The 57,671-nt window shown below is 35.9% G+C and carries 61 protein-coding genes and 1 other annotated feature (1 of these 62 running past the window's edge); of the genes, 6 read left to right on the top strand and 55 right to left on the bottom strand.

The features are described 5' to 3' along the window. On the top strand, positions 1-675 hold the 3' portion of the coding sequence (locus GXX20_02500; GenBank protein HHW30535.1) for an HD-GYP domain-containing protein. Its footprint begins 402 nt before the window's first position; only the last 675 of its 1,077 coding nucleotides appear in the window; the start codon falls outside the window, past its left edge; the stop codon is at positions 673-675. Here the strand turns inward: GXX20_02500 and GXX20_02495 are convergent. The 15 genes from GXX20_02495 to GXX20_02425 form a co-directional block, all read right to left on the bottom strand. Continuing rightward, positions 665-1,186: a folate family ECF transporter S component gene (locus GXX20_02495; GenBank protein HHW30534.1), complete on the bottom strand. Its 522-nt coding sequence runs from the start codon at positions 1,184-1,186 to the stop codon at positions 665-667. The genes GXX20_02500 and GXX20_02495 overlap by 11 nt on opposite strands. Positions 1,187-1,482: 296 nt before the next feature. Continuing rightward, positions 1,483-2,421: a membrane dipeptidase gene (locus GXX20_02490; protein HHW30533.1), complete on the bottom strand. Its 939-nt coding sequence runs from the start codon at positions 2,419-2,421 to the stop codon at positions 1,483-1,485. Between the two features lie 121 nt (positions 2,422-2,542). Then, a complete protein-coding gene (locus tag GXX20_02485; protein ID HHW30532.1) occupies positions 2,543-2,917 on the bottom strand; it encodes a YraN family protein in 375 nt (124 codons plus the stop codon). Positions 2,918-2,955: 38 nt separating this feature from the next. Then, the gene (locus tag GXX20_02480; GenBank protein ID HHW30531.1) at positions 2,956-3,603 is read right to left on the bottom strand and encodes a ribonuclease HII; all 648 of its coding nucleotides are present in this window, start codon (positions 3,601-3,603) and stop codon (positions 2,956-2,958) included. A 6-nt stretch (positions 3,604-3,609) separates the two neighbouring features. Continuing rightward, positions 3,610-4,479, bottom strand: coding sequence for a ribosome biogenesis GTPase YlqF (ylqF, locus tag GXX20_02475; GenBank protein HHW30530.1), 870 nt, complete (start codon positions 4,477-4,479; stop codon positions 3,610-3,612). Positions 4,480-4,506: 27 nt separating this feature from the next. Continuing rightward, positions 4,507-5,109 (bottom strand): signal peptidase I, encoded by a 603-nt coding sequence (lepB, locus tag GXX20_02470; GenBank protein HHW30529.1) that lies wholly within the window; start codon positions 5,107-5,109, stop codon positions 4,507-4,509. 61 nt (positions 5,110-5,170) lie between these two features. Then, positions 5,171-5,533, bottom strand: a complete 363-nt coding sequence (gene rplS, locus GXX20_02465; GenBank protein ID HHW30528.1) for a 50S ribosomal protein L19 — start codon at positions 5,531-5,533, stop codon at positions 5,171-5,173. 118 nt (positions 5,534-5,651) lie between these two features. After that, complete coding sequence (gene trmD, locus GXX20_02460; GenBank protein ID HHW30527.1) at positions 5,652-6,350, bottom strand: tRNA (guanosine(37)-N1)-methyltransferase TrmD; 699 nt, start codon at positions 6,348-6,350, stop codon at positions 5,652-5,654. Beyond that, entirely contained in the window at positions 6,340-6,858 is a 519-nt protein-coding gene (gene rimM, locus GXX20_02455; GenBank protein HHW30526.1) for a ribosome maturation factor RimM, read from the bottom strand. Before rimM ends, trmD begins: the two co-directional genes overlap by 11 nt. A 51-nt stretch (positions 6,859-6,909) precedes the next feature. Continuing rightward, positions 6,910-7,140, bottom strand: coding sequence for a KH domain-containing protein (locus GXX20_02450; GenBank protein ID HHW30525.1), 231 nt, complete (start codon positions 7,138-7,140; stop codon positions 6,910-6,912). A 111-nt stretch (positions 7,141-7,251) separates the two neighbouring features. Further along, the gene (rpsP, locus tag GXX20_02445) at positions 7,252-7,497 is read right to left on the bottom strand and encodes a 30S ribosomal protein S16 (GenBank protein ID HHW30524.1); all 246 of its coding nucleotides are present in this window, start codon (positions 7,495-7,497) and stop codon (positions 7,252-7,254) included. Between the two features lie 45 nt (positions 7,498-7,542). Continuing rightward, on the bottom strand, positions 7,543-8,886 hold the full coding sequence (ffh, locus tag GXX20_02440; GenBank protein HHW30523.1) for a signal recognition particle protein: 1,344 nt from the start codon (positions 8,884-8,886) through the stop codon (positions 7,543-7,545). A gap of 20 nt (positions 8,887-8,906) precedes the next feature. Next, the gene (locus tag GXX20_02435; protein HHW30522.1) at positions 8,907-9,263 is read right to left on the bottom strand and encodes a YlxM family DNA-binding protein; all 357 of its coding nucleotides are present in this window, start codon (positions 9,261-9,263) and stop codon (positions 8,907-8,909) included. Between the two features lie 80 nt (positions 9,264-9,343). Continuing rightward, on the bottom strand, positions 9,344-11,137 hold the full coding sequence (locus GXX20_02430; protein ID HHW30521.1) for a tetratricopeptide repeat protein: 1,794 nt from the start codon (positions 11,135-11,137) through the stop codon (positions 9,344-9,346). 189 nt (positions 11,138-11,326) lie between these two features. Beyond that, positions 11,327-11,611, bottom strand: coding sequence for a LysM peptidoglycan-binding domain-containing protein (locus GXX20_02425; protein ID HHW30520.1), 285 nt, complete (start codon positions 11,609-11,611; stop codon positions 11,327-11,329). Positions 11,612-11,794: 183 nt separating this feature from the next. On the opposite strand from GXX20_02425, the gene lexA reads away from it, so the two are divergent. Further along, positions 11,795-12,445 (top strand): transcriptional repressor LexA, encoded by a 651-nt coding sequence (gene lexA / locus GXX20_02420; GenBank protein ID HHW30519.1) that lies wholly within the window; start codon positions 11,795-11,797, stop codon positions 12,443-12,445. Positions 12,446-12,528: 83 nt separating this feature from the next. Here the strand turns inward: lexA and hfq are convergent, their stop codons facing one another. The 12 genes from hfq to pyrR all read right to left on the bottom strand — a co-directional run bounded on the left by hfq (position 12,529) and on the right by pyrR (position 27,105). Next, positions 12,529-12,771 carry an RNA chaperone Hfq gene (gene hfq / locus GXX20_02415; protein HHW30518.1) on the bottom strand — a complete coding sequence of 81 codons (243 nt, stop codon included), beginning with the start codon at positions 12,769-12,771 and terminating at the stop codon, positions 12,529-12,531. Positions 12,772-12,852: 81 nt separating this feature from the next. Next, the gene (miaA, locus tag GXX20_02410; GenBank protein ID HHW30517.1) at positions 12,853-13,794 is read right to left on the bottom strand and encodes a tRNA (adenosine(37)-N6)-dimethylallyltransferase MiaA; all 942 of its coding nucleotides are present in this window, start codon (positions 13,792-13,794) and stop codon (positions 12,853-12,855) included. Positions 13,795-13,843: 49 nt separating this feature from the next. After that, positions 13,844-15,769: a DNA mismatch repair endonuclease MutL gene (gene mutL, locus GXX20_02405; protein ID HHW30516.1), complete on the bottom strand. Its 1,926-nt coding sequence runs from the start codon at positions 15,767-15,769 to the stop codon at positions 13,844-13,846. After that, positions 15,769-18,435: a DNA mismatch repair protein MutS gene (gene mutS / locus GXX20_02400; GenBank protein ID HHW30515.1), complete on the bottom strand. Its 2,667-nt coding sequence runs from the start codon at positions 18,433-18,435 to the stop codon at positions 15,769-15,771. Before mutS ends, mutL begins: the two co-directional genes overlap by 1 nt. Then, the gene (miaB, locus tag GXX20_02395) at positions 18,432-19,892 is read right to left on the bottom strand and encodes a tRNA (N6-isopentenyl adenosine(37)-C2)-methylthiotransferase MiaB (GenBank protein HHW30514.1); all 1,461 of its coding nucleotides are present in this window, start codon (positions 19,890-19,892) and stop codon (positions 18,432-18,434) included. Before miaB ends, mutS begins: the two co-directional genes overlap by 4 nt. Next, a complete protein-coding gene (locus tag GXX20_02390; GenBank protein HHW30513.1) occupies positions 19,889-21,424 on the bottom strand; it encodes a histidine phosphatase family protein in 1,536 nt (511 codons plus the stop codon). The genes miaB and GXX20_02390 overlap by 4 nt, the downstream gene beginning before the upstream one ends. A gap of 141 nt (positions 21,425-21,565) precedes the next feature. Beyond that, positions 21,566-22,483 (bottom strand): dihydroorotate dehydrogenase, encoded by a 918-nt coding sequence (locus GXX20_02385; protein ID HHW30512.1) that lies wholly within the window; start codon positions 22,481-22,483, stop codon positions 21,566-21,568. A gap of 6 nt (positions 22,484-22,489) precedes the next feature. Further along, complete coding sequence (locus tag GXX20_02380; GenBank protein ID HHW30511.1) at positions 22,490-23,299, bottom strand: dihydroorotate dehydrogenase electron transfer subunit; 810 nt, start codon at positions 23,297-23,299, stop codon at positions 22,490-22,492. A 2-nt stretch (positions 23,300-23,301) separates the two neighbouring features. Next, on the bottom strand, positions 23,302-24,261 hold the full coding sequence (pyrF, locus tag GXX20_02375) for an orotidine-5'-phosphate decarboxylase (protein ID HHW30510.1): 960 nt from the start codon (positions 24,259-24,261) through the stop codon (positions 23,302-23,304). A 10-nt stretch (positions 24,262-24,271) separates the two neighbouring features. Further along, positions 24,272-25,558: a dihydroorotase gene (locus GXX20_02370; GenBank protein ID HHW30509.1), complete on the bottom strand. Its 1,287-nt coding sequence runs from the start codon at positions 25,556-25,558 to the stop codon at positions 24,272-24,274. Next, a complete protein-coding gene (locus tag GXX20_02365; GenBank protein HHW30508.1) occupies positions 25,542-26,480 on the bottom strand; it encodes an aspartate carbamoyltransferase catalytic subunit in 939 nt (312 codons plus the stop codon). The genes GXX20_02370 and GXX20_02365 overlap by 17 nt, the downstream gene beginning before the upstream one ends. A 76-nt stretch (positions 26,481-26,556) precedes the next feature. Beyond that, positions 26,557-27,105, bottom strand: coding sequence for a bifunctional pyr operon transcriptional regulator/uracil phosphoribosyltransferase PyrR (gene pyrR / locus GXX20_02360; protein HHW30507.1), 549 nt, complete (start codon positions 27,103-27,105; stop codon positions 26,557-26,559). Between the two features lie 437 nt (positions 27,106-27,542). On the opposite strand from pyrR, the gene GXX20_02355 reads away from it, so the two are divergent. The 3 genes from GXX20_02355 to GXX20_02345 all read left to right on the top strand — a co-directional run bounded on the left by GXX20_02355 (position 27,543) and on the right by GXX20_02345 (position 28,892). Further along, positions 27,543-27,728: a spore coat associated protein CotJA gene (locus tag GXX20_02355; protein ID HHW30506.1), complete on the top strand. Its 186-nt coding sequence runs from the start codon at positions 27,543-27,545 to the stop codon at positions 27,726-27,728. A gap of 92 nt (positions 27,729-27,820) precedes the next feature. Further along, complete coding sequence (locus tag GXX20_02350; GenBank protein ID HHW30505.1) at positions 27,821-28,084, top strand: spore coat protein CotJB; 264 nt, start codon at positions 27,821-27,823, stop codon at positions 28,082-28,084. 217 nt (positions 28,085-28,301) lie between these two features. After that, positions 28,302-28,892 carry a manganese catalase family protein gene (locus GXX20_02345; GenBank protein ID HHW30504.1) on the top strand — a complete coding sequence of 197 codons (591 nt, stop codon included), beginning with the start codon at positions 28,302-28,304 and terminating at the stop codon, positions 28,890-28,892. A 70-nt stretch (positions 28,893-28,962) separates the two neighbouring features. On the opposite strand, the gene GXX20_02340 is transcribed toward GXX20_02345, so the two are convergent. The 3 genes from GXX20_02340 to GXX20_02330 all read right to left on the bottom strand — a co-directional run bounded on the left by GXX20_02340 (position 28,963) and on the right by GXX20_02330 (position 30,974). Continuing rightward, positions 28,963-29,751 carry an SDR family oxidoreductase gene (locus tag GXX20_02340; GenBank protein HHW30503.1) on the bottom strand — a complete coding sequence of 263 codons (789 nt, stop codon included), beginning with the start codon at positions 29,749-29,751 and terminating at the stop codon, positions 28,963-28,965. 123 nt (positions 29,752-29,874) lie between these two features. Beyond that, a complete protein-coding gene (gene sfsA / locus GXX20_02335) occupies positions 29,875-30,555 on the bottom strand; it encodes a DNA/RNA nuclease SfsA (GenBank protein HHW30502.1) in 681 nt (226 codons plus the stop codon). A 128-nt stretch (positions 30,556-30,683) separates the two neighbouring features. Further along, positions 30,684-30,974: a hypothetical protein gene (locus GXX20_02330; GenBank protein ID HHW30501.1), complete on the bottom strand. Its 291-nt coding sequence runs from the start codon at positions 30,972-30,974 to the stop codon at positions 30,684-30,686. A 369-nt stretch (positions 30,975-31,343) separates the two neighbouring features. Between GXX20_02330 and GXX20_02325 the strand changes: the two genes are divergently transcribed. Further along, on the top strand, positions 31,344-32,132 hold the full coding sequence (locus tag GXX20_02325) for an S-methyl-5'-thioadenosine phosphorylase (GenBank protein ID HHW30500.1): 789 nt from the start codon (positions 31,344-31,346) through the stop codon (positions 32,130-32,132). Between the two features lie 256 nt (positions 32,133-32,388). Here the strand turns inward: GXX20_02325 and aroB are convergent, their stop codons facing one another. The 25 genes from aroB to GXX20_02200 form a co-directional block, all read right to left on the bottom strand. Then, complete coding sequence (aroB, locus tag GXX20_02320; protein HHW30499.1) at positions 32,389-33,468, bottom strand: 3-dehydroquinate synthase; 1,080 nt, start codon at positions 33,466-33,468, stop codon at positions 32,389-32,391. Continuing rightward, complete coding sequence (locus tag GXX20_02315; GenBank protein HHW30498.1) at positions 33,469-36,588, bottom strand: isoleucine--tRNA ligase; 3,120 nt, start codon at positions 36,586-36,588, stop codon at positions 33,469-33,471. It abuts the gene before it with no gap. A gap of 144 nt (positions 36,589-36,732) precedes the next feature. Next, positions 36,733-36,994, bottom strand: a binding site (T-box leader). 101 nt (positions 36,995-37,095) lie between these two features. Continuing rightward, on the bottom strand, positions 37,096-37,551 hold the full coding sequence (locus GXX20_02310) for a DivIVA domain-containing protein (protein ID HHW30497.1): 456 nt from the start codon (positions 37,549-37,551) through the stop codon (positions 37,096-37,098). 58 nt (positions 37,552-37,609) lie between these two features. Continuing rightward, positions 37,610-37,879, bottom strand: a complete 270-nt coding sequence (locus GXX20_02305) for a YggT family protein (GenBank protein HHW30496.1) — start codon at positions 37,877-37,879, stop codon at positions 37,610-37,612. A 12-nt stretch (positions 37,880-37,891) separates the two neighbouring features. Continuing rightward, entirely contained in the window at positions 37,892-38,359 is a 468-nt protein-coding gene (locus GXX20_02300) for a cell division protein SepF (protein ID HHW30495.1), read from the bottom strand. A 100-nt stretch (positions 38,360-38,459) separates the two neighbouring features. Then, a complete protein-coding gene (locus GXX20_02295) occupies positions 38,460-39,158 on the bottom strand; it encodes a YggS family pyridoxal phosphate-dependent enzyme (GenBank protein ID HHW30494.1) in 699 nt (232 codons plus the stop codon). Further along, entirely contained in the window at positions 39,158-40,420 is a 1,263-nt protein-coding gene (locus GXX20_02290; GenBank protein ID HHW30493.1) for a hypothetical protein, read from the bottom strand. Before GXX20_02290 ends, GXX20_02295 begins: the two co-directional genes overlap by 1 nt. Before the next feature lie 19 nt (positions 40,421-40,439). After that, the gene (locus GXX20_02285; protein HHW30492.1) at positions 40,440-41,726 is read right to left on the bottom strand and encodes a hypothetical protein; all 1,287 of its coding nucleotides are present in this window, start codon (positions 41,724-41,726) and stop codon (positions 40,440-40,442) included. 227 nt (positions 41,727-41,953) lie between these two features. Beyond that, positions 41,954-42,757 carry a sporulation transcription factor Spo0A gene (gene spo0A, locus GXX20_02280; protein HHW30491.1) on the bottom strand — a complete coding sequence of 268 codons (804 nt, stop codon included), beginning with the start codon at positions 42,755-42,757 and terminating at the stop codon, positions 41,954-41,956. 265 nt (positions 42,758-43,022) lie between these two features. After that, positions 43,023-44,318 carry a SpoIVB peptidase gene (gene spoIVB, locus GXX20_02275; protein HHW30490.1) on the bottom strand — a complete coding sequence of 432 codons (1,296 nt, stop codon included), beginning with the start codon at positions 44,316-44,318 and terminating at the stop codon, positions 43,023-43,025. A gap of 107 nt (positions 44,319-44,425) precedes the next feature. Then, positions 44,426-46,141, bottom strand: coding sequence for a DNA repair protein RecN (gene recN / locus GXX20_02270; protein ID HHW30489.1), 1,716 nt, complete (start codon positions 46,139-46,141; stop codon positions 44,426-44,428). A gap of 20 nt (positions 46,142-46,161) precedes the next feature. After that, entirely contained in the window at positions 46,162-46,611 is a 450-nt protein-coding gene (locus GXX20_02265) for an arginine repressor (GenBank protein HHW30488.1), read from the bottom strand. Next, a complete protein-coding gene (locus tag GXX20_02260) occupies positions 46,601-47,482 on the bottom strand; it encodes an NAD(+)/NADH kinase (protein ID HHW30487.1) in 882 nt (293 codons plus the stop codon). The genes GXX20_02265 and GXX20_02260 overlap by 11 nt, the downstream gene beginning before the upstream one ends. Before the next feature lie 110 nt (positions 47,483-47,592). Then, the gene (locus GXX20_02255; GenBank protein HHW30486.1) at positions 47,593-48,402 is read right to left on the bottom strand and encodes a TlyA family RNA methyltransferase; all 810 of its coding nucleotides are present in this window, start codon (positions 48,400-48,402) and stop codon (positions 47,593-47,595) included. A gap of 2 nt (positions 48,403-48,404) precedes the next feature. Further along, positions 48,405-50,303: a 1-deoxy-D-xylulose-5-phosphate synthase gene (locus tag GXX20_02250; protein ID HHW30485.1), complete on the bottom strand. Its 1,899-nt coding sequence runs from the start codon at positions 50,301-50,303 to the stop codon at positions 48,405-48,407. 17 nt (positions 50,304-50,320) lie between these two features. Further along, on the bottom strand, positions 50,321-50,959 hold the full coding sequence (locus GXX20_02245; protein HHW30484.1) for an Mg2+ and Co2+ transporter CorB: 639 nt from the start codon (positions 50,957-50,959) through the stop codon (positions 50,321-50,323). A gap of 893 nt (positions 50,960-51,852) precedes the next feature. Continuing rightward, a complete protein-coding gene (locus tag GXX20_02240; GenBank protein ID HHW30483.1) occupies positions 51,853-52,746 on the bottom strand; it encodes a polyprenyl synthetase family protein in 894 nt (297 codons plus the stop codon). Then, positions 52,736-52,981, bottom strand: coding sequence for an exodeoxyribonuclease VII small subunit (gene xseB / locus GXX20_02235; GenBank protein HHW30482.1), 246 nt, complete (start codon positions 52,979-52,981; stop codon positions 52,736-52,738). The genes GXX20_02240 and xseB overlap by 11 nt, the downstream gene beginning before the upstream one ends. Positions 52,982-52,983: 2 nt before the next feature. Then, the gene (locus tag GXX20_02230) at positions 52,984-54,195 is read right to left on the bottom strand and encodes an exodeoxyribonuclease VII large subunit (GenBank protein HHW30481.1); all 1,212 of its coding nucleotides are present in this window, start codon (positions 54,193-54,195) and stop codon (positions 52,984-52,986) included. A gap of 49 nt (positions 54,196-54,244) precedes the next feature. Then, complete coding sequence (nusB, locus tag GXX20_02225) at positions 54,245-54,640, bottom strand: transcription antitermination factor NusB (GenBank protein ID HHW30480.1); 396 nt, start codon at positions 54,638-54,640, stop codon at positions 54,245-54,247. A 27-nt stretch (positions 54,641-54,667) separates the two neighbouring features. Continuing rightward, positions 54,668-54,898, bottom strand: a complete 231-nt coding sequence (locus tag GXX20_02220; GenBank protein HHW30479.1) for a DUF2273 domain-containing protein — start codon at positions 54,896-54,898, stop codon at positions 54,668-54,670. A gap of 15 nt (positions 54,899-54,913) precedes the next feature. Then, complete coding sequence (gene amaP / locus GXX20_02215) at positions 54,914-55,465, bottom strand: alkaline shock response membrane anchor protein AmaP (protein ID HHW30478.1); 552 nt, start codon at positions 55,463-55,465, stop codon at positions 54,914-54,916. 168 nt (positions 55,466-55,633) lie between these two features. Continuing rightward, positions 55,634-56,023, bottom strand: coding sequence for an Asp23/Gls24 family envelope stress response protein (locus GXX20_02210; protein HHW30477.1), 390 nt, complete (start codon positions 56,021-56,023; stop codon positions 55,634-55,636). Positions 56,024-56,142: 119 nt separating this feature from the next. Continuing rightward, on the bottom strand, positions 56,143-56,760 hold the full coding sequence (locus GXX20_02205; protein ID HHW30476.1) for a SpoIIIAH-like family protein: 618 nt from the start codon (positions 56,758-56,760) through the stop codon (positions 56,143-56,145). Between the two features lie 149 nt (positions 56,761-56,909). Further along, positions 56,910-57,509, bottom strand: coding sequence for a stage III sporulation protein AG (locus tag GXX20_02200; GenBank protein ID HHW30475.1), 600 nt, complete (start codon positions 57,507-57,509; stop codon positions 56,910-56,912). Between the last annotated feature and the right edge of the window lie 162 nt (positions 57,510-57,671).

Here is a 57,671-nt window from a genome sequence, read left to right as displayed (position 1 = left end):
GTGAATGTATCAGTATTATCGATCGTTATTGGTATTTCTTTAAACCTTGATAAAAATTTATTGTACAATTTAGCTCTTTCATCTCTGCTTCATGATATAGGAAAAGTTTTTATTGATAAAGAAATCCTCAATAAAAGAGGCAAATTAACAAAAAAAGAAAGTGAGATAATAAGAACCCATCCTTTTAGTGGCTATGATTATTTAAAATCCACTAATCATTTCCCTGCATCTGTGTATATTGGAATACTTCAGCATCATGAAAAATGCAATGGCGCCGGATATCCTATGGCACTATCAGGGAAAAATATATCACTTTTTGGCAAAATTATTTCAATTGCAGATATATATGATGCCATGACTTCGGACAGACCGTATAGAAAAGCGTTACTCCCTTCAGAAGCAATTGAATATATTATGGGCGGTAGCGGAACTCTATTTGACAAGGAAATTGTAAAATATTTTGTTGAACGTATTACTCCTTATCCAAATGGAACCTGCGTTCGTCTCAGTAACAACAGCCTTGCACTGGTAGTTGAAAACTACAAGGACTGTTGTCTGAGACCAAAAGTCAAGGTTATTTTTGAGAATGATAAGTTGGTCGATCCCTATATCTTAGATCTTCGTAATGACCAAAGAACACGGAATATTACTATTGTAGGGTTATTTAATCTTTAATATCCGCTCTTTTGAATTTTTCTTTCTCAATAAAACTGCCAAGATAACGCCATCCTAAAGAAATAGTCACTATTTGTACAGGCACCATAATCAGGTTTTTTAATATACGGGGAAGAATTATTCCTGCATTGCCAAACCCCATTATTATCAACCATATGGTATTTAAAAATGAATCCACAAAGACAGTTATAACCAGTACTGTTATAATAATTCGAATAATGCTTCTTTCTTTTTTATGGAGAAAAAGTCCATATATAGCGCCGGTAAGAAAAGCACTTATAGTGAAACCAGGAAAGTAAGGCCCTCTTGGAAAAATAATCATACCTATTATATCTGCAACCATACCAGTTACACCACCTATAACCGGACCAAACATAATTCCTGATAATGCAATTGGAAGAAAACCAAAACTAATTCTAATGATGGGAGTTTGAAAAGCTAAATAACGGGTTAAAATAACGTCCAATGAAATAAATAAGCCTATAAATACTAGCATGCGTGAATTTTTCATATAATTCTCCTCTCTTCAGGCAGCAAGGCCACAAAAGAGAGACAATTCTTTTGTGGCAGCGGAATGCGATAAAAGCACCGCAAATCTCAAGGATTTTTCGTCCAGTGGCAACTTCCCGTCCAACTGGCACTTAACGCGCTATCATCTACTCTGCCAATTATTTTAATGTTTATTATTTTAATGTTTATTTAAGAATGAATATATATTACAATAACATTGACTAAAAATAAAGTATTATTTTATAAAATATTGTATTAATTTATTAAATTTTTTCGGAAGCACAGGGACGGTTCTTCCTACCTTAGCACCTGACTTATCACTCTTATAAAATTACCTCCGGCAATTTTTTCAACATCTTTTTCTGTATAGTTGAGCCTAAGCAATTCATTGATTACTTTATACATGTCCTGGACTCCGCTTATATCTAAAGGAGTACAATCTATTCCGTCAAAATCGGCACCAATTCCAATATTGTCACACCCTATCAAAGAAGCAATATATTCAATATGTCTTATAATATTTTTTACCGAAGCGTGAGCTGTATTATTGAGAAAATAAGGATAAAAGTTAATACCTATTACTCCACCATTATCCTTTATGGCTATTATTTGAGAATCGGTTAAATTGCGTATATGGTTGCATATAGCCTTAGCATTAGAATGAGAGGCAATAACAGGAGCTTTTGACAGTTCAATTACATCCCAGAAGCCCTTTTCTGAAATATGAGATATATCTATTATCATTCCAAGAGAATTCATTTCTCTGACTACAACTCTGCCAAAGTACGTTAGTCCTCTGTCTGAAGAAGAATCTTCCACTCCATCGGCTATTTCGTTTCTATAGTTCCAGGTCAGGCATAAACTTCTTACACCCAATTTATAAAATGTTCTTAAAGCTGCCAGATCTCCCTGCAGAGCATCTCCACCTTCTATAGTAAGGATGGCAGCAATCTTCCTCTCTTTTAGCGCAGCATTAACCGAGTCAATATCGTAACATAATGAAATATTATCTTTATACAACTCAGCCTGGGAATAAAACTTATCAATTAACTGTACAGCCCGTCTCATAGCGTAAGCCTGGCAATAGGCAGGATCTATAAAAGCTGCGAAGAATTGCACATATCCATCATATTTTTGCATTCTCTCAATATCAACATGAAAATTGTTCTTCATCAAATCCATTTTATCATCATATATTCTTGACAATGTGTCACAGTGGGCATCTACTATTATCATTCAGATCTCCTTAACAGAAGCATAGGGACGGTTCTTCTGCTTCCGAAGCATAGGGACGGTTCTTCTGCTTCCATTTCTATTGCGTTACTATTGCGCTACTATATTAATATATTTAACTACTTTAGAAAGCATTCTTAATAAGATTTATTTGGGTTATCTCTACTTCGCCGGCTTTCCTCTTGACATATACTTCAACGATATCAAACCTTACGCTGCTTTCGTTAGCATGATTTCTTGATAAATAAACTGCAGCAACTTTCCTTATAACATTCTGTTTTCTGGATGTAACAGATTCAGAAGGTATGCCGAAAGATAAGCTGCTTCTGGTCTTTACCTCAATAAAACAAATATATTCATTTTCTCTGGCAACTATATCAATTTCGCCAAGTTTGCCTGCTCTAAAATTTGTGTGAATTATATGGTAGTTATTTTTGCATAAAAAATCTATAGCTGCCTTTTCACCTATATTTCCAAGGTTTTTATTATTAGTCTTCAATTAAACCATACCTGCCACTTTAATTCTTAGTTATATAATTATACAAATTTCTTTGTGAAACTTATTCTATGAATGGGACATAAACCATATTTCTTTATAGCTTCTATATGCTCTTTGGTTCCATAGCCCTTATGTTTTGCGAAACCATACTGGGGATATTTTTCACTCATATCTTCCATTATTCTGTCCCTTGTCACTTTTGCAAGTATTGAAGCGGCTGCAATTGATATGCTTAGTTGATCACCCTTTACAATTGAAAGCTGAGGGACTTTGATATTATCAAGTTTAACTGCATCAATTAATACAATATCAGGTGTTATACTAAGATTTTGAATTGCTTTTTCCATAGCATCTTTGGTTGCATTTAAAATATTAACCCTGTCTATGGATTTCTCATCTACAATACCTAATGAATATGCAAGAGCTTCGTGAGTAATTATCTCAAAAAGTTCCTCTCTTTTTTTGGCAGTCAGCTTTTTAGAATCATTAAGCTTTTCAATGAATATCCCCCTGGGCAAAATTACAGCCGCTGCTACAACAGGCCCCGCCAATGGTCCTCTTCCCGCTTCATCAACACCTGCTACATAGCCAGCCCCCTTGGTGTATGCCTCCATCTCATAAACGCACATATTCCTATAGCGGAGCAATTCCTTATCATTAACCTCAGCCTTGTCTAAAGTCATCATTCTGTACTAACCCTCCGGATTTTCTTCATCAGGCGGAGTTTCCAATGTAATTCTACCAATTTTTCCTCCCCTGAATTCATCAAGAACAATTGCGGCAATTCTCGTTGTGTCTACTTCTCCTCCTGATACCAAACATCCTCTGTTCCTGCCCGCAATAATTAATAGTTCTTCTTTATTCTCAAAATCTGCATCATTAAATTTATATCTTTCTTTTATGAGTTGAGGATAGGTATCGCTAAGCTGAATAAGGAGGGCTGAGGCTACTTCAACAATATCATACACATCATCTTTTATGGCGCCGGTAAAAGCCAGATTCAGGCCAACTTTTAAGTCTTCAAATTTTGGCCATAATATTCCGGGAGTATCTAAAAGATCTATTTCTCTTCCCAGTCTAATCCACTGCTTGTTTTTTGTAACTCCGGGCCTGTCCTCCGTGGCTGCAGCCGCTCTTCCTGCCATTTTATTAATCAATGTGGATTTCCCTACATTCGGAATGCCGACTACCATAGTCCTGATAGGACGGAATATCCTGCCTTTTTTCTTTTCTCTCTCTATTTTTTCTTTTGTCAATTCTTTCAATAAAACTTTTAACTGATTTAATCCCTTACCTCTTATTGAGTCTATAAAAATATAGGTATAACCATTTTCGTTATACCATCTTTCCCATCTTTTTGATATCGTTTCGTCAGCCATATCAGATTTGTTTAATGCCACTACCCTCGGCTTATTCCCTAATATTTTGTCTATTTCAGGATTTTTGCTGCTTACAGGTATTCTGGCATCCAGCAGTTCAATTACTACGTCTACCAGTTTTAAATTTTCTGAAATTAGTCTCCGTGTCTTTGCCATATGACCAGGAAACCATTGTATATTCATAAATTATTGTTCCTCCAATTGGCTTTCCTATTTTAAAACTCCCATATTATTCAGAGGCCATATTCTATATACTGCCTTTCCTTTTATTCTATCATATTTAATCATGCCTATCTGTCTGCTGTCTCTGCTGTTCTGCCTGTTGTCACCGAGGACAAATACTTCACCTTCTTCAACAACAAAAGGAACCTTCAGGCCATAACTGTCAGTATACCCTAATGCATAAGGCTCATCTAATTTTTCATTATTTATATACACAAACCCATCCTTTATATCAACCACATCTCCGGGTACTGCTATAACTCTTTTAATAAAATCCACTTCATTTATTCCCGGCAACATTTTTTTTATAAAAGTAAAATTTTTTAAGAATGGTATATATTCAACGGCACCTTTTTGGTATTGAAGAACTATTATATCTCCTCTCTTTGGTTCAGAGAAATAGTATCCCAATTTATAAACAATCAGCCTTTCATTGCTGGAAAGAGTATTGTTCATGGAATCTCCTTGAACCAATACTGGTTCGAATATAAAACCTCTAATCAGCAAAGCTATAATAACTGCCACAAGGATTGCTTCAATCCATTGAAATAGTTCTTTAGCGAAACTAACAGATTCATTCTTTGTATTCATAGACATGCACCTTTATAAATAAAAGGGACATAATATAGTCCCTTTATCTTTTAATACTTTGTTATTCTTCATCTTTTCTAACATCAAGTTTTTCTCTGACTCTTGCTGACTTACCAAGTTTTTCACGCAAGTAGTAGAGTTTTGCTCTTCTTACTTTACCTTTTCTTACAATTTCAATATTAGCGATTTTGGGGGAGTGAACTGGTAAAACTCTTTCAACTCCGACACCATAAGATATTCTTCTTACAGTAAAGCTTTCCTTAAGGCCACTGCCTCTTTTGGATATTACTGTTCCTTCAAAAACCTGAATTCTTTCTCTTGATCCTTCTTTTACTTTTAAATGTACTCTAACATAATCTCCTATTTCAACAACAGGTAAATCTGTTCTCAACTGTTCTTGCTCTATTGTTTTAATTATATCCATCATTCTTCCTCCTTCCCTTCCTAGGCATTCGTACCAGGTTTATATTTATGATCTGGCAGAGGACTACCCGTATTACACACGAATGAAATTATAACATACCTGGTTTTTGTTGTAAACCTTATTTTTGTTTCTTGCAGTATTTTTCATATAAGTCAGGCCTCTTTTCGTATGTTCTTTTCAGGGACTGTTCTTTTCTCCATTTTTCTATGTTAGCATGATGCCCCGACAGTAAAACATCAGGAACTTTCCTGTTCAAGAATTCATAAGGCCTGGTATATTGTGGATATTCCAAAAGCCCACTATAAATTGACTCATCTAAATGAGACTCTTTATTTGATAGAACTCCTGGAATAAGACGGCTTACTGCATCTATTACCACCATAGCAGGAAGTTCTCCTCCTGTTAGGATATAATCCCCTATGGATATTTCTTCATCCACTATTTCTTCGATTATCCTCTCATCTATGCCTTCATAATGTCCGCATAAAAGAATAAGGTGGTCATACTTGGCCAGTTCTTCTACCATACTTTGGTTAAATAACTTACCCTGTGGGCTGAGATATATAACTGGTGGTCTATAGGATAAACCATCCACTATTGAAAGCCAGGCATCATATATTGGTTGCGGAGTCATAACCATACCTGCACCTCCGCCGTAGGGATAATCATCGGTTTTCTTATGCTTATCCCGTGAAAAATCTCTGATGTTTATTGGGTTAATTTGAATAATACCTTTTTTTTGGGCTCTGCCGATAATACTTTCTCCTAATACATATTTAAAGATATCAGGAAAAAGTGTCAGTATGTCAAACCTCATTATCAATCAGCCCTTCCGGAAGAGAAACTCTTACCTGGCCTTCTTCCACAGAAACCTCTTTCACCACACTTTTCAAAGCAGGTATTAATACTTCACCATATTTTTCTCCATCAACCACAAAAACATCGTTACTGCCTGTTTCCAGGACATTTTTTATTATTCCCAGTTTACCCAGGTTATCATCATAAACTTCACAACCAATCAGGTCACATATAAAAAAACTATCCTCAGGCAGTTTAACGGCATTTTCTCTGTCAACCTTAATATACAAGCCTTTTAATTCTTCTGCCTTACTCATATCAGTAATTTCCTTAAACTTTATCATTACAAGTCCTTTATATGGCCTGACTCCTTCAATATTATATTTTTCCAATTTGCCTTGCTTATCTACATAAACCCAATCAAGATCATTAAACCTGTCCAAGCTGTCGGTAAGAGGTATTACTTTAATCTCTCCCTTTATTCCATGGGTATTAACAATTTTACCTATTTCAAGATATTCGCTCAATCTCATTGTGCGTTACCATCCTTGTACAAAAAAAGGTGATTAAATCACCTTTTATTGTATTATTTCCACAATAACTCTTTTGTTTTCTTTTATAGCAGACGCTTTGATAACTGTTCTTATGGCTTTTGCAATTCTACCCTGTTTTCCAATTACCTTACCCATATCTTCCTTTGAGACCTTCAATTCTAATATAAGGGATTTTTCCCCTTCGATCTCATTTACGTATACCTCTTCCGGGTTATCAACAAGCGCCTTGGCCATAACTTCGAGTAATTCCTTCATTTAAGTACCTCCCGGATATTTCCTTAAATTCTGTTAATTAATTTAACTGAATGCATATCCATATGGATAATACAATGATATATCCTTTATTATAAAGATAATGAGAAGTTGTTATTCAATTATTCCAGCTGCTTTTAACAATGTCCTTACAGTGTCTGTTGGTTGAGCTCCATTTTTCAACCATTTTAAAGCCTTTTCACTGTCAATCTTTATTTCAGACGGATTTGGAACAGGATTATAGGTACCTATTTCTTCTATAAACCTGCCATCACGTGGATATCTTGAATCAGCTACAACTACTCTATAAAAAGGACTCTTTTTTGCACCAATTCTTTTCAGTCTGATTCTTACTGCCACCTTTTTCACCTCCTTTCAAGTCTTGGTCTTCTTACAACTTTTATATTAGAAAGGTAATCTCATCTTGCCAAATGATTTCTTACCCTTTTTGCCCATATCAGAGAACATCTTGAACATTTTCTTAACTTCTTCAAAATCTCTTAATAGCTTATTTACATCCTGTACACTGGTACCACTTCCAGCAGCAATTCTTTTTCTCCTGCTTCCGTTTATGATTGAGGGATCTTTTCTTTCCTGCAAAGTCATTGAATTTATAATAGCCTCCACCCTGGCCATTTTTTTCTCATCCAGATCAGCATTTTGCAGTGCTTTACTGTTTATTCCTGGAATCATGCCTAATACCTGTTGCAGAGGACCCATATTTTTAAGCTGACGAAGCTGGTCTAAGAAATCCTCCAGGGTAAATTGCTGACTTCTCATTTTTTTCTCAAGCTCAAGAGCCTTTTTTTCATCAAAGGCTTCCTGGGCTTTTTCAATCAGACTTAGAACGTCTCCCATGCCAAGAATTCTTGAAGCCATTCTGTCCGGATAAAACGGTTCCAGGTCGCTTAATTTTTCACCTGCAGCAGCAAATTTTATAGGACGCCCTGTCACCGCCTTAACTGATAAAGCTGCTCCACCTCTTGTATCACCGTCCAATTTTGTAAGAACAATACCATCTATTCCTAGTTTATTATTAAAGTTCTCTGCTACATTTACAGCATCCTGGCCGGTCATGGAATCCACTACAAGAAGTATTTCATGAGGGTTTACCGCAGCCTTGATATTCTTAAGCTCATCCATCAACTCCTCATCAATGTGCAGTCTTCCGGCAGTATCTATAATTACCACGTCATATCCTTTACTGTTTGCATGATTTAAAGCAGCCTTTGCTATATCTACCGGATTAACTTTATCACCTAGTGAAAACACTGGAATATTCAGCTGATTGCCTACAACTTCCAGCTGTTTTATAGCTGCGGGCCTATAAATATCACATGCGGTAAGAAGTGGATTTTTACCCTGTTTTCTAAGCAGGTTTGCCAATTTCCCTGATGTAGTTGTCTTTCCTGAGCCTTGAAGCCCTACCATCATAATAACCGTTGGCGGCCGGGGAGAAAAAATAATTTTACTGGGTTCCCTCCCCATCAGATTAATTAATTCCTCATGAACTATCTTGATTACTTGCTGTCCAGGGCTGAGACTTTCAAGAACTTCCTGTCCTACTGCTCTTTCAGACACTTTGTTTATAAAATCTTTTACTACTTTGAAGTTTACATCAGCTTCAAGTAAAGCAAGTTTGATTTCTCTCATTATTTCCTTTACATCTTTTTCTGATACTCTTCCTGCACCCCGAAGCCTTTTTATTGTACTCTGGAGTTTGCTGGACAATCCTTCGAACAACGACATTTATTTAATCCTCCGTATCATCATAGACCATTAACTATATCAATAATACCGTTTTTTACCTGGTTAAGTTTCTCAATATCATCCTGGCTCATATTTTTTTTATCAATTTCACTCAGCAGCTTAACTATTTTCATAGCTATCTCTTTTTGTTCAGAAAACTTTTTAATCAGTCCTAATTTTTCTTCAAACTCATAAAGGGCAGCTTTCCCTCTCTTAACATTATCATAGACACCTTGCCGGCTTATATCCAGTTGCTCGGATATTTCGCCAAGAGAATAATCATTATTTATATGCAAATCAAGTATTTCCTGCTGTCTTTTAGTCAGCAGCTGCCCATAAAAATCCAGGAGTAAACTAATATGGTATATATTCTTCATGAGTTATCTGCCTGTAAAGCATTTTTACTTTACACCTATTTTATTTTATTCTCTTATGTTTGTCAACAAAAAAATAATACCTATTCAGCAAAACCTCTTATCTCTTCCAGTTTCTTCCGAATTTCTTCATTATCTGAATAAATATTATACTTCAAAAACTCCTCAAAATAGAATTTCGCATTCTTATAATCACCTTTTTCATAATAGGTGTTTCCTAAAGCTTTAAGAATAAATGTACACCTGTTATCAAGTTTATAACCTTCAAGATATGCCTCTATTGCCTTATCCAGCATCCCCATTTCTTTATATGCAGAACCTATGTTATTGTAAGCATATTTGGACTTTTTAATTTTATTCGCCCTTTCAGCTTCTTCAATACATTTTTCATACTCACCCTTAAGCAGATAAACCTTTGCCAGGTTGCTGCGGGAAGTACTGTTGTTGGGGTTTAATTGAAGTGATATGATATATTCTTTTTCTGCCAGTTCAAGATGTTCTTTGTTCTTTTCTTTATCTTCCTCATAGCTGTCAAGATAACCTCCTGCAAGAGAACTATGGGCTCTGTCGCTGTTAGGTGCTTTTTTTACAGTATCCTGCCACAACCTTATAGTATCGCTGTATATATAATTTCTAGCTATTGTAAGCCCTGAAAGCATAATAATAATGAGACATGATAAAACCATAAATGCTTGCATGGATTTTTTAACAAGGTTAGGCTTTATGATTCTCTCACCGGATTGAGGCGGGAATATCAGGCCTATTAAAAATATTACAAAACCAGCCAATGGAAAGTATACTCTATGTTCAAAATAAACATCCTTAATAGATATAAATGAGGATTCTACAGAAAGCCCTATAAAAAACCACAGTATACCAAGAGATAATAATTTGTTTTTCTTAAAATTATATAAGCCGATTAATCCTATTATAAGTAAAATAATAAATGAAATATAGGAATTGTTTTCCCATATAGTCTTTGAAATTGGAAAATCGTTGCTATAATCAAAGCACTGACCATATGGTATAAAAAGCAGCCTGATATACAGCAAAATTACATTCATCTGGGTGTAGAAATAATGGTTCCTTTCCATAGAAGTGCTTGCTTTAAAGGTTAAGTTAGGATCACTCTGGTTAAACCCTTTTAAAAAAATATTTGTTCCCGGTATTATTGGTACTGTCAAAAATATAATTATCAAAATAACAGCCCTTTTAATCCATTTAATTTCTCTGTCTTTTAAAAAGAACATAAAATCCAGCAGGGCAAGCATGAAAGGAATTGTTATGGTATTTTCCTTTGTAAACATTGCCAGTATTATTGAAATCAACATAAATATAAAATATCTTTTTTTATCATTTATCCGGTATTTTAAAAAGAAGAAAATTGAAAGAAGATAAAAACAAGCCGCAAGTGAGGCTGTTCTCTGGACAATATAACTTACAGCATTAATCTGCATGGGATGAGTTACGAAAACAAGTGATCCAACCATGGAAATAACATTCCTGAATCTGGCTGCCAGTTTGTTTTTTTCAAAATTCAGTCCGAGTATATAGTTTATTATAAAATAAAGTATTATCCCATTAAAAATGTGAATTGCCGTATTGACTATATGATAACCATATACGGAAGTATCATGAATTGCATAATTTATTGACAAAGTAAAATATAAAACAAACCTGTTGGTGTAAAAATTCCATATGGATCGTAAATCAAAGGGATTTCTTATATCATAGTTGTTTACAATAGAACTGAAGTCGTCAAGTAAAAAGGGTATGGCAAAACTATTACAATATGCTATTAATGTTATAAAAGCAATAATCCCTATAACAATTAGCTTGTTATCAAGCTTTCGCTCTATTTGTGCGATTGTTTTCATTTTTTATTCTGCACATCCACTCAAAGACTTAAGTCAAAGATAGTCTATCATATAAGCCGGTTTTTTTGCAATAGTGATTAGTGCCGGTTTATTTTTATCTGAATATATCCACTGTTTATACCATAGCAATTTATCTCCTGCTTATAATGCGGGAGTATTCTTGCTGTTTCTTTGATAATGAATCTCAACTTAATATACCGGTATCTTCAGCTCATCTCCTTCATAAATTTGACTGTTTAAAAGATTATTTGCTTTTTTTATCTCAAATATGTATTTTCTTATATCTGAATTACCTCCATATTTTTCAGCAATAGACCATAATGTGTCTCCTTTTTGAATTTTTACTGTTATATAATTAATTTCTTTAAAGCCCTGTGCCGATGCAGAAAATATTAAAGTGGAAATAATCATCAAAGCCATGGCAACTATTACAATAAATCTTCTCTTGTTTACAAGTATGTATCTTCTATTCATAATGTATCCCTACCTCTGGATATTATAGAACATGTGTTCTGGTTATATTTTAGTACAAACATATGTTCTGTGTCAATATTATTCGAACATTTGTTTGACATTTTTCTGGAAAATGTTATAATATATCTGAAAGCGGCAATATATAATTTTCTTTTGCCATAGGGCTATGAAAGGAATGGTTTTATGCCAAAAAAGAATAATGATAAACAGCAAAAGATTCTTGATTTTCTCAGAAAGGAAGTAGAAGAAAAAGGGTACCCTCCATCAGTGAGGGAAATTTGCAGCGCGATAGGTCTTAAATCTACTTCTACAGTTCACAGCTACCTTGCCAAGCTGGAAAAAGAGGGTTTCATACAAAAGGATCCTTCTAAACCAAGAGCTATAAAAGTAGTGGACAATCAAGAAAGTAATCATAAAAGTGATCTGTTACAACAGAACTATGGCTTTTTAGGCAAAAAGATAATTCAAGTTCCGATTGTAGGTAAAGTAACTGCAGGACAGCCTATTCTCGCCGTGGAAAATATTGAAGATACTTTCCCTTTGCCTGCTGAATTTGTCCGGAATTCTACCACATTTATGTTAAAGGTTAAGGGTGAAAGTATGATAGAAGCAGGCATCCTTGATGGGGATATGGTTCTGGTAAGGCAGCAGTCATCTGCACAAAATGGTGATATTGTAGTTGCCCTAATCGGAGATGAAGCTACCATTAAAACCTTTTACAAGGAAAAGGATTATATAAGGCTTCAACCTGAAAACAGGTATATGGAACCAATAATCGTTAAAGATAATGTTTCAATACTTGGCAAAGTTATCGGAGTATTCAGAAAACTATAATAAACATATCTTACCTGTAAACAGTATAAAGTGAATGATTTGTATTATTAAACCATACACTTTACCTGTATTTTATAAAATCCTTATTCTTTTCCACTATCATTAAAAATAAGATTAACTGCTTTCAATGGAGCTATAGTGGATATTGCATGTTTATATATAAGTTGCTGTTTCCCATCAGTTTCCAAAACAACAGTAAAATTATCGAACCCTTTTACTAATCCTTTTAGCTGAAAACCATTTGTTAAATATACTGTAACTGCTATGTATTCTTTACGTACTTGATTTAAAAAAACATCCTGTAAATTAATATTTGTCTTGTTCACTGAAAAATCCTCCTCTTATATGCAAATTATCTGACCAAACCTTCAATTCATTATATTTTTATTAATTTGATATTACTAATTTTATAAGATAATTCCAGTCAATGCAATATTTGATTGGATTTCTCTAAGCGCTCCACCCTCTTCCCCCAATCTGTCTACGTTTATCCATTTGACACCCTCAAGTCTTTTAAACCAGGTCAATTGCCTTTTTGCATATCTTCTGGTATCTCTTTTCAATAGATAAATTGACTCTTCAAGAGTCGTTAAGCCCTTCAGGTACCACAAAATTTGTTTGTAACCCAGTCCCTGCATAGCAATGGAGTTTTTGTCATAACCCATTTCAACAAGCTTTCTGACCTCATTGACAAGACCTTTCCTGATCATTGCATCAACTCTTCTGTTTATTCTATCATAGAGTTTTGCCCTTTCCATTTGCAGACCGTAAATTAAAAACTTGTATTTGGAAGGTTCTGTTCTCGAAGTCCTCTGATGCTGGGAAATTGTTTTATTAGTATATTTATACACTTCTATAGCTCTTATGATTCTTTTAATATCATTTTTATGAATTCTTTCCGCTGACTCGGGATCAATTTCCTTAAGCATTTCATGCAGATATTCATTACCCTTCTCCTCTGCTTCCTTTCTCAGGCTCTCACGAAGTTCCCAATCAGTTATTGTATCCGAAAAATTAATATTATATACCAGGGAATTTATGTATAATCCTGTTCCACCAACAATTATTGGAATTTTACCTTTTTCAGTTATTTCATCCATATATTTTAAGGCCAATTCCTTAAACTTTGCAACACTAAATTCCTGGTCAGGATATATACAGCTAATAAGATAATGATTTACACCGCACATTTCCTCTTCGTCAGGTTTTGCAGTCCCTATATCCATGAATTTATATACTTGCATTGAGTCAGCTGATATTATCTCGCCATTTATTTCCCGGGCAAGATCTATGGATACTTTTGTCTTTCCCACAGCCGTAGGTCCGACAATTACAATAGCATTTCCCAATTTATGACCTCCTATGTTTTTTGTTAATTTATATACTCACATTGGTATGCTATATAATCCTCTTAAATCTTTTTTCAAGCTCACGTAAGCTCATTTTTATCATTGTAGGCCTGCCATGAGGGCATGAATATGGGTTATCCAGGCTTGCCATCTCTCTCAATAAACTTTTTACTTCCATGTTGTCAAGCTTTTTATTTGCCTTTACAGCAGCCTTGCAAGCCATCATATATAATGCTTCTTCCTCTGTTTTTGTGTGTTCTTGCCTGTTCACGCCTTTGGCAATATCTATTATATCCAGGAACAAACTATTGAAATCACTTTGAGAATTAATATAGGGTACTGCTCTTAGTATAATAGAATTATTACCAAAATTCTCAAATATAAAACCCATCTTATTAAAAAAATCCTTATTAGCCTCAAGAAGCATTATTTCACTGTTTGTTAGCTCAACTGTTACAGGATTTAACAGTGTCTGGGCCAAGGTTTCATTATTCTTATATTTTCTTAGCAGGCTTTCATACATTATCCTCTCATGGGCAGCATGCTGGTCAATTATAATAATTTCTTGGTTATATTCCAATAATATATATGTTGAAAAAACCTGTCCAATTATTTTTGCCTCCAATAGTTCATCCATAATCATTTTTGCATCATTAACAGGCAAAACCTCAGGTTTATCAGATAAGTCCCCAGGGGTCATCTTTGCAGTTTCATCACTTTTGTCCCTGTTCCCCGGGAAATTACTTTCTATATTATTCCCGAATAATTCGTCACTTTGAAACACCGAACCAGGTGACATGTTATCAGAAACTAAATGCCCTTTAACATCAAAGCTCTCTTGTTTATAATCATCCTTTTGAAATTCACTCCACTTATAATCAGATTTCTGATAGTAATCCCTGGTTATACCTTCCCCAGGGCTTTGACCAGGATATATTTCACCCGGTAAATATTCATTTCCGGCAGATTCAATATTTCTAATAAGGGGTTTCTCCATTACTGATCCATAGATTGCATTATAAACAATTCTAAATGTATCCTGCTCACTGGAAAACCTTACCTCGGTTTTTGCAGGGTGCACATTTACATCCACCAGGGAAGGATTAATATCTATATTTAATATAATAAATGGGAATTTATTTTTCATAAGAAGAGTTTTATATGCCTCATCAATAGCTGATGTAACTATCTTACTCTTAATGTATCTTCCGTTAACAAATATTGACTGATGATTTCTGTTGGATCTTGCTATCTCAGGCTTGCCCGCATAACCTGTAATTCTTACATTATCTTCCACATAGTCTATTTTAATCAACCTGCTGGAAATATCTCTCCCATAAACGCTGAAAACTGCACTTAAAAGGTCATTGTTTCCCGGAGTATGCAGTACCACAGTCCCATTATTTACAAGCTTTATGGAGACATCCGGGTTACCTAATGCTATACGGTTAAGTATATCTGCCACATAGCCACCTTCGGTACTGTCTTTTTTCAGAAACTTATACCTTGCGGGAGTATTGAAAAACAAGTCTTTTACAATTATGGTTGTTCCTACAGGACATCCCTTTTGATTCTTTTCTAATATAGTACCACCGCTTAACTTAATATAAGTACCATAAATACTGCCCTTAGTTCTTGTTGTAAGCTCAATGTTTGAAACTGCTGCAATGCTTGCCAGGGCTTCCCCTCTAAAACCCATAGTTGATACTGACTCAAGATCATCCGGATACATTATTTTACTGGTTGCATGCCTTTCAAAAGCTATTTCTACATCTCCTTCTTCTATTCCTGAGCCGTTATCCATAACCTTAATATATGTAATTCCTCCATTTTTTATCTCAACAGTAATACTGGAAGCACCTGCATCCAGGGAGTTTTCTACAAGCTCCTTGACAACTGATGCAGGCCTTTCAACAACCTCTCCTGCTGCTATTCTGTTCACAGTAATCTCATCTAATACAATAATTTTACTCATTATAATCCCTTCTTGATTTTTTCCTGCAGCCTATAAATAAAATTCAGAGCATCCAGAGGTGTTATCTTTGAAATATCTACTTTTTTTATTTCCTCAATTATCGTGTCTTTACTCTTTGTCTGACTATTCATATGGAATATATCAATCTGACCTTCTATCGGTGCCCTGCCGCGTCTGCTTCTGGTCTGTTTCTTGCTTATATCGGTATCTTCCAGCTCTTTTAGAACTTCCTTTGCCCTATCCAGTACAACCTGTGGAAGACCTGCCAGCCTGGCCACCTGTATTCCGTAACTGCTATCGGCTCCACCCCTGATTATTTTCCTTAAAAATATTATATCTTCTCCTTTTTCTTTTACAGAGATACAGTAATTCTTAACTCCTTCAATTTCTCCCTCTAACTCTGTCAGTTCATGATAGTGTGTGGCAAATAAGGTTCTTGCCCCCATTATTTCCTTGTCGCTGATATACTCTATAACCGCCCATGCTATGCTGAGACCGTCGAAAGTACTCGTTCCTCTTCCAATTTCATCAAGTACCAGAAGACTCCTTGAAGTTGCATTTGCCAATATATTGGCCACCTCAGTCATTTCAACCATAAATGTGCTTTGGCCTGAAGCAAGGTCATCCGATGCCCCTACCCTGGTGAATATCCGGTCCACCACACCAATTTTGGCATATTCGGCAGGTACAAAACTTCCCAGTTGAGCCATTAAAACTATCAGGGCTACCTGCCGCATATAGGTGGACTTACCTGCCATGTTGGGTCCGGTAATAATTAATATTCGGTTTTCTTCCATGTCCAGCAATGTATCATTAGGAACAAATGTACCTTCTTCCAGCATTTTTTCTACAACAGGATGTCTGCCGCCTTTAATTTCGATTATACCACCGGAATCAACAGATGGCATAATGTATGATTCCCTGTCAGCCACTTCTGCCAATGAACACAAAACATCTATCTCAGCTATTGCCCTGGCGGTATTCTTAATTCGCGATACCTCAGATGCTATTTTGGCTTTAATTTCTAAAAATAAACTGTATTCGAGTTCAATTACTTTACTTTCGGCTCCAAGAATTGTATCCTCAATTTCTTTTAATTCTTGTGTAATATACCTTTCACAATTTGAAAGGGTCTGCTTCCTGATATAACTTGAAGGTACCTGGGAATAATATGATTTTGTTACTTCGATATAATATCCGAAAACCCTGTTATATCCTACCTTCAGGTTTTTTATACCCGTCTTTTCCCTTTCAGTACTTTCCAATTGCAGGATCCAGTCTTTACCTTCCGTAGATGCCTTTCTTAGCTTGTCCACTTCCTCATTAAAACCGGTTTTTATGATACCTCCTTCTTTTACAGCAACAGGAGGATCATCGACAATAGAGTTTTCTATAAGCTGATATATATCTTCCAATGTATCTATCTGGTTATAATTTTTATTGTTCAATGAAGCTGTACAATTTTTTAGTATTTCCTTAATATATGGAAGCTTACCCAGGGAGTTTTTTAGAGCTATAAGGTCTCTGCAGTTGGCAGATCCAATAACAATTTTACTCGTTAGTCTTTCAATATCATAGACCCCTTTTAGCAACTCCTTTATTTCCATTCTTACCATAAAGCGGTTTTTAAATTCCTCTACCGCCGCAAGCCTCTCATTAATATCATCTATATTTACCAGTGGCTGCTCTATCCATTTTTTCAGCATTCTCGCTCCCATAGAAGTATTTGTCCTGTCAAGCACCCACAGTAGTGTACCCTTTCTGGACTTATCCCTCATAGTTTCAGTCAATTCAAGGTTTCTTCTGGTGGAAACATCCAGAACCATATATTCCTCAATCTCATACAATTCGAGTTTTTGTATGTGATCCAGACTGGTTTTCTGGGTTTGCTCCAGGTATTCAAGTAATGCGCCTGAAGCACTTTGCCATAAATGTTCTTCCGATAGTAAAGATTTAGAATCAGACCTGCCGGCAAATAATTGCTGTACACCATGTTCTGATTTTTCAAACTTACTTATTAATCTGTTCCTGGCATTTTCCAACTCGAAATAACTGTCACCAAAATGAGAAATATATGTTTCAAATCTGTTCCTAATAGATTTTACTTGCTCATTATCTTCCAGTAATGCTGAATTTGCAATTATCTCAGAAGGAGAATACTTTGCTATTTCATCCAGGAGTTTGGAAGTGGTATTACCTCGGGTAATTTTAGTTGTTACAAATTCCCCTGTTGACAGATCTACAACTGCTATTCCAAAGCAGTACCCTTCCTTAAAAATAGACATGAGAAAATTATTCTTTTTCTCGTCAAGCATGGATGATTCAGTTAATGTACCGGGAGTTATTACCCTTATGACTTCCCTTTTAACTATTCCCTTTGCCAGAGCAGGATCTTCAGTCTGTTCACATATTGCAACCTTATACCCCTTACTTAATAATTTTGCTATGTAAGTTTCTGCAGCATGATATGGTACTCCGCACATGGGAGCCCTTTCTTCCAGGCCGCAATCCCTTCCGGTAAGTGTAATCTCAAGTTCAGCCGACGCTATTTCCGCATCTTCAAAAAACATTTCATAGAAATCACCCAGCCTGAAAAAAAGAATACAATCCTTATACTTGCTTTTTATTTCAATATACTGCTGCATCATTGGAGTCAAGGTGCTCATTTGTTATCACCAGCAGGCACTACTGTACCTTCAAGAGACCAGGTTTGAATTTTATTGATTTTAACTTTAATAATTCTGCCAACCATACTTGAATCCCCCTGAAAGTTTACTATCTTATTGGTTCTTGTTCTTCCTGTATATACATGAGGATTATTTTTGCTAATACCCTCCACAAGTATTTCTTCCACCTTATTGAGCAGTTTTTCATTAAGTTCCCTGCTTATTTTGTTTTGTACCTCCAACAGTCTTCCAAATCTCCTTTTTTTAACTTCTTCCTCCACTTGTTCAGGATTTTTTGCTGCAGGTGTTCCTTTTCTTTTTGAATACAGGAAAGTATAAGCAGAATCGAACCTAACCTTTTCCACTACGTCAATAGTATCATTAAAATCTTCTTCGGTTTCGCCGGGAAAACCCACAATAATATCTGTGGACAAGGCTATATCCGGTATTTCCTTTTTTATTTTCTCTGTCAAAGATAAATAATCTTCTTTGGTATATTTTCTGTTCATTGCTTTAAGTATTCTTGTACTTCCGGCTTGTAAAGGAAGATGAAGATGGTTGCAAACCTTCTCCAGGTCCCTCATGGCAACAATTAGTTCGTCAGACAAATCCTTGGGATGAGATGTGGTAAATCTTATTCTTTCAATACCATTAATTTTATTAATTTTTTCCAACAACCTTGCAAAACTAATATTCTGATCCAGATCTTTCCCATAGGAATTTACATTCTGGCCCAGCAAAGTAACCTCTTTATATCCCTGTTCTCCTAATATTTCAATTTCCCTGACTATATCTTCAGGCATTCTGCTTCTTTCTCTTCCCCTTACATATGGAACAATACAATAAGAGCAGAAATTATTGCAGCCATACATAATTGTTACCCAGGCTTTGATTCCGTCTTTTCTGGTTATTGGCAAACCCTCGGCTATGGAACCTGAAGATTCCCATATATCAATAACTCTTATTCTTGAAGACAAGACGTTGTACAAATATTCAGGAAATTTATGCAAATTGTGAGTGCCAAATACCAAATCTACATGCCTGTATTTCCTTTTTATGCTATCACCTACTTCATTTTGCTGCATCATGCATCCGCATACAGCAATTACCATACCAGGTTTCTCTTCTTTAAGACTTTTGTATCTACCCAGGTGCCCATATACTTTTTGTTCGGCATTTTCCCTGACACAGCAGGTATTTACTATAATAAGGTCGCTGTTTTCCGCATTGTCAGATTCGGAATATCCCATCTCATTTAACATACCTGCCAATTTTTCTGAATCATTTTCATTCATCTGGCAACCAAGGGTTTCTATATAAAAAAGTTTCTTTTTCCCGGTTTTCATTTCTTCCTGGTAATTCAATTGCTTAATTTCCTCTGCAATACCTTGCTGTCTTGCAATTTCCTCCTGCGCGACCAGAATATCTTTCCTTCTGTCCCCTGTACTATTTTTCAAGATTTCCTCTCTCCCAATCCATAAATATCTTTCTCTATACACAGTTCAGCTCTTTCCCTTGTTCTTTTGTCACTTTTCATTGCCTTTTCAATGAACTCGGGATTCTGTATCAAAAATTTTCTCATTGACTCTCTTGGATTTTCTAAATATTCTATTATCAAATTATATTGTTTTTCATTAATCAAACCAAAAGAAAGTGCTTTATCAAAAAGTCCCTTATTAATATATACCATCCCGTGGGAAATTATCTTCTCTCTTAATAGCATTTCCTCTCCGCCCTGATTCCTATCAACAATTACTACAGACCATTTCATTACACCATTTATACTCTTTACCGCCGGTATCCAGGCCCTTATATAACTTGAAGCTTCAGTGATGAGGTCTGCTATATGTAAAACACTGGCACCATTTATATTATCTGTTCTCCAGGACTTTTCTCCATCAAATACCACAACATCCAGATCCTTAAATATAGTCAGATGTGGCTTTTTAAGTATCCTTGCGGCAATTAGTGAAAAAAACCAGTCTCTTCGTTCTCCTCCTGAGATATAATCTACTTTATCAATATTTATCTTACTTTTTATATAATCACATAATTCATCAATTAATTCTTTATATATCAATTCTTCGTTATAATTCTTCAGCACTTTTGCCAAAATCTCACCAGAACATGTCAGTCTGTCCTTGGTGGCGATTTCGATATCTTTTAGCAACATTTCGGCCTTTTCTTTACTTCCATACAAATAATGGGTGTTTATGTAATATGGTCCTATTGTACCAGAAGTATACCAAAAAGGGGAGTCCTCAGGGCAGACTTGTAAAGCCCCTGTCTCAAACATCAAAGATATAATTCTGTTTCTTTTTTCTATCATTATCTTGTTGTACTCCCACCAATCCTGAAATTTCAGTGTAGAGTATTCATCTCCCAAATGTGAAGAATCACCTTCATCAACAACTTTAAACGTGCCATCTTCATAATGAATTTCAGTTATTGAAGTATTATCTACCCAATTAATATTTAACATTTCTTCAAGAGAACATCCGGTGAAATAGCATATCAATGCTTTAATTGCAGTGCCATGGGTAACAATACATACATTTTTACCCATATTATTATCAATTATATACTTTATTTCAGAAATAAGCCTTTCCTGAAAATCTTCCATGGATTCTCCATCAGGCATGTTATGGATATGAGGCCTGTTCTCCCATGTATGATATTCATAAGGCCATTTTAAGGGAAGATCTTCCCACTTCTGATTTTCCCAGCTTCCTCCATTTATTTCTCTTAAGTTATCATTAGATATAACTGGAAGATTCTTTGCAGCCGCAATATAAGCAGCAGTTTCCTTTGCCCTTTCAAGGCTGCTCGAATAGATGACATCTATATCCATATCTTTCATCCTGGCTGCTAATTTTTGTGCCTGAATACGTCCCTTTTCTGTAAGCTTGGCATCGGTCCAGCCATGGAATATTCTTTTTACATTGCCTTCTGCTTCTGCATGTCTTACGAAATACAACCTTGTTACCATAAATTAATTCACCGTTCCTAGTTTTACTTTCTGTGTCTGCTTTTATGTCATATGTGTTATAAAGCAATAACATGAGTTTCGTAAAGTGCTGTCACATGTATATTTTCTCATAACGTATATGATCCAGTTTTACACAAAAGATTAATTTAATTTCAGTTTGCCTATAATCTCGTCAAGGCGGCTATGTCCATGCATTTTCATGTAATTCTTAATTCCCCGGATAACATTCAAACATGCTGCAGGATCCATAAAATTAGCTGTTCCAACCATAACTGCACTTGCGCCTGCCAGCATAAATTCAATAGCATCATCGCCGCTGCAGATTCCACCCATTCCAATAACGGGTATATTAACTGTTCTGGCTGCCTCATATACCATCCTTACAGCAATGGGTCTTATGGCGGGTCCTGAAAGTCCTCCCATATTATTTGATAAAACCGGTCTTTTTTTATGAATATCTATAGCCATACCCAGGATGGTATTAATCAATGATATGGCATCTGCCCCCTCTTCTTCTGCTGCCCTGGCAATTTCTTTAATATCTGTTACATTGGGAGTTAGTTTTACTATTAAAGGTTTTTTACAGCATTTCCTTACCATTTTTGTTACTTCTGAAATGCCTCTGGCAGAATTACCAAATGCCACCCCGCCATGTTTTACATTAGGGCATGATACGTTTAATTCAAGAGCATCAACATCACATTCACTGAGTATTTCAGCCATTTTACAATATTCTTCTATAGTATTTCCTGCAATATTGGCGATTATTGCAAGATCATATTCTCTTAAAAAAGGTATCTCTTTTTTTATAAACTCCTCAACTCCAGGATTCTGCAGCCCCACACTGTTTAATATTCCAGACGGTGTTTCTGCAATCCTGGGTGGCCCGTTTCCTTGCCTTGCTTCCAGAGTCAGTCCTTTTACAGATATGCCGCCAAGTTCATTTAAGTCAATATACTTTGAAAATTCTCTTCCAAATCCAAAGGTTCCGGAAGCTGCTATAACCGGATTTTTAAGTTTTAAACCTGCAATTTCAATTGATAGATCAATTTTATCCATAACCGTCTAATTTTCTCCTTCAAAATCCTCCAAAACCACCTGATTGCTCCAGAAAACCGGGCCATCCTTACATAAATGTCCATAAACCCAATCCTGGCTTTCATTATTTAACTTGATTTTACATGCACAGACAAGGCAGGCTCCTATTCCGCAGCCCATTCTCTGCTCCATTGAAACCTGGCACTTAATATTATACATATCAGCCAGTTGAACTACCTTTTTCATCATGGGCAATGGCCCGCAAGTATAAATTATATCATATTTATTTAATTTAAGATCTTCTTCCAGCATTTGTGTAACAAGACCTTTTCTCCCCGCACTGCCATCATCAGTTGTAAGAATCAGCTTATCAGCTGCTTCATTAAATTCATCTTCCAAAACAATATGCTCCTTGTCTCTGAAACCGAGAAATGCGGTCTTCATTCCATCTGTTTTTTCTTTAAGAAGAAAATACAGGGGAAATATGCCAATACCTCCGCCTACAACTGCGATATTGGTATATTCATTAAAAATATCAAAGGAATTACCTACAGGTCCAATGATATCTACTTCCTCTCCTGCCTTTTTTCTGGAAAGGCATTTGGTTCCTGTCCCCCGAATCTGGTAGTAAATATCAAAAGTATTTTTAAGCTTGTCTGCTCCCGCAATGCTTATTGGCCTTCTAAGTATCATATCAAGGCCTTCACTGCATCTAATATTTATAAACTGCCCAGGCTTGGCATTCTGAGAGATATAAGGGGATTCCACCGTCATTTTATAAATATCAGGAACTACTTTTTCTACAGATATTATTTTTCCCTTAATATGTCTGGACATAGTTACATGCACCTGCGCTCTCTTTCTTCGCATATGGCATTATTTATCTGTTCTTTCATCTCTAATACTTCAGCTCTGGCAGCCTGAGCAAAATCTTTCTCACTATATATTCCATTCCATTTGCTATTCTGGTAAGCACATATAACACTACGGGAAGCATTAACTATAGCTCCTAAGCCATCAGAGTTAAAACAATGGACAACATCCCTTGAAGTACCTCCTTGGGCGCCATAGCCAGGCACTAATAAATATGCATGTTTCATAATTTTTCTCAGTATTTTGGCCTGATTGGGGTAAGTAGCACCTACAACAGCTCCCACACTGCTATAGCCAAATTCACCCCTGATGCATTCCCCCCATTCTTCAATATGCTCAGCTACTACTTCATAAATGCTTTTACCTTGATGAGTAAGCAAGTCCTGTATCTGTCCGGAGGATTTGTTAGAAGTCTTAACAAGCAGAAAAATACCTTTCCCATATTTCTTGCAATCTTCAATAAAAGGCTTGATTCCGTCATATCCAAGATACAGATTTACTGTCAGTGCATCCACATCAAAAACCGTCTCTGAAACTGTTCCATCAATGGATGTCTTGCCAAGGAAAGCAGAAGAGTAGGCTTCGGCAGTACTTCCTATGTCATTCCTTTTACCGTCTGCAACTACCAGGAGATCCTTACTTCTGGCATACTGAATTGTTTCATAAAATACTCTTATACCTTCTATTCCATACATTTCGTAATAAGCAATCTGGGGTTTTACTGCAGGCACCACATCGTAAATTGCATCTATAATAGCCTTATTAAAGGCAAGAATTGCCTCAGCAGCACCCTTTAAATTACGTCCGTATTCTTTGAATGCATTTTCTTTTATAAAAGAAGGAACATATTCAACTTTAGGGTCTAATCCAACAATTGTAGGATTATTCTTTTCAATTATTTTCTTTATCAGCTTATCTACAAACATACCTGTCTCCTTATAGCAAAACTTTTTCTCTTACTACTACATTTCCGCCAACAATTGTATAAATCACCCTTCCAAATAGTTTATATCCATTGTAGGGAGAATTCTTACTCTTTGATTTGAATTTTTTAACTTCAACAATATATTCTTCATTAGGGTCTATAATTGTAATATCAGCGGTTTTCCCTACCTGTATTGTTCCCTTGTTCAACCCCAAAATCCTGGAAGGGTTCAGACACATTTTTTCCACAAGCATATTCAAAGACAATATACCTGGCTTAACAAGATATGTAATTGCAAGGGGAAGGGCTGTTTCCAATCCCACTATTCCGTTAGCGGCAAGATTGAATTCAACATTTTTTTCATCAATATGGTGAGGCGCGTGATCTGTAGCTATTATATCTATGGTTCCGTCCCGGAGGCCTTCTATTATTGCCTCAACATCTTTTTTAGTCCTTAAGGGTGGGTTAACCTTTGCATTGGTATTAAAACCTTCGCAAGCTTCATCAGTAAGAGTAAAATAATGAGGGCACGTTTCCGCGGTAACTTTAACTCCCCTTCTTTTTGCATTCCTTATTAAATCAACAGAAAGTTCAGTACTTACATGTGCGATATGTATAGGAACCTTGGTATATTCAGCCAGTATTATATCTCTGGCTACCATTATTTCCTCAGCTGCTGAAGGTATGCCTTTTAACCCCATTATGGTGGACTGGTATCCTTCATTCATTACTCCTTCCTCTGCCAAATCAAGGTCTTCGCAATGAGAAATTATTGTAATATCAAACATGGATGCATATTGAAGAGCTTTTTTCATTAATGAAGAACTTTTAATCGGATGTCCGTCATCAGATAGTGCAACAGCCCCTGCAAATTTCAGTTCTCCAATTTCAGCAAGTTCTTCACCTTTTTGCCCTTTGGTGACTGCTCCTATGGGGTATACATTAACATAGCCATCCTGAATTCCTTTATTTAATATGTATTTTACCATTGCTTCATTATCAATTACCGGATTTGTATTAGGCATACATGCGACAGATGTAAATCCTCCCACTGCAGCACTGGCTGTTCCGCTTTCAATATCTTCCTTGTACTCAAATCCCGGATCTCTCAGATGGCAATGAGCATCAACCAAACCAGGTATAACATATTTCCCTTCTGCATCAATTAAATCTCCGTTTGTAAGAGTTAAATCTTTGCCTATTTCGGTTATTTTATCGTTCTCAATCATTATGTCAAGAACTTCATCCAATCCGGATTTTGGATCAATAACGTGTCCGTTTTTAATTAAAAGTGCCATCATTTTTCCTCCTTGTTAACAGGTACATTAAAGCCATTCTTACAGCTACTCCGTTGGTTACCTGCTCATTAATCAAAGATTGGTCTCCGTCAATGATTGAAGAGGTCATTTCGATACCTCTGTTAACGGGGCCAGGATGCAGAATAAGGACATCTTCTTTGGCAAACTTTAACCGTTTATCATCCAGCCCGAAAAATCTGGAATATTCTCTTATTGAAGGGAATAAACCGCTTTTTTGTCTTTCTTTTTGTATTCTGAGCCCTATTATTACATCTACGTCAATAATAGCCTCATGTATGGTATTGTAAACTTTAACGCCAGTTTTTTCTAACTGAGGTGGCAACATGGTTGTCGGCCCTGCTACATAAACTTCAGCACCTAACTTTAACATACCCCATATATTACTTCTTGCCACTCTGCTATGGTATATGTCTCCGATAATTGCTATCTTTAACCCCTTCAGGCTTCCTTTCTTCTCTCTTATGGTAAAAATATCGAGAAGAGCCTGGGTGGGATGTTCATTCATTCCGTCACCTGCGTTTATTACAGAAGCCTCTACATTTTTCGCCAGTAAATGTGGAGCACCAGCCATAGGATGTCTTATGATAACTATATCCGCTCCCATCATATTGATGGTTTTGCCTGTGTCTATAAGTGTTTCCCCTTTTGCCACACTGCTGCTTGAAGACGCAATATTGGCTGAACTGGCACCCATGTATTTTGAAGCCAGTTCGAAAGAAAGCCTTGTCCTTGTACTGTTTTCATAAAAAAGTGTTACTATTGATTTTCCTTGAAGATGGGGCGTTTTTTTATTTTTTGACATTAATATCAGTTTCATGGTTTTTGCAGTATCCAATATGTATTCAATTTCTTCCGGAGACATATCCTTTAGACCTAGTATATCTTTTGAAATTAGTTTCATATTAACTCTCCATCCTTTTTTTAAGGTGCCTTACTTTTTTCCTCTTCTGAAAATTAAGTCTGATCCTTGACGGTTACTAATCCGATTCTCTTATATCGCTTATTGTGACCGAATTTATTCCATCAATTTCAGTAACTTTTACATTAATCATTTCAAATTTCGAAGTAGGAACATTCTTACCTACATAATCTGCTCTTATAGGCAGTTCCCTGTGGCCTCTGTCAATTAATATTGCCAGTTGTATGGCACTTGGCCTTCCTAAATCCATTACTGCATCAATAGCCGCCCTGGCTGTCCTTCCAGTGTAAATAACATCGTCAACAAGAACCACTCTCTTTCCGGTTACAGGAAAATTAATCTCTGTACCGTTAATTACCGGATGTTCCGCCAACATACTCAGGTCATCCCTATAGAAAGTAATATCAAGAATTCCCATAGGTACTTCCTTACCTTCAACTTCTTTAATCTTTTCTGCAATCCATTTTGCCAGTGTAACTCCTCTTCTCTGTATTCCAATCAGCACAACGTCAATAATACCTTTGTTTTTTTCAATTATCTCATGAGCAATCCTGGTTAGAGCCCTGTTCATTGCATTTTCATCCATGATTTCAGCTTTTTCTATCATTACCCTTCACCTCCTAAAAGCTTTTTTTGCATATAGGAAAGTATACTCTGAAAAGTATACCCTAAATATGAAAAAACTTCTTGCCAGTCAGCAAGAAGACAGTGTATTAACCTAATCGAACAAAATTTCCATAATATATTTATAAATAATATAAATTTCGTTTCCTTCCAGCCTCTCTGGACTAATTAAAGGTACTTATTAATTTAAATTCAGAATATCATATTTCAGGTTTATTGTCTATATTTGTTTTATTATGAAAATTTATATTGTTTTTGCCTGATTATTATAATTATTGACCAAATAAATAATTTTATTAAATAAAAATTACTTGGTACTTAACAAATTCGTTTACATTATGAACCACATTACGTCAACCGGAATATTATATTAATGAATAATAAATTGGAGGGAACATGATGAAGAATTATCCTATGAATATGGTAGGCGAAATACAATATCCTTTATCCAAATGTCCTGCAGAGGCTATATATGCTCATGCATATGTGCCATATCAGGTTCTTTCAGACATATATCCACCTATGGTTGGGTTATGTAAAGGAACTATATTCCCGGAATTAGACGCGCCCTACGGTACCGACCCTGAATATACTGTAGACGCATAAACAATAACTTTAGATTATCTGATGCTTAATTGGGTAATCAGCAATACAATTAAAAATAATTTGCCGGTACATCGGCGGAATGGTGGTGAATTATGAACTATCAACGAAATTACCAACATGATAATTTGCTTCGGGAACTTATGGCAGCAGATTTTACTCTTATAGAACTGGGTCTTTACCTTGATACTCATCCTACAGACCAGGAAGCGATAGCTCTTTTTAACAGCAACCTTCAGAAAGCAAAAATGCTTAGAGAGACTTATGAAAGAATGTACGGGCCATTAACCATACACACTCCATCCAACAGAAATGTCTGGAAATGGATAAACAGCCCGTGGCCATGGCAGATTTATTAAAGTCATATTAAAATATATAAAACAATATAGTTTTAAAGGCAGGACCTTTGCTGTGAAAGGTTGAAAGTCATATAAATGGTAATGGAATTCCAAAATGTTAAAATCCAATAAATTTATAATGAAATGGAGGTGAAGCCGTTACTGTAAAACTTAATATTAATTCAAAAAGTTCAAATAAGGATAGTAATTTGTTAAAGTTTTACATTAGCGGTTAACTATGTGGATATATGATAAAAAGTTAGAATATCCTGTTAGAATAAAAAATCCGAATCCTAGAATGGCGAAATATATAATTACTCAGTATGGCGGTCCGGATGGGGAACTGGCTGCTTCTCTCAGGTATCTGAGCCAAAGGTTCAGTATGCCCACAGAGGAAGCCAGAGCAATATTGAATGATATAGGCACTGAAGAATTAGCCCATTTGGAAATGGTAGGTACCATGGTACACCAGCTTACCAGAGATGTCCCTGCCCATATTATGGAAAAGGAAGGACTTGGTGACTATTACGCAGATCATGATCACGCTGTTTACCCCATGAGCGCAGCTGGAAATCCTTTTACTGCAGCTTATATTCAGTCAAAAGGTGATCCTATTGCTGACTTGATAGAAGATCTCGCTGCAGAGCAAAAGGCAAGAGCCACTTATGAAAACCTGATAAATCTGGCAGACGACCCTGACGTAATTGACCCTCTTAGATTCCTCAGAGAGAGAGAGGTTGTTCATTTTCAAAGGTTTGGAGAGGCTTTAAGAATAGTGGAGGAAAAACTGGCACAAAAGAAGTTCTTTGTAAAGAAGCCGGGAAAGTAATACTTTGAAAACGACCCGCATCAAACGAGATGAGGGTCGTTTTCGACTATTTTATTAATATTTCAGCTCTTCAAATTAGTTTTCTTTTTCTAAAGCCTCCGGTGATAAAACGCCAGGCCGCCTTTTTGTTTGTCAACCAGGCGATTTGAACATCATTTTTTGTGTTGCTGAGTATTCTGGGTACAAAAAATTCTGCAACTGTTTCTGGTTTATCTGCCAGTATATTAAATATCTTTTTAAACTTTTCGTCCGATATAACCTCCGACTGATCTCCATCAGGTGTTTTGGTAATGAAATCGGTGAGCATCATACCGGGTGACAACCGCCCTGCTATAACGCCAGTACCCACAAGTTCCCTGGCCAGTCCTTTCATAAAGTACGTTAATGCGTGTTTGGTGGTACCGTAAAGGATTGTCTTAGGCTGTATCATATTGTTGGAGCCTAAACCTTCCATGCTATAGATTGCGCCATGGCCTTGTTTCAGCATTCCTGCCGCGGCAATTTGAGAACCATATATCACGCCGGTAATATTGGTCTTAATGACATTTTCAGTATAAGTTTCGCCCGTTTCCCAGGATAACAGGTGTGGCACGTTTTGTCCCGCATTATTAATCCATATATCTATATGGCCCCACCGCTTCATAGAAGCATCCCAGAGATTTTGCAGACTTGTTTTTTCCTGGACGTTACATGGAATATAGATATATTTATCTTTATATGGTAAAAGCTCAGTACATGCCGCATCTGATAAAGCTTCACCCCGGCCGGACAGTGTAACTCTGCATCCGGACCGCAAGAATTCTTTAGCCATATAAAAACCTAAGCCCCTCGTGCTGCCGGTTATTACTACATTCTTCATAGACAACCCTCCTTATGGATTCTTTTATATAAGTAATTTTATAGTCAATATGATACGCAATATAATTAAGTAAACTATTATGCCGGCTTAGCCAGGCGCAAAAGGTTGTTTTTAGCTGAGCTGTTATATCCTCACATTTACAAAGTCTTTTGCTACAATTGAATCTTCTGTAACTTTGCAATCAAGGGCAAGAATATGAAGACCGGCTTTCTCTGCCTCTCTTAAAGCATCTCCGAAAGCCTTATGGGTTTTTCTGTTAGGTGTAAAATACAATACATTTTCCATCTGCACAATAAATACCATATAAGCTTCGTATCCATCTTTCATGCACTGGCATAGTTCATTAATGTGCTTTATTCCTCTTTCAGTTGGTGCGTCCGGGAAAAGTACCACACCCTCTTCCTCCAGCGTTACTCCTTTAACCTCTGCAAATAGCTTTCTTGAAGAAGTTTCTATATAAAAATCAAACCGGGAGTTTCCATATCTGGATTCAGGTTTTATCAGAACAATTTCATCGAAATAATTGCTTTCACATACCCAATCATAGAATACCTTATTAGGTGCCTGACTGTCTATATTAACAAGCCTATTGCCTTTACACACCGTTATTAAATCATATTTTGTCTTACGTAATTGATTATCGGTCTCCTGAACATATATTTTTGTCCCCGGGATTAGCAGTTCTTTACACCGTCCTGTGTTTTTCACACGGCATAATTCAGATTTGCCGTTAATTTCTATATTGGCCAAAAATCTGTTTGGCCGGAAAATAAATTTTGCTTCTTTTACATTTTTATATTTCATAATAATAAGCCTTTTATAAAATAATTTGATTAAAAATTCAACAGACAACATTAAACACCCAGATTATAAAATGAAAACAAGATTTTATCAAGCTCCAAAGGGCAATTGGGCAGGACAAAAGGAAAAATTCATAATCCTATCTTCCCTCCACTCCTACTTAAATTATCCTGCACAATATTCACAATGTCTGCAATAAAATCTCCTATAACTGGTAGATTCAACATCACTATTTTTCGAAGCAAATAAAGACCTATAGCTCCAAGGAGGGAGAAACCTACCGCTATTCCAAATCCCCTGGCAACACCGCTTATAAAATTTGCAAAAATCAATTTCCTGGGGTTTTCAAGATAATTTATATAGTCTGAAATTCTGGATTTCTCCATACTAAGTGATAGTGCATCTATTTTTTTGCTGATAATTTCTAAATAATTTTTTTCATTATAATTCTTGTCATGATTCTTGTCCTTTTTTCTATTTTTACCGGCCATATTAATACCTCCTTCATATATAATTTCCAAAATTTATGCTGTTAAAAACTATTAAAGGTTTTTTCTTGTTACATTCTTTTATTTCTGCATATACACTTTATCACTATATACTCTTTTCTGAGTTACCTTCATTGTATTTGTTTAAAAATTGGATAAATTATAATATAATTATTATGATTTTTCTTTGAAAAAGCTTTTTGAGTAATTAATAAAGCAATAATGCATAAAGATATCAAAAGTGTTGTTCAATCATGCTGTTAAATCTATATAATAATTAAACTATTATTAGGAGGTATTATAATGGAATATAAAGCAGATATCGGTGTATTTGGAGGTTCAGGCTTTTATTCTTTTTTGAGTAATGTAGAAGAAATTGAAATGGACACCCCTTATGGCAAACCCAGCGCCCCAATTGCAATTGGAAAATATGAAGGTAAAACTGTTGCTTTCATACCCCGTCATGGGAAAAACCATCAATATCCTCCGCACATGATACCTTACAGGGCAAATTTATATGCCATGAAACAGCTGGGAGTAAAAAGAATAATTGGGCCCACTGCTTCAGGAAGCCTGCAACCGCATATAAAGCCAGGGGATTTCGTAATTACTGACCAGTTTGTGGACAGAACAAGCGGCCGGAAAGATACATTCTTTGATGGTCCGGAGACAAAACATCCGAGCGCAGCTTATCCATATTGTCCTGAACTTCGCAAAATTGCCATTGAGACGGGAAGATCCCTTAATATTCCCATCCATGAAAAGGGTACTGTTGTTGTCATTCAGGGACCACGTTTTTCCACAGTGGCAGAAAGCCGTTGGTTCAGCAAAATGGGATGGGATACTATAAATATGACTCAATATCCTGAAGGTTATCTTGCCCGTGAGCTTGGGATCTGTTATGTAAATATTGCGCTAATAACTGATTATGATGTTGGCCTTGAAGGAAGAGATGATATTACTCCGGTTACACATGAAGAAGTAATAAAAGTTTTTAATGATAATAATGATAAGCTTAAAATCCTTTTATTCGGGATGATAAAGAATATAGATATAAACAATTTCAATTGCGAATGCAGTAAAGTAGTATAGCATCAAAAGCAGCAGTAAAATTATCATACTCTCTATACTATTGACATAAGCTTTTTAATATGCTTTGAAAACGGGCTTTATGAAAAAGTTCATGGTATAAGCTTACCCGTAAGAATTAAATAAGCCATATAGTTATAAACATATATGGCTTATTTTTTTTTATACATTTATTTATCTTGGGACTTTACCTTATTCATTCGCCAAATAATTTCACCTAATGATTTTATCCAATTTTTTCTTTTTGATTAACCTATATTTATATTATAATTTCACCTAAAACCTGCTTAATCAAATTCTCATCATTTATAAAAAGCCGTTCCACCTTCCCTATGTCTCTGGGTAAGACAAAAAGCAGTCGTCCATCCTTTACTTTTTTGTCAAAAAACATCTGATTATACAAACCATCAACATTAGGGCCGGAAACATTAACAGGAAGGCCCAGCCTTTCAAGTAGCATTGCCACTCTTTCCGCATTTTCCTGGCTGGTCATTCCAAGTCTGCAAGCCAATTTGAAAGCTCCAACCATGCCAATGGAAACACATTCCCCGTGAAGTAAAGTAAAATCCATCTTGCTTTCAATTGCATGCCCTATGGTATGTCCAAAATTCAGTATCGCCCTCAGGCCTGTTTCTTTTTCATCCTGTTCTACTATGCTTCCCTTAAGTGAGCAATTTTTACCGGCAATATATTTCAGGGTTTCCACATCTAAAGCAAGGATTTTATCTATGTTCTTTTCAATGTATTCAAAAAATTCACGGTCCATAATTAATCCATGCTTTACAACCTCAGCCATGCCTGATATCAATTGCCTTCGGGGCAAAGTTTTCAGCGAGTTTACATTAATATAGACCAGTCTGGGCTGATAGAAGGCTCCCACCATGTTCTTACTACCCTCAAAATCGACCCCTACTTTACCCCCGACGCTACTGTCAGCCTGTGCCAGTAGAGTAGTTGGAACCTGGATAAAATTTATCCCTCTCAGATAGGTGGATGCAGCAAATCCAGACACATCACCTACCACTCCCCCTCCAAGGGCCAGGATTACAGAATTTCTTTCAAACCTGTGTTTTTTTATGCAGCTATAAATTTCCTTTATTGTATCAAGTGTCTTATTTTCTTCACCGGGAGCCATTACATATTTATATATCTCACAGTTACAGCCTTTCAGTGCTTCATAACATTGATGGTACTGGAGTGCATCTACATTTGAATCTGTGATTATCATTATTTTTCCACTGATTCCTGATGCACTGATGCACTCAGGCAGATGTTCATAGCTATCTTCAATATATATCGGATAACTCTTTTCTTTAAGCCTAATATCAACCCTACTCATTTACACCTTTGCAACTGTCATGCTGACAGTTTCTCCATTAATATTCCATTCCTTGCTATAGCCTTCTGAGCTTCCTTCAGCTATTTCATCAGCAAGTACTTCTTCTGCAATTAACTCCTTATTTCTCTCAATTATTTCTGCAATTTTATCATTATCTTTATAATACAGCCTGATATGGTCCTGTACCTCAAAGCCCGCTTCTTTTCTCATGGTCTGGATCTTGCTGGTTATCTCGCGGACAAAACCTTCTTCTATAAGCTCAGGTGTGAGGTTTGTATCAAGTACCACCGTAATATTTTTTTCAGCTTCAGTAATGAAGCCTTCTTTCTGGACAACCTCAATGAGAAGATCTTCCTTGGATAAAGATATTTCTGTACCATCAACTGTTAATACCAAATCTTTTCCTGCATCAAATCCACCCATTACTTCCTGGCCGTCCACTTCCTTTAACAGCTGAGCTATCTTTGGCACCAGTTTTCCATAGCGGGGGCCTAATACTTTCAACTGAGGTTTGAACAGATAAGTTGTAAACATATTTGTATTATCCGTAAATACAATATCCTTAACATTAAGTTCGTCTTTTATCAGATCCCTGTACATTTCAGGAAGCTCGAATTCTGCCATAACATACATTTTCCCCAGAGGTTGCCTGTTCTTTATATTGGCTGAATTTCTGCATGCTCTCCCAAGGACTACTACCTTTAAAACCAGGTCCATATTCTTTTCAAGTTCTTTATCTATAAATTCCTTCCTGCTTTCCGGGAAATTACACAGATGTACACTTTCCGGTGCAGAAGGATTAATGTTTCTTACCAAGTTCTGATATATTTCCTCCGACATAAATGGTACAAAAGGAGCCATAAGCCTGGTAAGCGTATCTAATACTGTATAGAGAGTCATAAAGGCATTAATCTTATCCTGGGGCATATCTTTTTGCCAGAATCTTTCTCTGCTTCTTCTGACATACCAATTACTAAGATCATCAACAAATTCCTGAACAGCTCTTGCAGGCTCGGTTATCCTGTAATTTGCTAGATCCTTGTCTACCAGGTCAATAAGCGAATGTAACCTGGACAATATCCATTTATCTATTGTTGACAATTTTTCTCTATCCAGTGTGTATTCTAAGGGATTGAATTTGTCAATATTCGCATATAGCACATAAAAAGCATAGGTATTCCAAATAGTTCCCATGAATTTTCTCTGAGCTTCACTTACTGCTTCGTCATAGAATCTGCTCGGGAGCCATGGTGAACTTCCTGTATAAAAATACCAACGCAGTGCATCTGCTCCCTGTTTATCCAAAACTGACCAGGGGTCAACAACATTACCCTTGTGTTTGCTCATTTTTTGGCCATCTTTATCATTTACATGGCCTAAAACTATACAATTCAGGAAAGAAGGCTCATCAAAAATAAGAGTTGATATTGCCAGTAAAGTATAAAACCAGCCTCTTGTCTGATCTATGGCTTCACTGATAAAATCAGCAGGGAAATTTTCTCTAAATATTTCCTCATTTTCAAAAGGATAATGCCATTGTGCAAAAGGCATGGAACCAGAATCATACCAGCAATCTATAACTTCAGGTACTCTCTTCATTCTTCCTTCCTTACATTTTGGACATTTAAGATAAACCTTATCTATAAAAGGCTTATGAAGTTCGATATCATCTGGAACGTTTTCTCCCATTTCTTTTAGTTCAGCTATACTTCCAATTACATGGCGGTGACCGCACTGGCATTCCCATATAGGAAGAGGCGTTCCCCAGTACCTTGAACGGCTAAGTCCCCAGTCTACAACGTTTTCCAGGAAGTTGCCAAAACGGCCTTCTTTAATGCTTTCAGGCAGCCAATTTATCTTCCTGTTGTTTTTAAGCAGCTTATCCTTTACCTCTGTCATTTTAATAAACCATGTATCATTAGCATAGTAAAGCAATGGAGTATCGCATCTCCAGCAGAAAGGATAGGAATGCTCATAATCCAGGACCCTATACAAGAGATTTCTCTGATCAAGGTTTTTGATAATCTCAGGGTCTGCGTCCTTTACAAAAACATTTTTCCAGGGAGTAACATCTTCAGTAAACTTACCTTGTTCATTTACAAGCTGAACAAATGGAAGATCATTGTCACGTCCTACTTTAGCGTCATCTTCTCCAAAAGCAGGTGCAATATGAACAATACCGGTACCGTCGGTAAGAGTAACAAATTCAGCACCTACTACATAATGGGCTTTTTTGTCAATTTTTGCGAAGTCAAAAAGTGGCTCATATTCAATACCTATAAGGCTTTCACCGGGTTTCTCTTCTATCACCTGGTATTCTTCTTTCAGAACGCTCTCAGCCAATGCTTTTGCCAGAATATAAGTTTCATCCTTGCATTTAACTTCGACATAAGTTTCATAAGGATTTACAGCCAGGGCAACGTTTGAAGGCAATGTCCATGGAGTTGTTGTCCATGCCATGAGAAAACGCTGTTTTTCTCCTTTAACCAGGAACTTTACAAATATTGAAGGCTCCTTGACATCCTTATAACCCTGGGCAACTTCGTGGCTTGACAGGGAAGTACCACATCTGGGACAATAGGGGACTATCTTGTGCCCTTTGTATATCAGCCCGGCATCCCAAATTTTCTTTAATGACCACCATACAGATTCAATATATGAGTTGTGGTATGTTACATATGGATTATCCATGTCTGCCCAGTATCCTACCCTGTCACTCATTTTTCTCCATTCCTGCTCATATTTCCATACACTCTGCTTACATTTCTCAATAAACGGTTCAACACCATATTCTTCAATTTGCGGTTTTCCATTAATCCCAAGCATTTTTTCAACTTCAAGTTCCACAGGCAAACCATGGGTATCCCAACCTGCTTTACGCAATACTTTATAACCTTTCATAGTTTTATACCTGGGAATAATGTCTTTTATAACCCTGGTCAGTATATGGCCAATATGTGGCTTACCATTTGCTGTAGGCGGGCCATCATAAAATGTGAAAACAGGGCAACCTTCCCTTGCCTCAATGCTTTTCTGAAATATATTTTCCTTTTTCCAGAAATCCAGAACTTCTATTTCTCTTTCAACAAAATTTAAACTCGTAGATACTTTGTTGTACATAAAAACCACCATCCTGTCGTTATTCACCGGCATTTTTTTATTTATGCTTATCATGCTCTGATTTTTAAAATAAATGATAAGCAAGTTAAATAATTATTATTAAACAAACAACTAAAAATGAGCTAAAATAAAGTCCTCTCAATCCTAAGGGACGAGAAGACTTTTTCACGTGGTACCACCCAAATTACTAACGAATATTATATTACACAATATCAATACTGTAATATAACATCATTAATCACTTAATTTTATAACGGTTTCCCGGCACACCTTAATTTCATAGATCCATGATTTCAGGCTGCGACTCCTGGATGATTTTCAAAAGCACTCCCTGCAAGGCTTTCACCTAACCCCTGCTCTCTTATGAGGGTCCATGCTTTTTACTCTTTCCATTCATTGTCTTTTACATTATTTAACAAAAATTTTTACCTCAATTATTATAGCATTATACAATATATTCCGATAGAGTGTCAATATTACGATAATTAAGACATTTTTTTGCTTAATTTAGGTTTCCTCTTCAAACATCTGTTTTAATATCTGGAGTTGTGAATTTAGTAAAATTTCGGCTTTTGACTTAAATACATGTAGTTTCTTTCTTAGTTCTTCATATTCATATTTAATCCTGATTACTTCCTGGTTGGCATCATTTATTATTTTCTGGGCTTTAAGCTCTGCTTCCCTGATAATATTGTCTGCCTTTTCATAAGCACTTTTCTTAATATCTTCACTTGTTTGCTGGGCTATAAGTAAAGTGTTCTGAAGAGATTCCTCAATGGTTTTATAATGCTGCAATCCTTCATTCAACAAAGCTACTTTATCCTTTAACTCTATATTTTCACGTATGTACTGGGTATAATCCTCTATAATCTTGTCTAAAACCTCATTTACTGCATCTTCTCCATATCCAAACAGGGTCTTCTTAAAAGTTATATTTTGCAAATCATTTGGTGTATAATTCATATTGTTCACCTCTTTATCCCTAAAATGGCTAAAGGTCCATAACTAATTTAATTTTCCCCTATATTCCCAAAGCTATTCTTGCAACAATATTCCGTACCAGAGAAATTATAAGAAAAGCTATTATTGGAGAAAAATCTATCAACATAGTCCTACCAACAGAGGATCTTTCAATCATACTTCTTATGGGGCCAAGTATCGGTTCTGTTATTTGATATAACAGCATTATTATCCTGTTGGATCTTTGGATAGGAAGCCAGGACACAATAACTCGTGCAAGTATGGCGTATTCAATCACTCTCAGTACAATTAAGAAAGCAGTAATTATCATTATTTTCCTCCGTTACTTAACCCATGAAAAAATATTCTTGTTCTTAAACTCATCGCTAAAATCTCCTGAAATATCCACATTACTGGGAGCAACCACAAATATTCCGTTAGCAACTTTTTGAATATTACCATCAATAGTATAAACAGAACCACAAAGAAAATCTATTATCCTTTGTGCTACATCTTTTTCAAGATTTTCAAGATTTACAATTACAGGCTTTTTGTTTTTTAGATGATCACATATACTTTGTGCATCATCAAAAACCGCAGGCTGTACCACAACTAGTTTAACTTGAGATGAAGTGTGCATATTCACGACTTTCGGATTTTGTTTCTTGTAGCCTCCGATGGAATTATAAAACTGAGGCTGCTCATATTCCTCAGTCCTATCAGTTTTACTTTTTGTGCTCTCTTCTTCTATTTCTTCCTCTTCCACTTCCCAGCCGACAAGGTTTAACATTTTATTTAGTAATTTAGCCATGATAAGACCCCTTTCTCTTTTGTATATTTTCACCCTAATACCCATTAGATTACCTAAAACCTTAACCGCCTACGACGAATACATTAAAGTAATAATTTGTTTACCTGTGTCCAAATATTGCAGTACCTACTCGTATTATATTGGCACCTTCTTCGATAGCTACTTCAAAGTCATTGCTCATGCCCATTGACAGGTACTTCATATCTATATTATTAATATTTTCCATCTGTATGTCAATAAGCAATTTGCGTAGCTCTCTAAATACATACCTTACTTCTTCGGGATCTTCAACAAGAGGAGCAATTGTCATCAACCCTTTTACTTTCAGGTTCTCAAATTTACTTATTTCTTTAATAAATTCCACAGCGTCTTCCTGATTTATTCCGAACTTTGTTTCCTCTTTTGCGATATTAACCTGAACCAAAACATCCAAAATTTTCCCATGCTGGCTTGCCCTTTTCTGCAGTTCCTCGGCAAGTTCCATCCTGTCAAGCGAGTGAATCAGACAAACCTTGTCCACAATATACTTTACTTTATTTGTTTGTAAATGGCCTATTAAATGCCAGTTGCACTTACCGTTTACCTGTCCATATTTATTACATAATTCCTGAACCCTGTTTTCGCCAAGATCAACCAATCCCTGTTCTACTGCGATATTTATTCTTTCCGGTTCAACAGTTTTTGTAACAGCAACTATTTTTATATCATTTATAGTCCTTCCGCTTCTTAACGCGGCATTTGCCACTCTCTCTTTTAATTTAATAATATTTGAGGCGATATCAGTATTATTATTATTCATCAATTTATTATCTGTCCCTCCTCAATATTTATTGGATTGACCACGTATGTATCATAAAGGCCTATATACTTCTTGCCGGAACCCTCTGGATTGTCAATAATAGCAAAGTCATTATTGCTTCCTTTTATAGCCACTTCCCTTGTAACAGCACAATTGGCTTCTACCATAACTATATAGGCTTTCCCGGACTCCAGGTCAACATTTTTTAAACTCTTTAAAGGAACCTTTAGTCCTTCATTATATTCTTTTATCAAATCTATATTGATTTTTCTTAATGCAGAAGTTTCATTCGCATATCTGTCAACTTTTATGGCTACTATACACTTTCCGTCAATCTCTTCAGATTTGTAATAAATATATGCGGTATCAACAGTTTTGCCAATATCATTAAATCTTACGGATATTCTTTTCCCTTCCTTAAGGAACTCTGCAAATTTATAATCAAGGCACACAACTAAATAATAAGTATTTCCTTTAATAATCCTTGCAAAGGGTTTTCCTGCACTTACCTGGTTATCATTCATCATCCTGTTATCATTAATTTTTATATTATTTAATAATTCTGGCGTCAATTTGTTAATAGATTCAGGAGTAAGAATGCTTTCATAATTGTCTACATTATATGAAATAATTCCGGGACTTTTAGTAATTATTTCTTTTGTATTCTGGTCTACCTGTTCCTGCAGTTGATCCCTTTCTTTTTTTAGCTGCTTATAATAAGCATTATTGGTGATATTACCTCCCAGAATTGTTATCTTTTTTTTGGTAAGTTCATCTATTTGAAGCTTAATTCCATTACAGGAATCCAAATTGTTTATATTTATCTGATCAACTAAGGCTGCTATTTTCTCATTTATCTTTTTGTCAATTTTCTCAATATCATCGTTAAAAATACTTAGAGTATCCAGGTTTTCGTTTTGAATTTTCAGAAGGTTCTTGTTTTTTTCCTCTAAATCATCAAGCAATTTCACGGCAGACTGGTTCAATACGGTAGCCACCTCGTAATTTGCCGGTACTCTGTCGCCTTCTCCTGCCTTAGGGATATATATACCTTCAAACTGGGATATTATTTGTTCTTCATCTCTTATAATATATGCATCTGTATTGATTGAGTCTTCAATTACTCCTTCCCGAATAATATCGGTGCTTATGCTTGTTCCATATATCCAGTTCCACAGGGAAGGCAAATACAACACTAAAAACATTACTACTAAGAAGGTATTGGTTTTACTTTTTCTGTCTTTTCTTTTTACCTTCTCCATGCCATCCTCCCCAGCTTACCTAAAGCATTTTTTTATTCTTCATCATTTGTACTGCCACCATAATACCTAGCTTCACATGTTCATACACCATTCCTCCCTGCATATAGGCAATATAAGGAGGCTTAACAGGCCCGTCAGCACTTAATTCAATGGATGAGCCTTGAACAAATGCCCCTGATGCCATAATTACCGGGCAGTCATATCCCGGCATATCCCAAGGTTCAGGACTAACAAATGAATCTACGGGAGATCCCTTTTGAATGCCCTGGCAGAATGAAATAAGCATATCTGGATTCCCGAATTTTATTCCCTGGATAATGTCACTTCTTTCATCTTCCCAATTGGGAGATGTTTCAAGTCCCAGCATTTCCATTAATGAAGAACAGAAAACAGCACCTCTCAGGCTCTCTGCCACTATATGAGGAGCCAAAAACAGTCCTTGGAAGAAAAGCCTGCTTTGGCCCAGTGTAGGCCCGATTTCACTACCTATCCCCGGAGCTATAAGCCTGCATGCTGCTCTTTCCACATAAAGCTTCTTTCCTGCAATGTAACCGCCTGTAAGCGCAAGTCCGCCTCCAGGGTTTTTTATGAGAGAGCCTGCAATTAAATCTGCTCCAACTTCAGTAGGTTCTTTTTCTTCCACGAATTCTCCATAGCAATTGTCAACCATTACAATTACATCTTGCCTGATATTCTTTACAAATTCAATAATTTTTTTAATTTCATCAATCTTCAAAGACGGTCTCCAGGTATAACCTCTTGATCTTTGAATAAATACCATCTTTGTTTTTTCATTAATTGCACTCTTTATATTGTCATAATCAGCTTGTCCTTCGGGAAGAAGGTCAACCTGCCTGTAGCTTACTCCCCATTCTTTTAGCGAACCAAGTCCTGCTCCACGTATTCCGATTATTTCTTCAAGGGTGTCATAAGGTTTTCCTGTAACTGATAGCAACTCATCTCCCGGCCTTAAATTTCCATACAGGCATATGGCCAAAGCGTGGGTGCCGGCAACAATCTGCTGCCTGACCAGTGCACTCTCAGCTTTAAATACATCAGCATAAACAGAATCCAGAACTTCCCTTCCCCTGTCTCCATAACCATATCCTGTAGTACCTGAAAAATGCGTTCCGCTAAGGTTATTATCCTGCATTGCCTTGATAACTTTTAGCTGGTTATACTCTTTTATTTTATTAATACGGGAAAAAATGCGTTCTGACTGTTTTTCAGCCTTTTCAGACAATTTAACAATATCATTGCTTATGCCGAATTCTTCATATAAGGCACTATGTAGATTACTATCCATTTTGTTCTCCTCTTTAGTAATTTATCCAATTGCACAAAGTTAGGTCCAGGTCATATGCGTTATTTTATGTATATATCCAAATAAAAAAAATAAACCCATGTCCATATATGTATTTTATATGACAAGGATTATAATTTCAATTATTTTCAATTTATAATTTCTAATATAAATCATTAAAATAATTATATTTGGAAATTATGTATTTTCGAATTAAGATTATATGTATTTTAACTTACTTTATATTCGAGTCTTAATTTATCTGCAATCATTGCAATAAATTCGGAGTTGGTAGGTTTACCTTTGCCAAGATTTACTGTATATCCAAATAGTGATTCAATTGTTTCGATCTGCCCTCTTCCCCAGGCAACTTCAATAGCATGCCTTATTGCACGCTCCACTCTGCTTGGTGTTGTGTTGTATGATCTTGCAATAGAAGGATATAGTTGCTTTGTTATTGAGTTTATAATATCAAGATCTTTCACTGCCATCATTATAGCGTCTCTTAAGTACTGGTAACCTTTAATATGAGCAGGTACTCCTATTTCGTGCATAATATTTGTAACTTCAACTTCAAGACTTTTTTTGGATGAACTGGAACGCATACTTCTGGATGTATCGGATGAATAATCTGACCTTATTATCTGAGCTTTATTATTTAATTTCAACTGTCTTATTCTGGAAACCAGAACCTCCATATCAAAAGGTTTAACAATATAATATTCTGCTCCTAAAGCCAAAGCTCTTTGAGTGATGCTATCCTGTCCTACTGCTGACAATATAATGAAAAGGGGCTTTTTCTTTAATTGCATGGAATTTACTCTCTCGAGTACCCCCAAACCATCAAGGTGAGGCATAATGATATCCAGAATTGCAACATCAGGAGTTTTGGACTCTATCATTTCAAGTGCCTCAAGTCCATCTCTTGCTACACCTACCACCTCGATATCATCTTGGCTCTCAATGTATTCCCTTAATATTTCTCCGAATTCTTTGTTATCATCAGCAATAAGTACTTGAATCTTATCATACATCTAGATTTCTCCCCCTGTCACATATAAAATAATAATTTGAATATACATTGAAATGCAGTACCACAGAAACTGATAGCAATGTCTAATATTTACAATACCAATATAATATTATTATTTATTCGACATAAATACAATAATATCTTTCTATTTTCTTGAAATAAATGTTATCATTAATACTGTCAAAGTGCTTAAGATGCGCTATTTATGGGCATTTCACAAGCACTCATCCATTATTCCATTTTTATAAAAAAATGGGAAATAAATTTTATCCAGTTTCCCCTAAATTTATATCATTTCTCCTTATATTCCTCAACATTCCCTCTATAAAAATACCATAACCTCTTGTAGGATCATTAACCAGTACATGAGTAACAGCACCAATTATTTTATTATTCTGAATAATAGGACTTCCTGACATACCCTGCACAATACCTCCGGTTTCCTCCAAAAGTCTTTCATCGGTTACCCTGATAACCATACCCTTTGATCCGTTAAGACTTCCTCTTGAAACTTTTAGTATCTCAATATCATATTCTTCTACAATATCCCCGCTTATATTTGCAAGAATTGTAGCAGGTCCTTCTTTTACATTAGCTCTTATTCCTACCGGGTATAACCTGTTATTAATTGCAGGCAATTCTTCTACATTGAGTTTTCCGTAAATGCCGTATTCAGTGTTTACTTCTATTGTCCCGAGATTTTTCCCTTCAATAAAAACACCTTTCAACTCTCCCGGATTTCCAACTTTACCTATCTTTACGCCCAATATGTTGGATACAAGAATTTCACCTGAAGCTATTGGCAACAGGATACCTGTATCGATATCTGTTATCCCGTGTCCGAGGGCACCAAACCAATTTGTGCTTGGGTCATAAAAAGTTAAGGTACCTATACCTGCCGTACTCTCTCTTACCCACATACCCAGTTTATATCTCTTGTCATCTATTGACCTGGCAGGCTTAACTTTAGTTAAGTATTCATGTTCACCACGTCTATACTTTATGCTTAACTCGCTTCCCTGACTATTATCTATTTCGTCTATAAGGTCACTTATGCTGTTGATACTGGTGCCATTAACCTCCACTATAACATCGCCGGGTTTTATACCACTATCTTTCGCAGGCATAACACTGGTGCCGTCAACAGTATCTACATCTGATATAGCAATTACCAATACTCCGTCTAACTTAATCTTTACTCCGATTGTATTACCGCAGGCAATTATTTTGTCATTTGAAAGTACATCAACTTTCACTGTTTTCAGGGGAATTAACCCAAGTAAATCCATCTTAAGAATTACGCTTCCGTTTTTTTCTGCGCTCAGATTGACAGAATTTCTGTTCCCCTCTGCTTTATTACCAAAGTTAATGATACCTTCCTTATCCGCTTTTACATTAACCAAAAATGGTGTCTGTATACTATACGCATTTATTTCACCCTCAATAAGAGTCAGTTCTCCAGGAGTTGTAAATATAAAATAAAGATAATTAAATAATACAGCTGATATTAATATTATAAAAAAAATAAGTATTTTTTTTCTATATGTTAAATGAAATTTCATATAATGTCCTCCGCAAATCATAAAATAAAGTCACTCTCATTAATAAAGGCATTAATAAGAGTGACCTTTTGGAGAACATATTATTCAAGCAAAATTATACTACTTTGTTATCTTTTCTTGTTTTTTGCCAGGAAAAGCAATTCTTCTGCATGTTTTCTAGTTATCTCGGAAATATGTGTTCCACTCATAATTCTTGATAATTCCTCTACTATTTCCTTCCCTTCAAGTTTCTTTACTTTGGTTAATGTTTTTTCATTTTCACTTATTTTTTCTATTAAAAAATGGCAATCTGCCATAGAAGCAATTTGAGGAAGATGGGTAACACATATTACCTGATGATTTTGGGAAATAAGGGATAATTTTTCTCCTACTTTTTGAGAAGCAATCCCACTTATCCCTATATCTATTTCATCAAAAATCAGAGTAGGAATCTGGTCAACATCAGCAAGTATGGTTTTTATTGCTAACATTATCCTTGACATTTCTCCCCCGGAAGCAATTTTAGAAAGAGGCTTTAATGGTTCCCCGGGATTTGTGGAAATCAAAAATTCAACCCGATCCATGCCTTTTTGAGTAAAGTTCCAATGGCCATCTTCACCTAAAGAATCTTCAAACTTGATAGAAGTCTTAAATCTGGTGCTTTTCATTTCCAGATCTTCCAGCTCACTGCATATTTTACTTTCCAACAGCAAAGCAGCCTTTAACCTTTCTGAGTTTAAATCCGAAGCAATCTTATATAGCTGATTTCCTGTTTCCTTTAATTTGTCATGCAAGTAAGCTATTGTTTCCTGGCTACTGCTTAACTTTTCCAGCTCTTCTTTTGCTTTATTATAGAACTGAAGAATTTCCTCAACAGTCCTTCCATACTTTCTTTTCAACTTATATATCGTATCCAGTCTCTGCTCAATTTCCTCCAGCAATGACGGATCATATTCAATATTATCCCTTTCTTTTCTGATTTCATCTATTAAGTCGTACAAAAGATACGAAATATTTTCCAACCTGTCTGCAATATCCTGATAACCGCTGTCAAAACGGCTGATTGACTTAAGCTCGGATATAGCCTGTCCAATTGTTTCAGAAGCAGGTACTTTATTGTCTTCTCCTGAATAAAGTAATTCATAGGATGAATTTAAAGCGTTTAAAATTTTCTCTGAATTTGAAAGCAATATTCTATGTTTATTTAGTTTTTCCTCTTCTCCTGGAATCAGATTAGCCTTTGCTATTTCATCAATCTGGAATTTTAGAAGATCTATTTTTCTTTCTCGTTCGCCTTCTTCACCTGTTAAAGCTTTTAAGGAGTTTTTAATCTCTTTATACTTTTCTAAAAGTTCTAAATACTTGCTCTTTAAATCTCCAATGCGCGCTCCGCCGAATAAATCCAGCAAATCAATATGACTTTCAGTTCTTAGAAGCGATTGGTTATCATGCTGTCCATGCATGTCGATCAGTCTTGAACCGATCTCTTTTAAGGTGGACACTGTCACAAGAATACCGTTCACCCTGCATATATTACGGCCTGTCAAAGTAAATTCTCTTGAAATTATTATTGTCCCGTCTTCTTCAGTAGGAATCCCGAAGTTAATGAATATGTCTTCAATCCTTTGCTTTGGCACATTAAAAACAGCCTCTACCATGGCTTTATCTTTATCTGTCTTTATTAGATCCTTGGAAACTCTTTCACCAAGTACAGCGTTTATAGAGTCAATTATAATTGATTTTCCGGCGCCAGTTTCTCCTGTCAAAACATTAAGACCTTCTCCAAACTCAATTTTGACCTTGTCAATTAAAGCAATATTATGTATTTCTAATAGCTGGAGCATACTTCACCCCCCAGTTTTATCTATCTGCCGATGGTCTTCAACCTCTCCGAAAGCTCTTCTGCAATTTTTTCAGCCCTACATACTATCATTAATGTATCATCTCCGGCAATTGTACCAAGTATCTCATCAAGTTTCAGGGAATCCAGAGCTGATGCAGCCGCCTGTGCCATTCCGGGCAGAGTTTTTACAACAACTATGTTATTGGCATAATCACTATTTACATAGGATTCACTAAAAACTTTTAATAGTTTGTTTGAAGCAACATTCACCGAGCCAACCATGGTAGAATACTTATATTTACCCTCGCTATTCATTACCTTAACCAGCCTTAACTCTTTTATATCCCTGGATATGGTTGCCTGGGTTACTTCCATCCCATGTTCCTTGAGTTTTTCAACAAGTTCTTCCTGTGTTTCAATATCATAGTTTTCAATTAACTCAAGAATTTTTGCATGCCTGCTATACTTCATTTTTCCTTAAATCCTCTCCTCGGTAATATATTTTCTTACGAAGTATACTGAAGAAATTTTTTGGATTCATCCTTATGAGGTTGACATGATGTTGGGATTTTTTCACCTCTATCACATCTCCTCCCTTTATCTCATGACCTTCCTGTCCATCAGCAGTAACCATGGCGCTATACTTGTACTTCTCATCAACAATAGCTTTGACGGTTCTGTCTCCATCAGTAATAAATGATCTGCTGTAAAGTATGTGCGGGCAAATAGGTGTAACGATAATTACATTTAAGTCTGGCTCTACAATCGGGCCTCCCGCCGAAAGGGAGTAGGCAGTAGAGCCTGTGGGACTTGAAACTATTAGCCCGTCTCCAGGAAAAATGTCAACAAATGAATCATTAATATATGTTTTTATATGAATTATTCTTGATAGCGCACCTTTTGAAATAACAATGTCATTTAGTGCAATATCTCGTCCTATTATTTTCCCGTCTCTGATAATAGCAGCTTCAAGCATCATCCTCTTCTCTATGGAGTATTGTCCGGAAAAAAGGCACTCAACTGCCTCATCTATTTTTTTCTTATCAACCTCGGTGAGAAAGCCTAAATTCCCCAAATTAATTCCCAGAACAGGAATCTCATTCTTATTTGCCGTCCTTGCGGCTTTTAAAAATGTACCATCTCCTCCAAGGCATATTATTGCATCAGTATCATCAAAAATTTCTTGATAGTCACATCCTAAATTAGTTCTACCCAGTATTACCGATATATCATTACAGATTTTAACTTTTCCGCCTCTTTTTTGCACACAATCTATCAAGGTCTTGGTATGCCTTAAATCTGTATCTCTATCGATATTTACTATAATACTTATAGTTTTCATTAAAATCTCCGATTCTATGAATAATTATGAATAATTAGATAGTTACATTTTACCATAAATTACGCAAGAACATCCATATACACAGAAAAAATTAAATTATTGAGTGTTTTTTATTCAGATAAATTATGTGATTCCTCTACAACAGCTTTTATTAGCATGTCAAGTTCATGGTCTTCTGTATAAATATTATTTTTCGTTAGATATAATAAAAATTCAATATTTCCCTCTGGACCTCTTATTGGTGAATATGTAAGTCCTTTTACCCCAAATCCTGTGCTTCGAGAAAACAACAGAATCTCTTTCAGCACTTGTACATGGGTTTCTTTATCTTTTACCACACCATGCTTTCCGACCTTTTCCCTGCCTGCTTCAAATTGAGGCTTAACCAAGCATATGATTTCCCCATCCTCTGATAGAAGTTTACTTACAACAGGAAGTACTTTTTTCAGAGAAATAAAAGATACATCGATTGACGCAAAAGAAGCAGCTTCTCCAATATCTTCCGGTTTAACATATCTTATATTGGTTCTCTCCATACATACTACTCTATCATCATTTCTTAACTCCCAGGCTAACTGTCCGTATCCTACATCTATTGCATAAACTTTTGCCGCGCCGTTTTTCAGCATGCAATCTGTAAAGCCTCCTGTAGAAGCACCAATATCCAAAGCTATTTTACCTTCGAGGTTTATACCGAAATATGATAATGCTTTTTGAAGTTTTAGGCCGCCCCTGCTTACGAAAGGATTAATATTTTCTTTTATAACAATATCATCAGTATCATTATATTTCATACCAGGCTTATCTGCTTTTACATTATTAACATAAACTACTCCCGCCATAATTGAACTTCTGGCTTTTTCACGGCTATTAAAAAAACCTTTTTTTACTAGAAGTACATCAAGCCTTTCTTTTGACAAATCTAAGCCTCCTTATTATTATGGCTGCAATCCTTATGATGTCTATACCATTCTATTATTCTTTCCGATATTGATATGGGATCAAGTTTGTACTTGGCCATAAGCTCAGGTATTTTACCCTGCTCAATTGGCATATCGGGAAAACCAAAAATCTTCATCTTAACTTTAATATTATTGTGATTCAGCATTTGTAGTACAGTTGTCCCAAATCCTCCCTTTTCTGTTCCATCTTCTACAGTAACTACATACCCGGTTTTCAATGCTGATTCTATAATTAGTTCTTCATCAACGGGTTTCAGGAACCTGGCATTTATAACTTCAGTAGATATCCCCTTCTGCTCAAGGAGTTCAGCTGCCTCCATTGAACTTTTAAGCATATTTCCGGCTGATATTATTGTAACATCTTTTCCATCTCTTATTTTTAGTCCTTTCCCAAATATTATAGCTTTTTTGTCAAAAAGCTTTCTTTCTCCGCAACCTTTCGGATATCTGACAGCTATTGGCCCTTTATGTTTTAATATGGCATAATCCAGCATTTCTTCAAATTCATTATAGTCAGCAGGTGCCATAATTGTCATATTTGGAATATGGCTGAGATAAGAAATATCATAGAGCCCTTGATGGGTCTCTCCATCTTCTCCTACAATCCCTGCCCTGTCAATTGCCAAAACCACATGAAGGTTTTGCAATGAAACATCATGAAGTATTTGGTCATAAGATCTCTGAAGAAAAGAAGAATAAACTGCAATCACTGGCTTTAGCCCAACTGATGAAAAGCCTGCTGCAAGCGCCACAGCATGCTGTTCGGCAATGCCCACATCAAAAAACCTGTTTCCGAATTTCTTGGAAAATTCATATAATCCTGTTCCATGGGGCATTGCGGCTGTAATTGCCACAACCTCAGGATCTGATTCTGCAATATTTATCATTTTTTTGCCAAATACATTTGAATATGTAACCTTATCTTCAGTTTTTGCTTCACCGGTCTCAATTTCAAAAGGAGATATACCATGAAATCTATGAGGGTTCTCCTCTGCGAAGCTATAACCTTTGCCTTTCTGAGTAGCCACATGTATTAAAATGGGTCCTTTCATGGCCTTTGCCCTGGATAAAACCAGGGTCAGTTCCGATATGTCGTGCCCGTCTATAGGACCTAAATATTTAAAGCCCAACTCTTCAAATATAATGCCGGGTGTAACCAAATATTTTATTGTGCCCTTTGCTCTTTCCAGAGCTTTAACAGCAAACTTGCCGAGAACCGGTATTTTATTAAGCACCTCATTAAAATCTTCTCTGAATTTATAATAAACCGGCTGGGTCCTTATTTTGCTTAAATGTCTGGATAGTCCTCCAACATTTTTACTGATAGACATTTCATTATCGTTTAGAATAACTATAAGATTATTCGTTGACCTTCCAGCGTCATTAAGGGCTTCAAAGGACATGCCTCCTGTCATTGCTCCGTCTCCAATTACTGCCAGTACAGAATAGTCTTCTCCTTTGATATCTCTTGCCCTGGCCATGCCTAAAGCTGCAGATATGGATGTACTGCTGTGTCCTGTATTAAAACAATCGTGTATGCTTTCTTTTACTTTTGGAAACCCGGATATTCCGTTATATTGTCTTAAATCATCAAATTTGTCCTTTCTGCCTGTAATAATTTTATGTACATATGCCTGATGGCCCACATCCCAGATAATTTTATCCCTGGGTGAGTCAAATATTTTATGAATTGCAAGGGTTAGCTCTACAACTCCAAGGTTTGAGGCCAGATGCCCTCCTGTTACCGATACTTTTTCTATTAAAAACTCCCTGATTTCTACGGACAATTGTTTTAATTGATCTATGCTAAGTCTTTTAATATCCTCTGGACTATTTATTTCTTTCAATAATTCATACATCAAATATTAATTCCTCTCTAGATGCATTTATTTTTCCTTTTCTTTTTATTATTTCCCAGACTAAATCTGCTGTTTACAAACTGAAGAAGTACACTGACTTTATATACAATATAATTGCTATTATTTATGGCAAATGTCTTCCCTAAAGCTTTTCCTCCTATGGTGGAAGCGGCAACCATCCCGCTTATCAGAAATCCCACAATGGCAGACTGCAGTGCATTCATTCCTTCTGAAATCCTCATCACTACCAGTGCACTGGCAGCGCCACTTAATATGCCGCATATATCACCGACAATATCATTACATATACTCGATACTTTATTTGCATTTCTAATTAATTTTATTGCCTTTTTGGCTCCATAATATTTTCTGGAAGCCATTGCATGAAAAGGAGTCTCTTCGGCTGCCGTCACTGAAATGCCAATAATATCAAACAAAACTCCGATAAAAATTATAAAAATAAGTACTGATATACCTGTGATTATACTTTTGTCTTCAAGAATCTTATTCGATAAAATTAATAAAGTTGCTGACAATAAAAAAGACACTATTGAAACATTTATTATCCATCTTGAATTTTCTTTTGTGCCATCTGAAAAATTAATCCTGAACTTTGCTTTTTTTTCGTCTGATGGATATTTAAAGCCATCATCCACTCCTAAAACCTCCACTAGAACAACTATAACAAGTAAATTTTAATTTATTTAACATTCAATAACTTTTGTAATTAGTTTTAATTTAATAATGGGTGGCTGTAAACTGAGTAAATTTTGTGGCTTAGGTCAGGCAGGCTTTCCCTTGAATGAAACTGAATTGTCGCCAAATCAGCGGTTTCCCTTTAATTCATCAACCGTTGCGTTACCACAAACGGGGCCTGATTACCACTTAGTCCACACTTCAATCCCCAGATTACACATTATTGACAGTCTAGGAGTTTTCCTCAACAGTCTGTCCGATTCCTAGCCTCTTTTGCAAGTAAGGTTTCAAATAGCAATAATGATTCTACATCGGCCAATGTATCATCATTTGATCCATTATCCACCAAACCCACTCAAGGCAGGCTACACTGTCCACAGCATCACTATACCGCAAGACAGGTTTAATCCCTGTTCGTAGTTGGGTTAATTTTCACCTTCCCACAATACAGGGTCTCCACGGTAGAGGGGTCAACGCCCACATGCCATTGCGGATCGCCCCTAAACCTTAACTCCCAGCATCAGCCCACTACTGGGCGTAACAAGCCGACACCAGGAACTTCATCGATATGCCCTTTAACGGATTTTTAGGCCCGTCTTCAGAACCGGCAGTACTGACTAGAATACTGCGCCACCCCTATCAAATGGGCAATATAATAAACTACGTTATTTTAAATGTAATGTCATGGTAAGTAATTATATCACATTCGTCATAAGCGTTAAAGAATCAATAACTTCTAATTATGATTCTTTTTTATCACAAATCGGATTTATTAAACTTTATCATGTGTTTATCTTATAAAACATAATTCTTAATACAGATAGAGCCGCCAGATATAAATACCAAATGAATATTAATGATCCCTTTTAAGTAAATAATTGGCAAGATCAATCAAAAATGCACCTTTTGAACCAAAACGGCTCAGGGATTCTATTGCTTTGTTTGTTGTTTCTTCCAGCATTTCTTTTGCTCTGTTCACCCCATAGAGAGTTACATAGGTTGCCTTATTGTTCGCAATATCACTTCCGAGATTCTTTCCGAGTACCTCTGCAGCCCCTTCTACATCCAATATATCATCTTTTATTTGAAATGCTAAACCCAGATTCTCAGAAAAAGTTTCTAAACTTGTAAGTTCTTCTGATGTTGCATTGCTTAAAAGGGCTGCAGAAATCACCGAAGCTTTTAAAAGTGCTCCGGTTTTCATTTTATACATGCGTTCTAATATATCATGGGAAATAATATTGCCTTCCGATTGGACATCAATAACCTGTCCGCCTATCATCCCATTAACTCCTGAAGATTTCGCAATAACTTCCATAGCCTTTACTTTATTTATTAATTCAACTTTACTGTTAATAAGACAAGCCTCTGTCATTATCTCAAATGCATAGTTTAGTAAACCATCTCCGGCCAGAATTGCCATAGCTTCTCCAAAAACCTTATGATTTGTCGGTAACCCTCTTCTTAGATCATCATTGTCCATTGAAGGTAAATCGTCATGTATTAATGAATATGTATGTATTAATTCAATTGCACAGGCAAAAGGCAAGACTTCGTCAATATGGCCATCAAGAACATCCGCCACAGCAAGGGCTAAAACCGGCCTTATCCTTTTGCCGCCAGCCATTACACTGTATTTCATGGCTTTATAAATTATCTTTTCCTGTACTTCTTTCTCTATCATTATTGAAGATAGTTTATTGTTTACCATTTCTATGTAAAAAGATAATTTTTCATCAAAATTCATTAGTTTCCTCCAAATAGTTCTTCTCTACCAGCTCACCATTTTCTCCCTCTATTAGCAAGGTAATTTGCCTTTCTACCTCTTCAAGCCGGTTATTGCAGTATTTTGAAAGTTCTACACCCTTTTTGAAATATTCGAGGGACTCATCAAGAGTAAGTTCTCCTTTTTCGAGTTTTTCAACTATTTCCTCCAACTCGGCCATGGCTTCCTCAAAGCTCTTTTTTTTCTTGTTTCCCATTGTTATTCAAAAACCTCCTTCTGTGTGCCTTTAACTTCACAATCTATCTTGCCGTCACTAATACTTACCACCAGCCTGTCACTTTGTTTGACATCCAAGACAGATTTAATAAGTTTGCCATCTTCTTGGGATTGTAAAATAGCATATCCCCTGGATAAGACATTGAGGGGGCTTAAAGAATTTAATTTCCCAACAAGTATTGACAACTGATACTTAGATTTATCTTTAACAGCCAAAGTCCATTTATATATATATCTTGAAAGAGCGTCTAAATTCATTTTTTCCTGATATACTCTGTTGTAAGGCTGTCTGAATATTCTTTCCCTGAGTTTCTCATAGTTTAGCCTGCCTGAGGATATATTCCTGGATAAGGCTCTTCTCATCCTTGAATTCATACTCGCAAGCTTTTCTTTAAGAACATATTTTTCAGGAACTACTATTTCTGCGGCAGCAGAAGGAGTGGGAGCCCGGACATCTGCTACAAAATCTGATATGGTATAATCTGTTTCATGCCCCACTGCTGATATTATTGGAATCGAAGATTCATATATACTTTTTGCCACAATCTCCTCATTAAATGCCCAAAGTTCTTCAAGAGAACCTCCTCCCCTGGCCAATATTATTACTTCAACACAACCTAGTTCATTAAATCTTTTTATAGCATTGGCTATTTGTCCGGCAGCTGGTTCACCCTGAACCTGGACAGGTATTATTTTTAAATGTACATTATTAAATCTTCTGCTTATTACATGGATAATATCTCTTATGACCGAACCTGTGGGAGAAGTAATTATACCTATTGACTGAGGCAGAAAAGGCAATTTTTTCTTCCTGCTTTGGTCAAACAGGCCTTCTTTTTCCAGCTTCTTTTTCAATTGTTCATAAGCTAAATAAAGTCCTCCTAGCCCTTCAGGCTGGATCTCCTCAGCATAAAGCTGATATTGCCCGTCTCTCTCAAAAACAGAAATATAGCCTCTTATTACTACTTTCATGCCATTTTCAAGTTTAAAATTCATTCTTGAAGCATTAAATCTAAACATCACACATTTAATAAGGCTGTTCTCGTCTTTGAGAGTAAAATACATATGACCGGAGTAATGATATTTGTAATTAGATATTTCTCCCTTAACCCAAAGATTAGAAAGTATAATATCACTTGATAAAATCTCTTTTATGTATTTATTAACTTCTGTAACTGTCAGAACATAATTCACTATTAATCTTAACCGCCGTTCCTTCTTGTTTTATGACATTATAACTTTTTTATTTCTTCATAACTTTGCCCAGAATTCCATTAATGAATGAAGCAGATTCTGAGCCACTGTACTTTTTCGCCAGTTCTACTGCTTCATTTACGGATACATTGAAAGGAATATCATCTCTATAGCATATTTCATAGATGCTTAACCTAAGTATAGACAGGTCAATCTTTGAGATTCTGTTAAGTTTCCAGCCTTTAAGCTGGCCATTAATGATTGAATCTATATGTTCAACATTGTTATATACACCATTAACAATATCTGTTACATATTCTTTTCCATTCTTATCTAATTTACTTTCATTTAAAGTATTCTCAATTTGCTCTTCTCTATTATCTTTCTGTATTTCCAACTGGTATAGGAGCTTCATTGCAACTTCTCTGGATGCCCTCCTGCTCATAACCAATCCTCCTATATATTATGCAAATTACCTGTACATGCCCGGTGGCAAAATTCTGTCCAAAACATTTCTGATATAATCTTTATCCTGACTTAATTTATTACCGATATAGTAACCCGCAGTTACACAAATCGCAATAAATATCATTCTGATAAAGCCGATAACAAGTATGCCCACAGCTAAAAGAAAACCTATCAGAGCTCCATTTATACCCCCTTTTCGGGAATTATATATCTCTATAAGTTTATCAAAATTCACATGGAACCCCCCTATTTATTCAACTCTTGCCTTGTGTGGAGAACCGGAAAACACGCTATCAACAATAACTTTAACTTCCCCGACTTCAACACCGGAGCTTTCTTCCACAGATTTTTTTACTCTTGCCTGTATTTCTGCGGAGAGGCTTGGAATATTTACTTCAGGCATAACAATGATTCTGTTTAATATAGACACGTATTCATCCTTTTTATGGACAGTTACTTTAGCCTCCTTTATTCCGGTTAACTTTTTTGTGGTATTTAATACAATATTCTCTATTGTATTCAGTGATATCTTAATTTCTCCAATATTAGTATACTTACTAACTGCATTTCTATCCTTATTTTTTCTCAAGCCGGAGAACAGAAAACTTGTGCTCATTGCAAACAAAAGCAAAGCAGCAATAAAAATTAATATGGCAGCCCCATTACTATGTAATACATTCATAAAAGAATTTGCCATACTATTTATCATCGAAGGATTAAATACTATTACCATAATAAAAACAGAGATGGCTGCAATACAAATTGTGTATATGGTGAGCAAAATTCTGTAGAATATATTCATTATTCTCCAACACCTCTTCCGTAACAACTTGTGCTTTCTTTTTCTTTAATTTTCCATGATATAATTAATTATAGATTATTTTGTAAAAAAAATAAACCCTTAGAGTTTTATAAGGGTGTATTTTTTTAAAGCATATTAAACTATATTCTATACTTTTTTCAGACTACTTTATTCAGAAGATTGCACATGCTTTATGTTTTTTTCAAATTCAATACCCTGAATATGAATATTCACTTCTACAACAGACAGCCCTGTCATGGTTTCAACAGCTTCTTTTACTTTTTCCTGAATATTCCAGGCTACCTCCGGTATTCTCGCTCCATATTCGATTATTACATAGAGGTCAATTGCAGCTTCTTTCTCTCCAACTTCCACTTTAACTCCTTTTGACATAGTCTTTCTTCCAAAAGCTTCTGCAATTCCTTCAGCAAATCCCCCGCTCATACAAGCAACTCCAGGAACCTCTGAAGCCGCAATACCAGCAATTATTGCAACCACTTCATCTGTTACTTTAATAACGCCCAGTTCATTAGTTACGCCATTAACATTCTCTTCCAATCAAATTCCTCCTCACAACCCGATACTTTAAACAGCTCTAATCAACAGGCTTATAATGTAAATTATACCATTCAAACATTTAACAAACAAGCACTAATAGCATTTGCAATCAGTTTTGCTTAATATTTGCTGCTTACAACTATTTTACTTATTTCTATACCTGCCTGTCTGGATGCTATGTCTGCAATCTGAGCAACTTCAGTACTGGAAAGGCTTGGAGCTTTTACAATTATATCCAGAGTTCCGTCTTCCCCAAATAATGCCACAACATCGCTAAATCCCAGATCCTTTACCAGTAGTTCGATCTTTGCTTCCTTTTCTGCTAATGCAACCATATTCATCATCATTTCATGGGCTTTTGATATAGTTTCCTGTGGAGCATTTGAATCTCCTGTAATTTCAGCAAGTGCTTCCATACCCTGACTTCTGGCAACATCTTTCTCGATCTTTGCCTGATAGAAGAAATCATTTGCCTGCTGAGATGCCTCAATCTCCTCCATTGCTTTCTTATCATCCTTTTTCTCGTCCTTCTTTTCTTTTTTATCCTCATTTTTTGCTTCAGTCAGTCCTTCCTCCAGGTCTGATTCGTCAACATAAACTGCTTCTCCCAGCCTGCCTCCTTCATTTCCGGCAGTGGACGTACTGCTCTTCCTGTAAGAATATTGTAGATAACCTGCAACAATTATCATTAGTACCAAAGAAAGAACTATAATTTGTTTTCTTTTATAAACCATCATAAATAATGCCCTCCTTTTGCGTTAACAAATTAATAGAGCAAGCATGCTTTCTACATTCATATATATTCATTGTCCTTTAAATTTATATCAGTTTGTTCAAAAATATTTATTCAATAATTTTATTCAAAACTTAAGCATTAATATAATTGTTATTTAGCTCTCTCCAAGATTTGAATCCTGTGAACAGGCACACCTGTCAATACTTCAACAGCCTTTATTAATTTACCCTTTATACCTGGTTTATCTGCTCCCTCAGCTACAACTACCACTCCCTTGATTTCGGGATAAATATTTTTTAAGATGACAGGCTTTTTATCTCCATTATTGTTATCTTCATACACTACTTTAGTCTCACGGTCATATTGGGTAACCTCCCTTGTACCACCTTCGCTATCCTTTTCTATGCTGCTGTTTTCACTTTCTTTTACTTCATAAGCGGGTACTATTTCATTTCCACTTATATATGTAATCATTACGTCAACTTTTCCAACACCATCTATTTTAGAGAGAATTGAAGCAAGCTTTTTCTCCATATCTGAATCATAATCCGCCAGATTATTTCTTGATACTACCTCAACACTATTATCAAAATTGTTTTGATTATTTTTGGTCATATCTACTTTATCCTTATAAAAGGAACTGGCTGCTATAAGAATTATTGCTCCAATAATCAGTACGATCAGCGAGTTTTCAATCAACTTGTTTTTACTTTTATCCTTACTTAATATGCTTTCTTTAAAAGATGACATTATCTTATTGATACTTTCCATTTAATTCACCTCAACTTGTACAATTATTATTGTATTAAATCAGTGACTAAAGCCACTGTTCGACCCATCAATAATCATAGTTAACATAACACTTTAAACTTCATACTTTTCCAAACATCAAGCACATCATCCGGCTTCACA

The organism is Clostridiaceae bacterium (assembly GCA_012840395.1).
GTDB lineage: Bacteria > Bacillota > Clostridia > Acetivibrionales > DULL01 > DULL01.
The sequence above is the reverse complement of the archived record's forward strand: the minus strand, read 5'-3'. Positions and strand labels throughout refer to the sequence as shown.

Coding starts and splice junctions, on each gene's coding strand:
- GXX20_02495 (HHW30534.1), bottom strand. CDS start 1,186: ATGAAAAATTCACGCATGCTAGTATTTATAGGCTTATTTATTTCATTG.
- GXX20_02490 (HHW30533.1), bottom strand. CDS start 2,421: ATGATAATAGTAGATGCCCACTGTGACACATTGTCAAGAATATATGAT.
- GXX20_02480 (HHW30531.1), bottom strand. CDS start 3,603: ATGATGACTTTAGACAAGGCTGAGGTTAATGATAAGGAATTGCTCCGC.
- ylqF (HHW30530.1), bottom strand. CDS start 4,479: ATGAATATACAATGGTTTCCTGGTCATATGGCAAAGACACGGAGACTA.
- lepB (HHW30529.1), bottom strand. CDS start 5,109: ATGAATACAAAGAATGAATCTGTTAGTTTCGCTAAAGAACTATTTCAA.
- rplS (HHW30528.1), bottom strand. CDS start 5,533: ATGGATATAATTAAAACAATAGAGCAAGAACAGTTGAGAACAGATTTA.
- trmD (HHW30527.1), bottom strand. CDS start 6,350: ATGAGGTTTGACATACTGACACTTTTTCCTGATATCTTTAAATATGTA.
- GXX20_02450 (HHW30525.1), bottom strand. CDS start 7,140: ATGAAGGAATTACTCGAAGTTATGGCCAAGGCGCTTGTTGATAACCCG.
- ffh (HHW30523.1), bottom strand. CDS start 8,886: ATGTCGTTGTTCGAAGGATTGTCCAGCAAACTCCAGAGTACAATAAAA.
- GXX20_02435 (HHW30522.1), bottom strand. CDS start 9,263: ATGAAGAATATATACCATATTAGTTTACTCCTGGATTTTTATGGGCAG.
- GXX20_02430 (HHW30521.1), bottom strand. CDS start 11,137: ATGAAAACAATCGCACAAATAGAGCGAAAGCTTGATAACAAGCTAATT.
- GXX20_02425 (HHW30520.1), bottom strand. CDS start 11,611: ATGAATAGAAGATACATACTTGTAAACAAGAGAAGATTTATTGTAATA.
- lexA (HHW30519.1), top strand. CDS start 11,795: ATGCCAAAAAAGAATAATGATAAACAGCAAAAGATTCTTGATTTTCTC.
- mutL (HHW30516.1), bottom strand. CDS start 15,769: ATGAGTAAAATTATTGTATTAGATGAGATTACTGTGAACAGAATAGCA.
- mutS (HHW30515.1), bottom strand. CDS start 18,435: ATGAGCACCTTGACTCCAATGATGCAGCAGTATATTGAAATAAAAAGC.
- GXX20_02390 (HHW30513.1), bottom strand. CDS start 21,424: ATGGTAACAAGGTTGTATTTCGTAAGACATGCAGAAGCAGAAGGCAAT.
- GXX20_02385 (HHW30512.1), bottom strand. CDS start 22,483: ATGGATAAAATTGATCTATCAATTGAAATTGCAGGTTTAAAACTTAAA.
- GXX20_02380 (HHW30511.1), bottom strand. CDS start 23,299: ATGTCCAGACATATTAAGGGAAAAATAATATCTGTAGAAAAAGTAGTT.
- pyrF (HHW30510.1), bottom strand. CDS start 24,261: ATGTTTGTAGATAAGCTGATAAAGAAAATAATTGAAAAGAATAATCCT.
- GXX20_02370 (HHW30509.1), bottom strand. CDS start 25,558: ATGGCACTTTTAATTAAAAACGGACACGTTATTGATCCAAAATCCGGA.
- GXX20_02365 (HHW30508.1), bottom strand. CDS start 26,480: ATGAAACTAATTTCAAAAGATATACTAGGTCTAAAGGATATGTCTCCG.
- pyrR (HHW30507.1), bottom strand. CDS start 27,105: ATGATAGAAAAAGCTGAAATCATGGATGAAAATGCAATGAACAGGGCT.
- GXX20_02355 (HHW30506.1), top strand. CDS start 27,543: ATGGTAGGCGAAATACAATATCCTTTATCCAAATGTCCTGCAGAGGCT.
- GXX20_02350 (HHW30505.1), top strand. CDS start 27,821: ATGAACTATCAACGAAATTACCAACATGATAATTTGCTTCGGGAACTT.
- GXX20_02345 (HHW30504.1), top strand. CDS start 28,302: ATGTGGATATATGATAAAAAGTTAGAATATCCTGTTAGAATAAAAAAT.
- GXX20_02340 (HHW30503.1), bottom strand. CDS start 29,751: ATGAAGAATGTAGTAATAACCGGCAGCACGAGGGGCTTAGGTTTTTAT.
- sfsA (HHW30502.1), bottom strand. CDS start 30,555: ATGAAATATAAAAATGTAAAAGAAGCAAAATTTATTTTCCGGCCAAAC.
- GXX20_02325 (HHW30500.1), top strand. CDS start 31,344: ATGGAATATAAAGCAGATATCGGTGTATTTGGAGGTTCAGGCTTTTAT.
- aroB (HHW30499.1), bottom strand. CDS start 33,468: ATGAGTAGGGTTGATATTAGGCTTAAAGAAAAGAGTTATCCGATATAT.
- GXX20_02315 (HHW30498.1), bottom strand. CDS start 36,588: ATGTACAACAAAGTATCTACGAGTTTAAATTTTGTTGAAAGAGAAATA.
- GXX20_02310 (HHW30497.1), bottom strand. CDS start 37,551: ATGAATTATACACCAAATGATTTGCAAAATATAACTTTTAAGAAGACC.
- GXX20_02305 (HHW30496.1), bottom strand. CDS start 37,879: ATGATAATTACTGCTTTCTTAATTGTACTGAGAGTGATTGAATACGCC.
- GXX20_02300 (HHW30495.1), bottom strand. CDS start 38,359: ATGGCTAAATTACTAAATAAAATGTTAAACCTTGTCGGCTGGGAAGTG.
- GXX20_02295 (HHW30494.1), bottom strand. CDS start 39,158: ATGAATAATAATAATACTGATATCGCCTCAAATATTATTAAATTAAAA.
- GXX20_02290 (HHW30493.1), bottom strand. CDS start 40,420: ATGGAGAAGGTAAAAAGAAAAGACAGAAAAAGTAAAACCAATACCTTC.
- GXX20_02285 (HHW30492.1), bottom strand. CDS start 41,726: ATGGATAGTAATCTACATAGTGCCTTATATGAAGAATTCGGCATAAGC.
- spo0A (HHW30491.1), bottom strand. CDS start 42,757: ATGTATGATAAGATTCAAGTACTTATTGCTGATGATAACAAAGAATTC.
- spoIVB (HHW30490.1), bottom strand. CDS start 44,318: ATGAAATTTCATTTAACATATAGAAAAAAAATACTTATTTTTTTTATA.
- recN (HHW30489.1), bottom strand. CDS start 46,141: ATGCTCCAGCTATTAGAAATACATAATATTGCTTTAATTGACAAGGTC.
- GXX20_02265 (HHW30488.1), bottom strand. CDS start 46,611: ATGAAGTATAGCAGGCATGCAAAAATTCTTGAGTTAATTGAAAACTAT.
- GXX20_02260 (HHW30487.1), bottom strand. CDS start 47,482: ATGAAAACTATAAGTATTATAGTAAATATCGATAGAGATACAGATTTA.
- GXX20_02250 (HHW30485.1), bottom strand. CDS start 50,303: ATGTATGAATTATTGAAAGAAATAAATAGTCCAGAGGATATTAAAAGA.
- GXX20_02240 (HHW30483.1), bottom strand. CDS start 52,746: ATGAATTTTGATGAAAAATTATCTTTTTACATAGAAATGGTAAACAAT.
- xseB (HHW30482.1), bottom strand. CDS start 52,981: ATGGGAAACAAGAAAAAAAAGAGCTTTGAGGAAGCCATGGCCGAGTTG.
- nusB (HHW30480.1), bottom strand. CDS start 54,640: ATGAGCAGGAGGGCATCCAGAGAAGTTGCAATGAAGCTCCTATACCAG.
- amaP (HHW30478.1), bottom strand. CDS start 55,465: ATGAATATATTCTACAGAATTTTGCTCACCATATACACAATTTGTATT.
- GXX20_02205 (HHW30476.1), bottom strand. CDS start 56,760: ATGATGGTTTATAAAAGAAAACAAATTATAGTTCTTTCTTTGGTACTA.
- GXX20_02200 (HHW30475.1), bottom strand. CDS start 57,509: ATGTCATCTTTTAAAGAAAGCATATTAAGTAAGGATAAAAGTAAAAAC.